The organism is Stenotrophomonas sp. 115C5, from assembly GCF_056861055.1.
In genome coordinates this window covers 1-55,030 of sequence record NZ_JBSPUQ010000005.1, presented here as the reverse complement: position 1 = coordinate 55,030, position 55,030 = coordinate 1, and the positions used below count along the sequence as shown (strand labels likewise).

Below are 55,030 nucleotides of genomic sequence, written 5' to 3'. Positions count from 1 at the left end.
AACTTCTTCCCGGAAAGCGCGCACAAGAACGTGCTGATGAACCTCGCGCTGAACCTGCGTGCAGTGATCAGCCAGCGCCTGGTGAAGAACAAGGAAGGCCGTCGCCTGCCGGCCACCGAGGTGCTGATCAACACGCCGATGATCCGCGACCTGCTGCGTCGTGGCCAGGTGCACGAGATCAAGGCGGCGATGGAAGGCTCACTGGAGGAAGGCATGGAGAGCTTCGACCAGTGCCTGTTCCGGTTGGCCAAGGCTGGCACCATCGAGCAGGAGGAGGCCCTGCGCGCGGCCGACTCGCGCGATGGCCTGGCGCTGAAGTTCCGCCTGTCCGAAGGCAGCAGCGGCGAACACGACCCGTACGCGGATTTCTCGGCCGGCGCGCCGAGCATCACCCACGGGTTCTGACCTGGAAAAGGGGACGGAGGGGATTAAGTCGTTTATGGCACAAACGACTTAATCCCCTCCGTCCCCTTTTTCTGAAGGGTTCAGGGGCGGTCTCATCCAATGAGACCGCCAATCCGTAGGTTTCCGCAATGGAAACCATCCGCAAGCTTGCCATCCTGGCTGACGCCGCCAAATACGATGCCTCCTGCGCCTCCAGCGGCTCGGGCAAGCGCGACTCACGCGCCAGCGGCGGCATCGGCAGCACCGAAGGCATGGGCATCTGCCACAGCTATACGCCGGATGGCCGTTGCGTTTCGTTGCTGAAGATCCTGCTGACCAACTTCTGCGTCTACGACTGCGCGTACTGCGTGAACCGCGTGTCCAGCAATGTGCCCCGCGCGCGCTTCAGCGTGGACGAGGTGGTCGCGCTGACGCTGGACTTCTACAAGCGCAACTACATCGAGGGCCTGTTCCTTTCCAGCGGCATCATCCGCAATGCGGACTACACCATGGAGCAGATGGTGGAAGTAGCGCGGCAACTGCGCGAGGAACACCGCTACGCCGGTTACATCCACCTCAAGACCATTCCCGAAGCGTCGCCGGAACTGCTGGCCAGTGCCGGGCGCTACGCCGACCGGCTGTCGATCAACGTGGAGCTGCCCACCGAAGCCGGGCTGAGCGCGCTGGCACCGGAGAAGACCGTACAGTCGATCCGCGGTGCGATGGGCGAGCTGCGCTGGCGCATCGAGGAAGCCAAGGAAGCGCGCAAGGCGCCAGCATTGGTCGCGCCGGTGACCATCCGCAGCGCGCGTCCGCGCCCTCCCCGCTTCGCACCGGCCGGGCAGAGCACGCAGATGATCGTCGGCGCCGACGGCGCCAACGACCGGCAGATCCTCGCCAGCGCCGATGCGTTGTACGGCAACTACCGGATGCGCCGGGTGTACTACTCCGCCTTCAGCCCGATTCCGGATGCCAGCCGCCAGCTGCCGCTGCAGCCGCCGCCCCTGCAGCGCGAGCACCGCCTGTACCAGGCCGACTGGCTGCTGCGCTTCTACGGCTATGGCGTGGATGAAATCACCGATACCACCCAGGCCGGCATGCTCGATCTGGACATCGACCCGAAGATGGCCTGGGCGATCCGCCACCCAGAACGCTTCCCCGTGGATCTCAACCGCGCGCCGAAGGAAATGCTGCTGCGCGTACCCGGGCTGGGCGTGCGCAATGTGAAGCGGGTGCTGATGGCGCGCCGCCACGCTCGCCTGCGGGTTGCCGATGTGGCACGCCTGAAGGCGCCGATGAGCAAACTGCTGCCATTCGTGCTGCTGGCCGACCACCACCCGCGCAGGGCGCTGGACGATCCGGCGGCGCTGCGCGCCCAGTTGGCCCTCCCGCCCCGTCAGGGATCGCTGTTCGATGCCCCACCGCCAGCCTGACGCACAGCGCTGGTCGCTGCGGGTGGACCCGCCGTGGTCGCTGGAGGCCTGGCGCAACGGTGCGCGCGATGCCCTGTTGCGCGGCATCGCACCGGAACAGCTGGACTGGCTGGAGGGCAGCGACGCATCACTGCTGGATGCGCCGGCGGTCAGCTCCGCGCCCGTGCTGGCCGATGGCGACGTGCCGAACGTACCGCGCGACTTCCTTGAACTGGCGGCCACCTGCCTGTGTCATCGCGATATGCAGCGCATGGCCCTGTTGTACCGGCTGCTGTGGCGCATCACTCATGGCGAGCGCTCGGTGCTGTCGAATCCCGCCGATGCCGACGTGCTGCGCGCAACCGCGCTCGCCCAGGCCGTTCGCCGCGATACCCACAAGATGAAGGCGTTCGTGCGCTTCCGCGAGGTGCCCGGCCAGCCCGAGGCGTTCATCGCGTGGTTCGAGCCACAGCACCACATCGTCGATCGGGTGGCGCCGTTTTTCGCGCGTCGCTTCACCGGCATGCGCTGGGCCATCCTGACACCGTCACGCAGCGTGGCATGGGATGGGCAGGCACTGGCGTTCGGGCCGGGTGCACGGCGTGAGGACGCCCCGGCAGAAGATGCGCGCGAGGCGCTGTGGCAGACCTATTACGCCAGCATCTTCAATCCGGCCCGGCTCAATACCCGGATGATGATGCAGGAGATGCCGGCCAAGTACTGGCGCCACCTGCCAGAGGCGCAGCTGCTGCCGCGCCTGGTGCGCGATGCGGGCGATCGCGTGCAGGAAATGCATGACCGGCCCGCGCAGGCACCGCAACGGAAGATACCTGCGCGGGCGCTGGCGCCAATGCCCGCCGCCGACGCCAAGGGATTGCAGACACTGCGCCAACAGGCGCTGGCCTGCCGCCAGTGCCCGCTGTGGGAAGCGGCCACGCAGGGGGTGTTCGGTGAAGGCCCGGTCGATGCCCGGATCATGGTGGTCGGCGAGCAGCCGGGCGACGTCGAGGATCTGCGCGGCCAGCCATTCGCCGGCCCGGCCGGCCAGCTGCTGGACCGTGCCCTGGCCGAGCTGGGAATCGATCGCGCCACGCTGTACCTGACCAATGCGGTGAAGCACTTCCACCATGAGCGCCGCGGCAAGATCCGGCTGCACAAGCGTCCGGAAAGCCGCCACATCCAGGCCTGCCGGCCATGGCTGATGGGCGAGATCGCGCGGGTGCGGCCGCAGGTCATCGCCTGCCTCGGCGCAACCGCGGCAGCCTCGGTATTTGGTCGTGATTTCAATCTGTCACGCGACCGTGGACGCTGGCACACGCTGGAGGACGGCACCCGCGGCTACGCCACCGTGCATCCGGCGTGGGTGCTGCGGCAGGGCGATGGCGCCCGCCGCGAACAGGCCTATGCGCTGTTCCGCGATGATCTCGCGCAACTGCTGCAAGAAGGGGACGGAGGGGATTAGTCGTATATGCATTTACGACTTAATCCCCTCCGTCCCCTTTTTTTGGGTTCAGGCGGCGTCGGGCTGGTTTTCCGGGCGGGCGCGGTCGAAGGCGTCCAGCGCCTGGCAGGCCGCTTCGATGCGGCGCAGGGTCGGGTACGGCGTCAGGTCCAAGCCGAAGCGGTGTGCGTTGTAGAGCTGCGGCATCAGGCAGAGGTCGGCCAGGCCCGGACGATCACCGTGGCAGAACGTGCCTGTGTCACCGCTGTTGGCCAGCAGCGTTTCCATGGCCTGGAAGCCTTCGGCGATCCAGTGCAGAGTCCACTGCGCGCGGGCGTCGGCCGGCAACTGCAGGTCGCGCTCCAGGTACTGCATCACCCGCAGGTTGTTGATCGGATGGATATCGCAGGCCACCAGCTGGGCCAGCGCCCGCACCCGCGCGCGGCCGGCGGCGTCGGCCGGCAGCAGCGGTACCTGCGGGAAGCGCTCGTCCAGGTATTCCACGATCGCCAGTGACTGGGTCAGCACTTGACCGTCATGCAGCAGCGTAGGCACCAGCTGCTGCGGATTGAGCGTGCGATAGGCGTCGAGGTGTTGTTCGCCGCCCTCGCGGACCAGGTGCACCGGCCGGGCCTCCCAGGCCAGGCCCTTCAGCTCCAGGCCGATGCGCACGCGGTAGGCGGCGCTGGATCGCCAGTAGGTGTACAGCACGATGCCGTCGTCGACCGGGCCGTCGTCACCCAGGATCTCCATCGCCGCCTCCATGCTCAGGGCTTGGCCGCCTGTTCGATGCGCTGCTCGATCGCACCGAAGATACTGTTGCCCGCGGCATCAAGCATCTCGATGCGGACCACGTCGCCGAAGGACATGAACGGCGTGCTCGGCTTGCCGTCGCGCAGGGTCTCCACCACGCGCTGCTCGGCGAAGCACGATGCACCCTTGCTGGTGTCTTCGTTGGCGATGGTGCCCGAGCCGACGATGGTGCCGGCGCCCAGCGGACGGGTCTTGGCCGCATGCGCGACCAGCTGGGCGAAGTTGAACTGCATGTCCACGCCCGCTTCCGGCGCACCGAACCACTTACCGTTGATGTGGGTCAGCAGCGGCAGGTGCACCTTGCTGTCCTGCCAGGCCGCACCCAGCTCATCCGGGGTGACGAACACCGGCGACAGCGCCGAACGCGGCTTGGACTGCAGGAAGCCGAAGCCCTTGGCCAGCTCGCCCGGGATCAGGTTGCGCAGCGAGACATCGTTGACCAGGCCGACCAGCTGGATATGGCCCGCCGCCTGCTCCGGGGTGGCGGCCATCGGCACGTCGTCGGTGATCACCACGATCTCCGCTTCCAGGTCGATGCCGTAGTCCTCGCTGACCACCTTGACCGCGTCGCGCGGGCCGTGGAAGCCGGCGCTGGTGGCCTGGTACATCAGCGGATCGGTGTAGAAGCTTTCCGGCACTTCAGCGCCACGGGCACGACGCACGCGCTCGACATGCGGCAGGTAGGCGCTGCCATCGACGAATTCATAGGCACGCGGCATCGGCGCGGCCAGTGCCTGCGGGTCAAGGTCGAACACGCCATCGGCGTCGCCGGCGTTGAGCGATTCGTACACGGCGTTCAGGCGCGGCGCGATGTGGCTCCAGTCTTCCAGGGCCTGCTGCAGGGTGGCGGCAATGCCGGTGGCGCGCACGCCGTGGCGCAGGTCACGCGAGACGACGATCAGGGTGCCGTCGCGGCCGCCTTCCTTCAAAGAACCAAGCTTCATGGGTGGGTGTCCGGAGTCGTGGGCAAACAAGTTTCAAGTGTAATCAAATCTGCGGCGGCGCCAAGCTGCAGCGCGGCATCGGCCCACCCTACCGTAGTGGGGGGTTCGGCAGGGCTTGCAGCCCTGCACCTGCTCAAGGCAACGGCAACGGCAACGTCAAAAGCGGCTCTGGCTTTCTGCTGGTTGGGCGGGGCGGTGTGGGTGGGCAGGACACGCCGTAAACCCATCCTTGGGGGCTCGATGGCGCCATCCATGGCGCCAACGGTCCTGCCCACCTACACCACCCCACCCCCGACAGGTTCCCGATGACGGATCGAACATCCACATCATTCATCGTCGAGATCCTTCAGACATCGAAATTGATCGAATGAGATCCGACAGATCGCGGAAAACCGTCGAAGGCGGGGTACGTACTTGCAGCGTCCCCTGCCACCGGACCCACCCCGCCTACCCGCAGGAACCCGGCTTCTGACGTTGTTCTGGCCTTGGCTCCGGCCTCTGCAGGTGCAGGGCGCAGCCCTGCAGAGAGCCCCTTACCTGAACAGGCCTTTTTGCGTGAAGTCTCAAACATCGTTTAGACTTACGGGGTCTGCAGCGGCCGTCCGTTTCCCTCCGGGATCGCCGGCGACCAGGGTCCGCCCTCTTCGCCCGCCCCCACTCCGACGCCGTTCGTCACGCATTCCAGCCTGCGCTTCGTGCCGGCTGCACCCAATTCTCGCAGCGCGGTTCACGGGAACGCTCCGAGTCAGCCGATCAGTTTGATCTGCCCCCGTCTGTCCGTTTGGACAGGCGTTTCTTGTACTTGGAGCAAACTCAATGTCTTTTGAATCGCTGGGCCTGGCGCCCTTCCTGCTGCGCGCGCTTGCCGAGCAGGGCTACGAAAACCCGACCCCGATCCAGCAGCAGGCGATCCCGCTGGCGCTGGCCGGTCGCGACCTGTTGGCCGGTGCACAGACCGGTACCGGCAAGACCGCCGCGTTCGGCCTGCCGTTGCTGCAGCACCTGGGCACCGCTTCGCAGGAAGTGCGCAGCGGCCCGCGCAAGCCGCGCGCGCTGATCCTGGCCCCAACCCGCGAACTGGCCACCCAGGTGCACGACAGCCTGCGCGGCTACAGCAAGTACCTGCGCATCCCCAGCGCCTGCATTTACGGCGGCGTCGGCATGGGCAACCAGCTGGACATCCTGCGCCGTGGCGTGGACCTGCTGGTGGCCTGCCCGGGCCGCCTGATCGACCACCTGGAGCGTCGCAGCATCGACCTGTCCGGCATTGAACTGCTGGTGCTGGACGAAGCCGACCGCATGCTCGACATGGGCTTCCTGCCGTCGATCAAGCGCATCCTGGCCAAGCTGCCGAAGCAGAACCGCCAGACCCTGCTGTTCTCGGCTACCTTCGAGGACAACATCCGCCAGTTGGCGCTGGAGTTCATGCGCAACCCGGAACAGATCCAGGTGACGCCGAAGAACACCGTGGCCGAGACCATCACCCACCGCGTCCACCCGGTCGACGGCAGCCGCAAGCGTGACCTGCTGCTGCACCTGCTGGCGCAGGACAGCCGCGAGCAGACCCTGGTCTTCGCCCGTACCAAGCACGGCAGCGACAAGCTGGCCACGTTCCTGGAAAAGTCCGGCATCAAGACCGCAGCGATCCACGGCAACAAGAGCCAGGGCCAGCGCCTGCGTGCACTGGGTGACTTCAAGGCCGGCCGCGTGACCGTGCTGGTGGCCACTGACATCGCCGCGCGCGGCATCGACATCAACGAGCTGCCGAAGGTGATCAACTTCGATCTGCCGATGGTGGCCGAGGACTACGTGCACCGCATCGGCCGTACCGGCCGTAACGGTGCCACCGGCCAGGCGATCTCGCTGGTGGCGCAGGACGAAGTGAAGCTGCTGCGTGCGATCACTCGCCTGCTGGGCCGCGACATGGACATCCGCGACGTGCCGGGCTTCGAGCTGCAGACGCCGATCCGCTGGGGCAACAGTGCACCGGGCAAGGCCGAGCACGATACCGGCGAGCGCGCACCGCGCAAGAGCCACGCGCGCCGTCCGCACGGCGATGCGCCGCGCCATGCACATGCCGGCCCGAAGAAGGCCGGTGGTGGCCGTCGTGAGGGCGGTGGCAATGGCCAGCAGCGTGCCGGTGCGGGTCAGGGCCAGCGTCGCGGTGGTGGTGGCAATGGTGGTGGCCGTGGCCGCGGCCAGGGCGGCAACGGCGGCAATCGCGCCGGCTGATCCCAGCTGAAATGGATGACGTCTCCCGCTGCGCGGGGGCTTATCGAGGGACGGCGCTGACGCGCCGTCCTTTTTTGTTGCTGGCTACCGGGTAATAAAGTACGCGGTGGCGGTACCGAGGGCGGATGGGCATGGGGGCAGCGCAGAACACGCTGTAAATACGTCCATGTAAGCTCGATGGCGCCCTCCATGGCGCCAACGGTTCTGCGCTGCCCCCATGCCCATCCGCTTCAAGCATTGCCTGCGCCTTCTTCTCCCGCCGGGTAGCCGGGAGAAGAAAGATCAAATTCAAAGGCAAAAGCCGAAGCCGCAGTGCCCGCTTTTGCTTTTGCTCCCGCCTTGGGTTCGATGCGTCCGCGCCCGCAGGAACCTGTCGAGGGGAGGCCGGGCGGGCTGCGCAGGACCGTGAGGCGCATGGATGCGCCGATCGAGCTTACATGGACGTATTCACAGCGTGTCCTGCGCAGCCCGCCCGGCCTCCCCCACACGCATCAATCAAGGCGCGTAAAACCTCAACCCCGCGCTTTACTCGGATTCGCCAGATTCCCGAAGAAGATCGCGTTGATCAGCAGCCGGTCCGTCCCGTGCCAGTACTTGCGGTGCGCGGGGTCATCGGCAAACAGCACAACGTTGCCCTGCCCCTGCGCCGACACCAGCAGCCATGCACTGCCCGCAACCCGCGTACGGTTGCGCTCGGACAGGTAACCATTCACCCGCGGCGGCGTATCAATACGCACCACCGTCGAGAACGGATTCGTGCTCGGCTGCAGCGTCACCGTGTTCTCCTTGTTGATCGCCAACTGCCGGCGCGGCACGCCGAACGCCAGCGGATGGCTGGTATCAACATCGGCACTGAGGATGTTGCCGCTCACCCGCTCGATCGCGGCGATGTCGCGCTGGTCGCCGAACGCACGGCGGCTTTCGTCAGCAGCGTCTTCTTCCTTGCCGAGCTTCTCGCCGTCGGCCAGCTTCTGCTCGATCGCCCACTTCGAGGCACTGCCATAGGTCACCAGTGAACCACCGGCCTGCACCCAGCGCTTCAGTGCAGCCACCGCCGTGGCATCGACACCGGTGTAGAGACCACCAGACAACACGATCGTGGTGTAGCGGTCCAGCGGCACCTTGCCCAGCTGCTGCGGGTCCAGTTTGCTGGCCGGCAGCTGCAGCTGCTGGTCGAGCAGGAACCACGCCGATCCGATTTCGGTGGCGGCCACGCCCTCGCCCATCACCAGTGCCACCGCAGGCTTGCGCAGCGCCTTGACGCCATCACTGCCGAGGTCGACGCCTTCGCGGCTGCGGCCGCTGGACAACGCATGTACCCGTACGCCGGCATCGCGTGCAGCAGCACTCACCGCATCCAGCAGCGCCGCGCCGTGCAGCGGTTGCCCGGCCACCGGAACAACGATGCTGCCAGCGGCGAAATCGGCCTCGCCCTGTGCAGTCGAAGCGGTAAATGGCTGGAACGTTGCGCGTGTGCTCAAACCTCTGGCCTGCAGCACCGCCAGCGCACGCCCGGCGTTGTAGTCGCGCCAGTCGATGACATAGGCGAAGCCGGCTTGGCCACCCAGCACTGCGCCCTGCTCCGCTGGCGGCGCGGCCACGCGGGCGCCGCCTTCGATGCGGCTGCGGCTGCCGGCGAACGCCACGCCATACGCCGGTGCAATCGCATAGCTGGTGCTGCCGTAGAACACATCACCCTTGATCGGCGGCGTCTCGGCGAAGATCGAGTGCACCAGGCGGAACTGCGCCTGCCGCACCGGCACCACGTAGGCGCTGCCGGCATCGAAGCGCTGCCCATCGACAGTGATTGCACGGTCCAGCGCGCGCACCTCGATGCGATGCAGCAGCAACAGTTCCAGCAGGCGCCGGGTCAGTGCCGGATCGTGCGCGTCGCCGAACACAAAGCTCTTCACCGGCTGCTGCGCAGCCTGCTTCAACGCGCTCTGGAAGAACTGCTTCTGCAGGTCGAACAGGCCGTTGCGTTCGGTCACCGCGCCGCGCACCGTGCCCAGACCGGTGGCGACCTGGTTGCGGATGGTGAACGGGAAGGTCAGCAGGCCATTCACCGATTCCTGCACGCGACCGCGCGAGCTGGCCTGCTCGACGGTAACGCCGACGGCGCCATGGAAGTCGGGGTAGGTGGAGCCATAGACCGGCGAGAAGTTGTCGAAGTTCTCGCCGGTGTAGTACAGCGACCCCAGCGCATCCAGCGCCTGCGCGTGGTACTTGGCCAGGGTCTTGTTGAATTCATACGACGCCGCCGGAATCAGCGGGCTGTGCATGCTCTTCGGCGAGGGCTCGAAGTAGTAGGTGCTGTCCTTGCCCATTTCGTGGAAGTCGATCTGCACGTTCGGGTACCACTGGTGGAACACTTCCACTTTCGGCCGCGAGTCCTGCTGGGTCAGGGCCAGCCAGTCGCGGTTGAGATCGGTGAAGTAGTGATTGGTGCGGCCCTGCGGGAACGGCTCGACGTGCTCCTTGTCGGCCGGGTCGGCCGAGGCCGGGTCGGAGGCCCAGGCGTTGTGCCAGTTGGCGGCGCGATCGCGGCCATCCGGGTTCTGCGCCGGGTCGAACAGCACCACCGCCTGCTGCAGCCACTGCTGGGTTTCGGCGCTGCGGTTGGCCACCAGGTAGTAAGCGGTCAGCATCGCCGCCTCGGCGCTGGAGGTCTCGTTGCCGTGCACGCTGTAGCCCAGCCACACCACCACCGGGCTGTCGCCGGCGGCGCTGCGCGGCTGCGCCGGATCGGCCAGGGTCGCGTGCTGCTGGCGGATCTGCCCCAGCCGCGCATGATTGCCTGCAGCAGTGACGGTGGCGATCAGCAGCGGACGGCCCTCGTAGCTGCGGCCGATCTCGCGCACGCTGATCTTGTCCGAGCGTTTCGCCAGTTCCTGGAAGTACGCCACCAGCTGGTCGTGCCGGGTGTAGCGGCTGCCGATCGGGTAGCCGAGGAAGTGCTCCGGCGTGGGCACCGCTGCATCGAACGCCGCTGCGTCGGTGACCTGCGGGAAGAAGTACGCGCTCTGTGCCTGCACCGGCTGCGGCGAGGACAGTGCGGTGGCGGCGGCAAGCAGCAACGGAAGAACGGCACGGCGATGCAAGGACACGGTGACTCCCCTGGAACACAACGGCAGACAGTCGCGCGGCCGGTCCCTTCAGGTGACCGGCTGCGGCGGATGGATCAGAAGCGGTAATCGAAGCCCAGCGTGAAGTAGCGGCCACGCAGGTCGTACTGGCTGAAGTCGTACGGCGCGCGGATGCCCGGGAACGAGGCGTCGTACGGCGGCGTCTTGTCGGCCAGGTTCTGCACCTTGGCGTACACGGTCAGCTTGTCGATGCCGGTGTAGGCCAGGTAGAGGTCGTACTGGCTGTAGCTGCCGACGCGCTGCTGCACGGCCTTGGCCGCGGTGCTGGCTTCCTGGCGGTAGCCGCTGGTGTAGTACCAGGTCACGGCGGCGTTGAAGTCGCCGTACTTCCAGTCCAGCGTGGTGGTGGCCTTGTCCTTGGGCAGGGTCGCGCCGAGGTTGCTGCCGGCGTAGTCCACCAGCGGGCCGCCGACCACGGTCGGACGACGGTAGTCGCGCACGTGGGTGTAGGCCGAGGACACGGTGAAGTCACCCAGCGCAGCGGTCGGGATACGCTGGCGCAGCTCGACATCGATGCCCGAAGTCTTCAGCTCGCTCAGGTTCTGGTAGCGGTTGTAGACCGCCTGCAGCTTGCCACGTTCATCGCGCTGCACGGCACCGGCGACATTGTCGTTGACCAGGGTCTGGGTGTTGTTGGTGCCGACCAGGTTGTCCAGCTGGATGCGGTAGTAGTCCACGCTCAGGTTGGTATTGGTCCACGGCGACAGCACCACGCCGAAGTTCACGCTCTTGGTGCGCTCGGGCTTCAGCTCGTTGTTGCCAACGGTGAAGAAGGTCGGGTTCTGCCGCGAGCCCGGCACGTCCGGATCACGCGGATCGACCACGCTGCCGTAGGCGATGCTGGTGCTGTTGGAGTTCTCCGACAGCGACGGTGCACGGAAGCCCTTCGAGGCCGATGCACGCACCAGCAGGAAGTCCAGCGGCTGCCAGCGCAGACCGATCTTCGGCGAGAACGCATCGCCGAAATCATCGTAGTGATCGGCACGCGCGGCGGCGGACAGCTCCAGCGTCGAGGCCAGCGGCACGTTCACTTCGGCATAGGCCGCACTGACCTGGCGCTTGCCGTGCACTTCGGCGATGGCCGGGCGCACCTGCAGGCCGGCGTCGATCTGCCACGGGTTGTTGGAATCGAGCTTCTCGCGGCGCCACTCGGCACCGGCGGCGAAGCCGATCTCGCCGGCCCAGGTGTTGCCCAGGCTGCCGGAAATCTTCGCATCGATGCCCTGCAGCTTGGATTCGGCCGGACGCAGCGTGGCGATGTTGATCGAGTCGCGCACCGACTGCGGCGTGGCCGCCGGGTTGAGCAGGTTGTAGCTGCCCGTGGCCAGCGCATCGGCCAGCGCCCAGCGGTTGGCGAAGCCGCCGGACACGCTCTCGCGTTCGCTGCTGCGCGCACCGAATGCAGCCACTTCCCAGTCCCAGTTGGCGGTGGTGCCGCGCAGGCCGAACACGCCGCGATAGGCCGTGGAGCGGTTGGTCTTTATCGTGCCGCCAAGGTCGAAGAACGTGTACTCGATCGGGATCGCACGGCCGTACGGGTTGTAAGGATTGCTGGCCGGCAGCAGCGACGACACCGGCTCGGCCAGGCCGCTGTTGGCGTTCAGTGCGAAGCGGCCGCTCTCCAGGGTGAAGAACGGGCTGCTGCCGAACCATGCGGCGCTCTTGATCTGGCTGTACAGCACTTCGCCGAACGCTTCGACGTTGTCGTTCAGGCGGAAGGTGCCGTTGGCATAGGCCTGGTAACGCTTGGTCGAGGGGATCAGCGTGGTGAACGGCGCCTGGTTGAAGCCGCAGGTGTCACCGGACAGGCCATCAATCGGCGCGCTGGCAACGCGGGTGGTGCCAGCCGGGCAGTTACCGCTGGCATCGAGCATCGGTACCGACACGCCGTTGACCAGGTAGCGCGCGCCCTTGGCCGACCAGCCGTTCCAGCGGCCACCCGGCTTGTCGGTGTAGATGCCGCTCCTGGTCAGGTTGCGTTCGTCCTGGTCCAGGCGCTCACGGTTGTACCCCTGCAGGCTGAAGAGGATGTTGTAGCCATCGGTGTCCAGATCACCCAGGCCGCCGACGAACTTCAGGTTCTGCTCGTGCAGTCCGCCCTGGTCGGCACCGCCGAAGCTGCCGCCGATCTCGGCGCCTTCGAAGTTCTGCCGGGTGATGATGTTGACCACGCCGGCCACGGCATCGGAGCCGTACACCGCCGAGGCGCCGTCCTTGAGCACTTCGATGCGCTCGACCGCAACCAGCGGCAGCGCGTTGAGATCGACAAAGGTGTCGGACAGGCCACCGGCCGGGAAACCGTAGTTGGCCAGGCGGCGGCCGTTGAGCAGCACCAGCGTGTTCTTCTGCGACAGGCCACGCAGGCCGATGCCGGCCGAGCCGGAGGCCCAGCCGTTGTTGGTGGTTTCGTTGCTGGCGTTGCCGGTGTTGGCCGAGATCGAACGCAGCACGTCGGCCACGGTGGCCTTGCCGGTCTGTTCCAGCTGCTGGCGGCCGATCACCTGCACCGGGTTGGAGGCTTCGGTATCGGTACGCTTGATGTTGGAACCGGTGACGCGCACGGCGGCCAGGGTGCTGGCTTCGCCACTGGCGTCGGCGGAGGTTTCGGCGGCGGCGGACAAAGGCGCGGCCAGAGCGACGGCCAGGGCCGCCACGAGCAAGGTGTGCTTGGGCATGACGATGTGGGGGAGGTGGAAAGGGCGACGAAGTTCCGCAGTAATCCATGCCTGGCCGGGGTCCGGCCAATAACATCTCTTCATACGGATATAAGAGAAACTATCATCTCTTCATACGGATATAAGAGAAACTATCATCTCTTCATCCGGATGGAAAGAGTTACTTCACGAAAGCCCAACATCCGCTCAGGCTGCCGAACCGCCCACGGCGTACAATCGCGCCATGGAAATCTTCAAAGTCTTCATGCTCGAGGCGGCGCACCGCCTCCCCAACGTGCCGCCGGGGCACAAGTGCGCGCGCCTGCACGGCCACTCGTTCCGGGTGGAACTGAAGGTCGAGGGCGAGCCAGGTGCGCAGACCGGCTGGATCATGGACTTCGGCGACGTGAAGGCGGCCTTCCAGCCGATCTACGACCGCCTGGACCATCACTACCTCAATGACATCCCCGGCCTGGAGAATCCGACCAGCGAGAACCTGGCGGTGTGGATCTGGAACGAGCTCAAGCCCAGCCTGCCAGCGCTGAGCGAGATCACCGTGCACGAAACCTGCACGTCGGGCTGCCGCTACCGCGGCCCCGAGATCTGATCAACCCATTGATCTGAAAGGTTTTTCAAAGGCGCCTTGGGCGCCTTTGTTATTTTTGTTGCAATGCGGCATCAAGGGCGTATGCTGCAATGCATCAAGCCACTTCATGATGCCCCATGGCCGCCGCCTTCAGCGATCGCTTCAGTGATGCCACCCGCCAGCTCGCCGCCGCGGCAACGCGCGCGAACCGGTTGGCGTTGGAGAACGCGGAAAGCATGTTCGGCGTACAGCTGAAGGTGATGGAGCGCAACCTGACCGCGACCAGCGGTTGGCTGGGCGAACTGGCCCGCAGTGAAGACGCGGCCGGTACGCTCTCCACGGGCGCGCAACTGTGGCAGGACAACCTGCAGCGGCTGGGTCAGGCCCAGCAGGACATGGTCGGGCTCGGCCTGCAGGCCAGCAAGGCCTGGTCCGAACTGGCACAGGGCTACAACGAATCAACGGCGGACGCGAACAACCACTGACGCGACGCAACGCTCATTGCGTGGGTCCCTCCCCCCACGCAATCCGGACCCGGCAGATCCCTCCCTCTGCCGGGTCTTTTTTTGCCCGTTGTCTGGATTGAAGAGCGCTTCCTCGTCTGGACTCCCTGCAAACTGATGGGCCCCGCCGGGGCAGGCAGGGGCCTGGGCAAATGTCCCCCGGCGCCGGCCGTTGGCCGTCACCTCCTCCTTTACTTTGCCCAAACCCCTACCCACCCCGACGAGGCTCGGCTTGCGGTGGGTAAGGCTGCGAGCAATCTGCCTTCAATGAGGCGCCGATAGATTTCGAGCGCAGGGCGGATGCCCTTGCGTACGAAGTAAAGGGGGAGGCGACGGCCAACGGCCGGCGCCGGAGGACATTCGTACGCAAGGGCATCCGCCCTGCGCCACGCAGAATGAATCCGCCACACGCCAAGCTGAAACGGCTCAACGCCCGCGACCACCGTGCCAGTGCTGGTGCCACGCCTGGAACATCAGCACGTTCCACAGGTGCGTGTGCCACTTGCGCTCGCCGCGCAGGAACGCTTCCCAGATACCGCGCACGCGCGCCGCATCGAAGCAGCCCTGGTTGCGCAGCAGCTGCGGATCCAGCAGCGCCTCCGCCCAATCGCGCAGCGGGCCTGCCAACCAACGTGCCATCGGCGGACCGAAACCGCGCTTGGGGCGGTACACCAGCGGCTCGGGCAGGTAGCGTGCCAGCAGGTGCTTGAGAATCCGCTTGTGCTCGCCGTCGTGGTACTTCAGATGCTGCGGCAGGCGCCAGGCCAAGCGCACCACCTCCATGTCCAGCAGCGGCGCACGCGTTTCAACGCCCGCTGCCATGCCGGCACGATCGACCTTGGCGAGAATGCCCTCGGCCAGGTCCATGCGGAAATCCAGCAGCTGGATACGCGCCTCTGCCGGCAGCGCAGTGTCCTGCTGCTGGAAGATCGTGATCGGTTCGCGCGCGCCCAGCACCACCTGCGCCGGCTGGCGCCAGCGGGTGACCCGCTGCAGGTAATGCCCTTCCACATCGTTGGCAGCGACCTCGGCCACCAGCGCACGCCAACCGCCGAGGCGGCCACGCTCCACGTTCATGCGGTTGCCGCTGCGCCGCGCCAGGTCGCGCACCCAGTCCGGCAGGCCACCGCACAGGCGTGCATTGCGCAGCGCGCGGCCGTAGCTGGGGTGGCCGAAGAACAGTTCGTCGCCGCCGTCACCGGTCAGCGCCACCGGCTTGCGCGCACCCAACAGTTCACTGGCCAGCAGGGTCGGCAGCTGCGAGGCATCGGCGAACGGCTCGCACCAGACCTGCGGCAGGCGCTGCAGCAGGTCCAGGCCCTGCCGCGCATCCATCCGGTGCAGATGATGCTGCACGCCCAGATGGCGCGCGACCTGCGAGGCCCAATCGCTTTCGTCATGGCCGGGATCGTCAAAACCGACCGTCCACGCCTCGATCGGCAAGGTCGATTGGGCCTGCATCATCGCCGTCACCAGCGACGAGTCGGTGCCGCCGGACAGGAACGCACCGCAGGCCAGCGGCGAATGCATGCGTGAAGCGATGGCCTTCTGCAGTACGGCTTCCAGCTGGTCTGTCGCCTGTTCCAGGCTCGGCGTCGGTTGCAGCGGCTCCTGCAGTGCGCTCTGCATCGCGTCGCGCGCGCACCAGTAGCGCGAACCACCCTGCGCCGCCTGGCTGGAACCACCCGCCGCGTGATCGCTGAGGTCGACGCGCAGCACCGCGCCGGCCACCAGCTTGTGGATGCCCCGGTAGATGGTGTGCGGCGCCGGCACATAGTCGTGGCGCAGCAGCAGGCTCAGCGCATCCTGGTCGATGCTCGGCGCGAAGCCGGCGAAGGCCTGCAGCGCCTTCATTTCCGAGGCGAACAGGAACTGGCCCTGGAACCAGCCGTAGTACAGCGGCCGCTCACCGACCGGATCACGCGCCAACCACAACGCACGCGACTCACGGTCCCATACGCTGAAACCGAAGGCGCCTTCGATACGCGACAGCGCGCGCTCCACGCCCCATTCAACGATCGCCTGCAGCAGCAGCCGGGCATCGCTGCAACTGCGCGGCAGATCGCGCAGCTGCGCCTGCAGGTCGCCACGGTTGTACAGCCGGCCGTCCAGGCACAGCACGTAACGGCCGCAGTCCGAGCTCAGCGGCTGCAACGGCGTATCGGTGGGTGCCCGGCAGTGGCCCAGCGCGAGGCCGGCCTCGGCGTCGGTCCAGTAGCCGATGCGGCCGCGGCCGCGCTGCTGCAGCGCGCGCAGCATCGGCGCCAGCTGCTGCAGCAGCTGTTCGTCCTCGGCGGGTTGCAGCCAGGCGCCGACCACGCCGCTCATCGGGCACCTCCGCAGCGGAAGCGGCGGGACGGGTTCAGCAGGCGGGGGGCGGCGGGCGACATGGGAACGGCACGCGGAGCGGAGGAGACTCCATGCTCGGCGCCGCACCTGCCCCGCGTCAGTCGCTTTGCTGTCAGCGATGGTCACCAGACGTATCACGAAGGTAACGTTTTGTAACGGCAACAAGCTATGCTGGACGCCAAGTTGTTGCCAGGCCTGAGGCCCGGCCCGCGCGCCAGCAACCCCGGCTGAATGGCGCCCGCCCCCTGGACCCGGGTGGCCCGAAGGCTGGGATAGCATCGCCGCGCTCGTGCCGTGGCGGTACGTATGCCCCACGGAGGCCTTGAAAATGCTGGATATCGTACTGGTCGAAGACGATGCCCGCCTGGGTACGATGGTCAGCGACTATCTGCAGCGGCATGGCTACCAGGTGGCCCATGAGCGCAGTGGTGAGCGCGCGGTAGCCCGGATCCTGGCCGAGAAGCCGGCCCTGGTCCTGCTCGATGTCGGCCTGCCCGACCAGGATGGTTTCGAAGTGTGTCGGCAGATCCGGCCCCACTATGACGGCATCATCTGTGTGCTGACCGCCCGCACCGACAACATCGACCAGGTGCTGGGACTGGAGCTGGGGGCCGACGATTACATCGGCAAACCCATCGAACCGCGGGTGCTGCTGGCCCGCCTGCGTGCGCACCTGCGCCGCCATCGCCGGGTCGAACCGCGCGACGGCAGCCTGCGCTTCGGCGAGCTGAACATCGACCCGTCCACCCGCAATGTGCACCTGCAGGGCGGCCTGCTGGAGCTGACCACGGCCGAGTTCGACCTGCTGTTCCTGCTGGCCAGCAACGCCGGCCAGATCCTGGACCGCGATGCACTGCTGCGCGGCCTGCGTGGCATCGCCTTTGATGGCCTGGACCGTTCGATCGATGCACGCATCTCGCGCCTGCGCCGCAAGCTGGGCGACAACCCTGAACAACCGGAGCGGATCAAGACCGTGCGTGGACGCGGCTACCTGTTCAGCCGCTCGGCATGGGGATGAAGCGCACGCCTTCGGCCATGCGCGGCCACGCCTTCCACTTCCTGCGCTACGGCATCGGCTTCCTGGTCGCCCACCTGCTGCTGATCGTGCTTGGCCTGTGGGCTTGGGATGCGCTGCTGGAAGACCGCACCGAAGCCAGCCTGCTGGCCGAGATGCGTGGCACCCATGCGCTGCTGCAGCAGCGCTTCGCGGAAACACCGCGCGAGCAATGGCCGGCGCTGGCACGCGGGCTCGACGCCGACTTCGCCTATGCCCTGCAGATGGTGCCGCTTGCCGAGGCGGAAAAAGAGCTGTCGGCCAGCCAGCGACCGCCGCTCAACAACGGCCGGGTGCAGATCGACCTCGAACACATGCGCAGCCTGCAGCGGATCGGTGACAGCGACTATGCCGTGATGCTGGGGCCACTGGATGAAGCGCTGCCGGAGGAAGGCTGGCAGGACAGCGAAGTGTCCGGCGTGGCGATCCTGCTGCTGATCCTGATGGTGGCCGTGGCGCTGCCGATGTACGTGATGGTCTACCGCCTGTGGCGCGACGTCTCGCAGCTGGCCCAGGCCGCCCGGCAGATGCGCGATGGCCAGCTGGACACGCGCGCGCCGCGCGCCGGTACCGCGCTGGTGCGGCCGCTGGCCAATGCCTTCAACCACATGGCCGAGCAGCTGCAGCAGCTGCTGGAGAGCCAGCGCGTACTGGCCCAGGCGGTGGCGCACGAAGTCCGCACGCCGTTGGCGCGGATGCGCTTCGGCCTGGCCGACCTGGAAGACACCGCGCTGGACGAGATCCAGCGTGATGCCCTGGGCGGCCTGCGCACCGATGTCGATCGGCTGCAGCACCTCACCGATGCCGGTGTCGAGTACGCCGCGCTCGGCCGCTGTCACCAGCTGACCCGCCAGCGCCTGCAGCTGGCGGCACTGGTACGTGGCGTGGTGGCCCAGTTCGCGCCGTTGCCGATGCCGGTGCAGCAGGCGCTGTCGCCGGCGGGGCTGGTCAACGTCAACCGGCACATGCTGGAACTGGCGTTGCGCAACCTGCTCGGCAATGCCCTGCGCTACGCGCGGCGGCAGATCCGCATCGCCAGCACCGTCAACGACGGCTGGCTGTGCCTGCAGGTGGAGGACGACGGCCCCGGCATTGCGCCCGAACTGCGCGGCCAGGTGCTGCAACCCTATGTGCGGCTGGATCCGGGCAGCCCCGGTTTCGGCCTCGGCCTGGCGCTGGTGCAGGTGGTGGCCGACAAGCATGGCGGCCACGTCGAGGTGACCGATTCGGAGTTGGGCGGTGCCTGCATCCGCCTGCACCTGCCGCTGGAAAGCGGTGGTGCCGTGGAGGGCGAGACGACCTGCTAGACCGCCGGTTCCGCGCGTGGCAAGGCAAACACGAACAGCGCGCCCTGCTCGCTGTCGCGCAGTTCGATCCGGCGCCCATGTAGCTGCACGATGCGCTGCACGATCAACAGGCCGAGGCCACCGTTGTCACCGCGTCGTGCGCCCAGCGCGGCCGGCGCCTGGAACAGCTGCGCACGCAGCGCGGGGGCTACGCCGGGGCCGTCGTCGGCAACAGTCACCTCAACGCTGTCCGGCGTCGCGCGCAGGCACACCTCGATCCGGCCACCCTCCGGCGCATGCCGCAACGCGTTGTCGAGCAGGTTGGTCAGCACCCGCTCGACCAGGCCCAAGTCGGCGCGCACCAGTGGCAGGCCCGGCGGGAACCCGGCGTGCAGGCGCTGGTTGCGCGCCTGCGCGGCCAGCTCGAACTTCTGCAGTACGTCCTGCAGCAGTTCCGGCAGCGCGAACACCTCCCACTCCAGGCGCACTTCGCCATGTTCCAGCCGCGCCAGCTCAAACAGCGCACGCGCCAGCCGGCCAACCTTGGCGCTCTGCGCCAGCGCGATACCGAGGTAGCGGCGGCGCTCATCCGGCGACAGTGCGGCGTCCTTCAATGCCAGCGTTTCCAGGTAGCCGTGCAGTGACGACAACGGCGTACGCAGGTCGTGCGAGATGTTGGCGACCAGCTCGCGGCGCTGCAGGTCCTGCTGGCGCAGCTGCTGCCACTGCTCACCCAGCCGCTGCGCCATCTGTGCGTGCGCGTGTTCGAGGATCACCAGTTCGTCGCGCTCGCCGGGGCGCAGCGGCTCCGGCGGCGGTAGCGGCGTCGGTGCGTCGATGTCGAACGCCTGGATGCGGCGGGTCAGCCGCCGCAGTGGGCGGGTCACCCAGTAGAACGCCACCAGCCCGGCCAGCAGGCCGAGCCCCCCCACCAGCACTACTGACCATAGCGTGGTGTTCCACTGGCTGCCGGCGGCGAGATCGTCGGCCAGCATCTGCCGGTGCTCGCCGACCAGCACCACGTACACATAGCCGGCCTGGCGGCCCTGCACGATCAGCGGTGCTGCACTGAACACCTTGCGGCCATCCGCGCTGCGCGGGTCATCGCCGAGGATCGGCAACGGCGCACCGGCCAGCAGGCGACGCAGCGGCGCCACGTCCACCCGGTTGCGCACCAGATGCCCACTGGGTGCATCGTGGCCAAGGATGCGACCCTGGTCGTCCAGCAGGTAGACCTCGACGCTGGGATTGACCGCCATCAGCTGACCGAACAGCGCGCGCACCGCGGCATCGCGCATGCCGCTGGTATCCATCAGCTCGCTGCGCTGGGCGATGTGCTCGGCCAGGCCCAGCGACAGCCGCTGCACCACCTCCTGCTCGTGGCGGGTATTGGCACGCATCTGCAGTGCCAGCAGCGCCATGCAGCACATCAGCATCAGCGCGGCGATCACCGCCGCCAGCTTCTGCCACAGGTTCGGCTTGATCATGCCGCCGCCCCGGCCGGGTCGACCAGCTTGTAGCCACGGCCCCACACCGTCAGCAGCCGCCGTGGATTGGCCGGGTCCGGCTCGATCTTGCTGCGCAGGCGGTTGATGTGGGTGTTGACCGTGTGTTCGTAGCCGTCGTGCTGGTAGCCCCAGACCTGGTTGAGCAGCTCCATGCGCGCGAACACCTGGTCCGGATGACGGGCGAAGAACAACAGCAGGTCAAACTCGCGCGGCGTCAGCTCAAGCGTATTGCCATCCACCGAGGCGGTACGCGCAACCGGATCCAGCTGCAAGCCGCCCAGTTCGATCGCGCCGGCATCGATGCGGGCACTCTGCGCCATCGCCTCGGCCCGGCGCAGCAGCGCACGCACGCGGGCCACCAGTTCCGGCATCGAGAAGGGCTTTGCCAGGTAGTCATCCGCACCCAGTTCCAGGCCAACGATGCGCTGCGTTTCGCTGCCACGCGCACTGATGATGATGATCGGCACATAACGCGCCATCGCGCGTGCACGCTGGCAGACCTGCAGGCCGTCCACGCCGGGCAGCATCACGTCCAGCACCAGCGCATCCCACGGGCCGTCCTGCTCTAGCAGGCGCAGGCCGGCGTCACCGCTGGCGGCGTGGGCGACGTCGTAACCCTCATCGCCCAGGTGCATGCGCAGCAGGTCGGCGATGTGGGCATCGTCTTCAACGATCAGCACGCGTTTGGTGGACATCGGCAGCTCGGGGCCAGTGGGAAGGCTGTCCACATTGTGGCGCGGGACGGCCGCCGATACCTCACGAAAAATTGAATCCTGCGTGAGGATTCGTTGACCCGGGCGGGCGCAGCATGGCCCCGTCGCCCCTTCCCGGAGTCCGCCATGTCCCTGTCCCGCCGCCATCTGCTGGGCCTGGGCGGTGTTGCCACCGCCGCCGGCCTGCTCGGCCTGGGGGCCTGCAGCCGCGCGGCCCCGGCCGCCGCTGAAGCGCGCCCGCCGCGACAGTTCGAAGTCATGCACAGCGATGCGCAGTGGCGCCAGCAGCTGACCCCGGCGCAGTACGCGGTGCTGCGCCAGCAGGCCACCGAGCGCCCGTACAGCAGCCCGCTCAACAAGGAACACCGGCAGGGCACTTTCGCCTGCGCCGGCTGTGCACTGCCGCTGTTCTCCTCCTCCACCAAGTTCGAGAGCGGCACCGGCTGGCCCAGCTTCTGGGCGCCGCTGCACAACGCCATCGGCGAAGACCGCGACGTCACCTTCGGGATGCTGCGGGTGGAGGTGCATTGCCGCCGCTGTGGCGGCCACCTCGGCCATGTGTTCAACGATGGTCCGCGCCCGACCGGGCTGCGCTACTGCATGAACGGTGCGGCGATGGTGTTCGTTCCCGGCGCCACGGATGGCACCGCCGACGGCTGGCGGGTGCCGGTCGGTTCTTCCCCTGTTTCCGGAGCCTGACGATGCTGCTGTTGCTGCTTGCCTACCTCGGGGGCGCGCTGACCCTGCTCAGCCCCTGCATCCTGCCGGTGCTGCCGTTCGTGTTCGCGCGTGCCGACCGTCCGTTCCTGCGCAGCACGCTACCGCTGCTGCTGGGCATGGCACTGACCTTCACCGTGGTCGCCAGCCTGGCCGCGGTGGGCAGCCAATGGGTGGCCCAGGCCAACCAGGTTGGACGCTGGATCGCCCTGCTGCTGATGGCGTTGTTCGCAGCCGCCCTGCTATGGCCACGACTGGCCGACCATCTGCTGGCGCCGTTCCAGCGCGTGGGTGCCCGCCTGAGCGCGCGTGCCGATGCGGCGGATGCTGCGGGGCACGGCGGCGCGTGGACCTCGCTGCTGATCGGCATCGCCACCGGCCTGCTGTGGGCACCGTGCGCCGGGCCAATCCTCGGCCTGGTGCTGACCGGTGCTGCCCTGCATGGCGCCAGCGTCGGTACCAGTGCGCTCCTGCTGGCCTATGCGCTGGGTGCAATCACCGCACTGGCGCTGGCGGTGTGGGTGGGCGGCCGCGTGTTCCGTGCGCTGCAGGCGCGGCTTGGCCTCGGCGACGCACTGCGCAAGGTGCTGGGCGTAGCCGCGCTGCTGGCGGTGGTGGCGATCGGTCTGGGCTGGGATACCGGCCTGCTCACCCGTCTTTCGACGGTCAGCACCGCACGCATCGAGCAGGGCCTGCTGGATGCGGTACCCGGCGCGCAGCCGGCGGCACCGCCGATGATGATGATGGCCGGTGCCAACGCCGCAGCCGATGCACCGCTGCCGGTGGAAGGCACCCTACCCGCGCTGGACGGCGCCACCGGCTGGCTCAACAGCCCACCGCTGGCGACCCAGCAGCTGCGCGGCAAGGTGGTGCTGGTCGATTTCTGGACGTACTCCTGCATCAACTGCCTGCGCGCGATGCCGTTCGTGCACGAATGGGAACGCCGCTACCGTGACCACGGCCTGGTGGTGGTCGGCGTGCACACGCCGGAGTTCGCCTTCGAACGTGACCCGCGCAATGTGATGAAGGCCGTGCAGCAACTCAAGGTCGAGTACCCGGTGGCGCTCGACAACCAGTACACGATCTGGCGCGCGTTCAACAACCGCTACTGGCCGGCGCAGTACTTCGTCGACGCGCAGGGCAACATCCGCGGCCACCAGTTCGGCGAGGGCAACTACGCGCGCTCGGAACAGATGATCCGTCGCCTGCTGACCGAAGCGGGCCAGACCCATCTGCCGCCACCGGCTGATCCCGCTGCCGCTGATCTGAAGGGTGTGGCTGCGCAGGCCGACATGGGCAATCTGCGCTCGCCGGAAACCTATCTGGGCCACGCCCGCGCCGAGCAGTTCGCCTCGCCCGGCGGGCAACGCAGTGATGCCGCGTTCGACTACACCTTGCCGGCCACCCTCGCGTTGAACCAGTGGGGACTGTCCGGGCGCTGGACCGTCACCGACGAAGCGGCACAGCTGCAGCAGGCCGGTGGACGCATCGCCTTCCAGTTCCATGCGCGCGACCTGCACCTGGTGCTGGCGCCGGCCCAGGAAGGAAAGCCGGTGCGCTTCCGCGTGTTGTTGGACGGCAAGCCACTGCCTGCCGCCGATGCCGGCAGCGATGTCGGTGCCGATGGCAGCGGTGTGGTCGACGAGCACCGCCTGTACCAGCTGATCCGCCAGCGCGGCACGGTCGGCCCGCATCGCTTCGAGATCGAGTTCCTCGACTCGGGTGTGCAGGCCTATGCCTTCACCTTCGGTTGAACCGGGAGCACACGATGAAACTCTCCTTTGAACAGGGCATCGCCGCCGGTGTTGCAGGTCTGGTGGCCACGGCATTGATCGCCGGTGTGCTACTCGTTGACCACGGCGCCATCGCGGCACCGCTCGAAGCCAGCGCGCAGACCCAGGCACTACCGGCACCCACGGGCGACGCCGCGTTCCGCGATGACGCCACCCACGCCAGCGTGGTGTTCGCCGGCGGTTGCTTCTGGGGCGTGCAGGGCGTGTTCCAGCACGTCAAGGGTGTGAGCAACGCAGTCTCCGGCTACATCGGTGGCAGCGGCGCCGATGCACGCTACGAGCGCGTCAGCGGAGGCCAGACCGGTCATGCCGAAGCGGTGAAAATCGACTACGACCCGCGCCAGGTCAGCTACGGGCAGCTGATGCAGGTGTTCTTCTCGGTAGTGCACGACCCGACCCAGCTCAACCGCCAGGGGCCGGACCACGGCAGCCAGTACCGATCGGCGATTTTCACTGACGACGCACGCCAGCAGGCGGCCAGCCGCGCCTACATCGCCCAGCTCGGCCAGGCCGGCAGCTACCGCGCGCCGATCATCACCCAGCTGGTCAGCGGCCAGCACTTCTACCCGGCCGAGAGCTACCACCAGAACTACATGACGAACTACCCGCAGGCGGCCTACATCCGCTACTACGACGCACCGAAGCTGGCCGCGCTGGGCAAGCAGTTCCCGGCGTTGTACCGGCGCGATGCGGCGCTGGTGCCGATGCGCTGACGGCTTTTCCCCTGGGGCTGATCGGTGCTTGGCGCTGCTCTTCTGTAGAGCCGAGCCCACGCTCGGCTGCTGTTGGCGGAAAAGCAGCCGAGCATGGGCTCGGCTCTACACAAAAAAAGAACGCACGGCCATCCAGCCGTGCGCTTGGGAAGTATCGGCCGCGCCCCGATCAGGCCCGGCCGACAACGACATGCTAGTCTCGCCATCATCATGGGTACAGCACCAGATGGCGGGAAATTCGATGGATACAGATGACCAGGGCGCGATGATCCCACCCCGCTACCAACGGCTGTCCGACGAACTGGCCGAGGCCATCCACGGCGGCCGGCTTCCAGTAGGCAGCCGCCTGCCTTCGCTTCGGCAGATGGCCCTGCAGCGCAGGCTCAGCCTGAACACGGTGATTGCCGCCTATCGCCAGCTGGAAGATGCCGGCCTGGTGATTCCGCGGCCCAAGGCCGGTTTCGAGGTTGCGCCACGATTGTCGGTGCCGGAACGGTCGCTGCGCGACACCCCGTCCGCGCCCACCGCACCACTGCAGCAGGTGCTGATGGCCCGGGTACTGGAGGCACAACGTCGCCCCGGCGTGATCGACCTGGCCTTCGCCGGCCCGCGCGGTCGCCAGTTCTACCCCGGCGCGCAGTTGGCCAGACACACCGCGCAGGTGCTGCGCCATGGCCAGCAGACGGTGGAGACCTACGCGCGCCCGAATGGTTCGCCGCGGCTGCTGGCGCAGATCGTGCGCCGTGGTCCGCGCATGGGCCTGCACACCCACGCCGAGCGCCTGCTGCTGACCCACGGTGCAATGGAAGCGCTGCAGCTGGCGTTGCGTGCAGTCACCCAGCCAGGTGATGCGGTCGGCATCGAGGCGCCGTCCTACTTCAACCTCTACCCGTTGTTGGCCAACCTGGGCCTGCAGGCCATCGAACTGCCCACCCACCCGCAGCACGGGCTCGACGTGGATGCGCTGGATGCGCTGCTGGAGCACACGCCGCTGGCCGCACTGGTGGTGATGCCGACCGTGCACAACCCGCTGGGCTGCACCATGCCGACAGTGGCCAAGCAACGCCTGGCCGAACTGGTCAACGCGCGCCAGCTGCCATTGATCGAAGATGCGGTGTATGCCGAGCTGCAGTTCTGCGAACCGCCGGCGCCCTTGTTGAAAGCCTTTGATCGCAACGGCTGGGTGATGGTGGTCGGTGGCTTTTCCAAGACGCTGGCGCCGGACTATCGCATCGGCTGGCTGGAGGGCGGCCGCTTCGCCGAGCGCATCGCACTGCTGAAATTCCAGTCCACCGGCGGGGAACCGCAGCTGCTGGGTGACGCAGTCGCAGCCTATCTGGAAGCGGGCAGCTACGAGCATCACCTGCATCGCATGCGTCGTCTGTATCGCGAACAGGTAGGGCGGCTGCGCCAGCTGGTGGCCGAACATTTCCCGCCCGGCACCCGCGCCACCGAGCCGCAGGGCGGATTCCTGCTGTGGCTGGAACTACCGGGCGTGGATACGCGCGAGCTGTTCGAGCGTGCGCTGCAGGAGGACATCGTGTTCATGCCCGGCCAGGTGTATTCGCGCGGCGCGCGCTACCGGCATTGCCTGCGGCTGTCGTGCTGCCAGACGCTGGATGCGCGCTTCATCGGTGCGGTTGAACGGCTGGGGGCGATCGCGCGGGAGCTGGCGGCGCGCCAGCTCCTGTAGAGCCGAGCCTACGCTCGGCTGCCCTTCGTCAATGGTCCCCGCTGAGCCGAGCATGGGCTCGGCTCTACAGGAAGCAGGTCAATCGAGCAGGTACGTGCTCAGGATCTGGCCATCCGCCCCCGGCAGATGCGGCAGCCGCCCCCAGGACGGCATCGGCAGGCGCTGCTGCAGCGTGGCGATGTTCTCGTCCTGGCGCTGCATCGCAGGATCAATGTGGTTGCCGATCCAGCCCAGGCACTGCACGCCGCTGGCCTGCAGCGACTGCGCGGTCAGCCGCGCATGGTTGACGCAACCCAGGCGCATGCCCACCACCAGCAGTACGGGCAGACGCAACGCGCGCACCAGGTCGAGCTGGTCCAGCGTGGCCGAAACCGGTGCCAACCAACCGCCGACACCCTCCACCACCACGATGTCAGCCTGCGCGCGCAGACGCTCGAATGCAGCCACGATCGGCGCCAGTTCCACCTGCACGCCATCCTCGGCGGCGGCCAGTTCTGGGGCCAGCGGCTGGCGCAACGCATACGGGTTCAGATCGGCATAGTCCGGTACCGGCCAGCTGGCCGCCTGCAGTGCCAGCGCGTCCTCGTTGCGCAGGCCCTGCCCCAGGTCTTCGCTGCCGCTGGCCACCGGCTTCATGCCGACCGCGCGCAGGCCGCGCCGGCGCAGCGCATGCAGCAAGGCGGTGCTGGTGGCGGTCTTGCCGATCTCGGTATCGGTGCCGGTAACGAACAGGGCGGGCGGCAGCGTGGCGGGCAACGGCATCGAAGGGCTCCAACAGGGCAACTGTGTGTGCATTATCGCCGGCCCGGCGCGCTTGCTAGACTGCGGGCATGTTCACCAATGCCTCGCTCACCGGCAGCAAGCCGGAACAATACGCCCAGCTGCTGGAACAGGCCCGTGGCCTGGTCTACGCCGAGTCCGACCGCATCGCCAACGCGGCCAATCTCTCGGCACTGGTCTACCACGCCCTGCCCGACCTGAACTGGGTGGGCTTCTACCTGTACGACGGCAAGGAGCTGGTGGTCGGCCCATTCCAGGGCCTGCCGGCCTGCGTGCGCATTCCGCTGGACAAGGGCGTGTGCGGCGCCGCCGCCAGCCAGCGCGTGACCCAGCGCGTGGACGACGTGGATGCCTTCCCTGGCCACATCGCCTGCGATTCGGCCTCGCGCTCGGAGCTGGTGGTGCCGCTGCTGCGCGGCGAGGAACTGATCGGCGTGTTCGATATCGACAGCCCCAAGGTCGGCCGCTTTGATGCCGACGACCAGGCCGGCCTGGAAGCCATCGCCCGCGTGTTCGTCGAGGCGCTGGGATGAGCGCACCGAAGCTGCGCAACATCGGCCCGAAAAGTGCGGCGTGGCTGCGCCAGGTCGGCCTGCGCAGCCGCGAAGACCTGGTTGCGATCGGCGCCGTCGGCGCGTTCGTCAAGGTCAAACGCGCCGGCTTCAAGCCGAGCTTGAACCTGCTCTATTCACTGGAAGGTGCGTTGCTGGACTGCCATTGGCAGGAGCTGAGCGAGCCGCAACGTGAGGCGCTGGTGCAGGACTATGAAGCGCGCATCGCCGCGCACCCGCTGAAGGCGGCCGGCCCGGCCTCGGGCCCGGTGCATGAGCAGCGCTTCGATGCTGACGACGATGCTGACGACGATGCTGAAGACAGCGTGGACGAGCGCGCGGACGAGGATTGAGCCGCGCCCTTCTGTAGCGCCGAGCCCACGCTCGGCTGGCCTTTCTGATCGAAATGCAGCCGAGCATGGCTCGGCTCTACAAGAGCAGATCAGGGCTGCTGCAGCTCCAGCAGCTCGCCCGCCAGCCCGACCTCACCGCGCTCCAGCCACACCCGCAGGCGCGTGCCGTGGTCGATGCGCAGCGCCCAGCACAGCGACATCGGCAGGCCGCAGACCTGCGACAGCACCATGCGCAGCGGGCCGCCGTGGCTGACCACCAGCGTCGGCACTGGGTCGTCGTGGTCCAGCAGGCGATCCAGCGCGCGCGCGATGCGCCGCTCGAAGTGGCCCCAGCTTTCGCCGTTCGGCGGCGGGAACGCGTGGGGGTCGGCGTGGAAGGCCGCCAGTGCATCCTCCGGCAGGTCGAACAGCGACTGCCCATCCCAATCGCCGAAATCCAGCTCTTCCCATTCCTCGTCCGCTTCCACGTCCAGCCCACGCGGGGTGGCCAGGGCCATCGCCGTGTGCAGCGAGCGCAGCCGTGGCGAACTGATCATCCGCTCCCAGGGCTGCGCGGCGTAGGCGTCGACCAGTTCCTGCGGCAGGCGGGCCAGCTGCGGTGGGTCGCTGCGTCCATCGAGGAACTCATCGCGACCGTTGCCGGCATGGCGGACCAGGTCGAGGATCATGGCACCGCAACCGCGTGCAGCACGCTGGTCAGTGACGGGTACGCGCACGGCGCAGGAGAGATCGGCGATTGAAGCAACATCATGAACACCACTTCCGGACAGCGTCCCCATAGCGGGGCGCGTCATTCTAGCGTGGGCCGCCCTCAGCCTGCCCGGTACGGAGTCCTGCGCGTGAAGCAGACAGCGACGCCATCATGCGTTTACCCAGTCGAATCATGGGTGCTTCAATGCAACGATGTCCCAGCGCAGCCAGCGGGAGTGCGACCGCCAGCACCAGTGCGGCGCACAACAGATAGCCGGATGTCCCGTCACCAACATACGCAAGCAACCGGCGCAGCACCGGTCCCAGCACAGCGATGACAATGGGATGACCCAGGTAGAGCGAGTAACTCACCGTACCCAGCCAAGCCGTCGCCCGGTTGACGAGCAGACGCGGCGGGCATTGCGAGCAACCCAACAGCACTGCCAGATAGCCCAGGCCGGCCAGCTGCCATTGTCCTGCCCCGCTCCAGCCACCTGCGATTCCCGCCACGACCAGCAACAGCAACAGGGCACCGGCCAGGTTGAGTGCCATCCCCCACCAGCGCGCCCGCGCCGGAGGCACTTGTGAGAGCGCGTTGTAGGCGTGGAACGCCACCAGCCCCATCGCAAACACGGGCGCGTGCGTCAGCCAGCCATAGCCGCCCAGTGAAGCTTCCGCGCGTGCACCCAGCGCGCCGGTTCCGGCCAACGCCGCCAGCCCCAGCAGCGACAAGAGGAGCATCCAGGCCCGGCGTCCGTCATTCACTAGCAGGTACAGCGCAGGGAAAATGGCGTAGAACAGCATTTCCACGCCAACCGCCCAGCTGGCCCAGACAATGCCCTGCTCCCAGCCGGGGAACAGGTTGAAGGTGAACGTGGCATTGGCAGCGATCTCGGCCCAGGGATGGCCGGCATGGCTGCCTCGGCCATCGCGGAAGATCGAGAACGCCAGCAGCACGTAGAACAGCGGCGCAATCCGCAGGAAGCGGTGCAGGTAGAAACTCAGCAAGGGCCGCCCGCTGGCCCTGTGGCGAGGCTGGGTGTAGCACAGGGAGAACGCGCTGATCACGAAGAACAGGGCGACGCCGGTGGCTCCCAGCTGCAGTACCGGCAACAACCCGGCCGCAACGGGCAACGCAGGCGCTGGCATCGACTGGACGTGAAACAGCACGACATAGACGGCGGCCAAGCCTCGAAGCGAATCGAGGAACTGCAAGCGATCCTTTGCAACCATGTTCCCACTTCCCAACCGCAGTGCGTGCGACGGCCTTCACTCTACCAGCTGGCGATGCCGTAGACTGCGCGCACTTCCAGGTGACCTGCGGCCACGGCCGGCAGGTTGAAACGGGAAGCCGGTGACGCGTGTTCCCACGCCATGCCGGCGCTGCCCCCGCAACGGTAAGCACGTCAGTTCCAGGCAACAACGCCACTGTGCCGCGTGCATGGGAAGGCGCCTGGACGGTGGCCTCGCGCCACCTGGCGGCAAGCCCGGAGACCGGCCCGGAAGCCTCAAGGTCGCGATGCGGTGGGCATGGCGCTGGATGATCGCGGCCTGCGCTGCGGCATCGGCGCGTGCCTGCGTTTGCGGCTCCTCCCCTTCGCCACGCGGGCGTGCGTGGCACCTGGAGTCCCCCATGAAGCTGCAGTCCCGAATGCTGTCCCTGGCCGTGCTGGCCGCCCTGCCCGCGCTGGCCCAGGCCGCCGATGACACCACTGCGCTCGACCAGATCCTGGTCACCGCCACCCGCACCCCGATCGCGCTGCAGGACAGCATCGCGCCGGCGCAGGTGATCGACCGCGCGCAGATTGAATCCAGCCAGGCCACCTCGCTGCAGGAGCTGCTGCGCGGCCGCGCCGGCATCAACCTGACCAATGCCGGCGGTCTCGGCAAGCAGAGCTCGCTGTTCCTGCGCGGCACCAACTCGGGCCACACCGTGGTGCTGGTCGACGGCGTGCGCATCAACAGCGCCGACCTCGGCCTGGCCATGTACCAGGACCTGCCGCTGGCGCAGATCGAGCGCGTGGAGATCGTGCGCGGCCCGCAGTCGAGCCTGTACGGCGCCGACGCCATCGGTGGCGTGATCCAGATTTTCACCCGCCGCAACCAGGGCAACTTCGCTCCACACTTCCAGCTCGGTGGTGGCAGCAACGGCCTGCGTGAAGCCAGCGGCGGCATCGGCGGCGGCACCGAGCGCGGCTGGTTCGGTGCCGACATCGCCTACCAGCATTCCGACGGCATCGATGCCTGCCGCGGTTCTTCCTCGGTGTTCACTGCCGGCTGCTTTGCCGACGAACATGACCGCGACGGCTACCGCAACCTGTCCAAGAGCCTGCGCGGCGGTTACAGCTTCAACGACCAGTGGAACGTGGAAGGCAGCGCGCTGCGCGCCGATGGCAAGAACCACTATGACGGCTACTACAACTACTCCGAGACCCGCCAGCAGGTGCTGGCCGGCAAGGTGCGCTACACCCCATCCGAACGCCTGGCATTCACCGCCAACGTCGGCCGCAGCGACAATGAATCCGACAACTTCGGCGCACCGGGGGTGTTTGGCAGCGCGCAGACCCATCGTGACAGCGCCTCGCTGCAGGGTGACTTCGGTGTGGCCGAGGGCCAGCTGCTGAGTGCCGGCGTGGACTGGAGCGAAGACAATCTGGACGGCAGCAGCGCCGGGTATCTCGTCGACAGCCGCCGCAACACCGGCGTGTTCGTGCAGTACCAGGGCCGCTTCGGCCGCCACCAGCTGCAGGCCAGCGCCCGCAACGACGACAACCAGCAGTTCGGCAACCACGCCACCGGCAGCGTTGGCTGGGCGATGGAACTGGGCCACGGCCTGCGCGTCAACGCCAGCTACGGCACCGCGTTCAAGGCACCGACCTTCAGCGATCTGTATGACCTGTGGAGCGGCATGCCGACGTTGAATCCGGAGAAGTCCAAGAGCGCCAACCTGGGTGTTTCGCAGCAGGGCCAGGGCTGGCATTGGGGCCTGGATGTGTACGAAACCCGCATCGATGACCTGATCACCTACGATGCGTCCACGATGAAAATGCAGCAGGTGGAGAAGGCGCGCATCCGTGGTGCCGAGCTGACCGGTGGCGTGCTGCTGGCCGGCTTCGACATCAACGCGCAGCTGAGCTACACCAACCCGCGCAACCGCACCCACGGCAGCAGCCAGTTCGACAACTGGCTGCCGCGCCGTGCACAGCAGACCGCGCGCCTGGACATCGACCGCCGCTTCGGCGATTTCCGCGCCGGCCTGACCGTACAGGGCGCGGGCAAGCGCTTTGACAACGCCAGCAACTCGGTGAAGGTTGGCGGCTACGGCACGCTGGACCTGCGCGCCGAGTACGCGCTGACGCCGTCGTGGTCGCTGCTGGCGCGTGCCGCCAACGTGTTCGACCGCAGGTATGAGACGGTGGCGTGGTTCAACCAGCCGGGCCGCGAGTACCAGTTGAGCGTGCGTTACCAGCCGAAGTGAAAGAAGTCGCCGGGCATTGCCCGGCACTTTTCCATCGACGCATGGCGTCGATCTACCGCTACACCGGAATGCCGGCGGCCAACCCCGGCAATTCACGCAGATCGTCGATCACCGCCACCGCATGCGCGGTGGCCAGGTCCAGGCCGCGCGGGTAGCCGTAACGCACCAGCGCGATCGGCATGCCTGCATCTTCGGCGGCGCGGTAGTCGGTCAACGAATCACCCACCATCAGGCAGGCGTCCACCGGCAGCCCGAAGTGCGCAGCGATGTGCCGCAGCGGTTCGCCACTGGGCTTGCGCTGCGGCAGCGAATCGCCGCCCAGTATCAGCGCGAACGCATCACCGATGCCCAGGTGCTGCAGCAGCGGTGGCACCAGCGCTTCGGGCTTGTTGGTGCAGATTGCCAGCGGCACGTTGCGTGCACGCAGTTGCGCCAGCGCTTCACCCACGCCATCGAACAGACGCGGGCTGCGCAGCAGGCATTCGCGGTAGTGCACCATGAATACCGGCATCACTTCGGCCAGGTCGACTTCGCGGCCGGTGGCATGCACGGCCTGTTCGACCAGGCGGCGCACACCGTCGCCGATCCAGCCCAGCACCGTGGCTTCCGGTACGCGTGCCACACCGATGTCCTCCAGCGTGCGGTTCAGCGCTTCGGCGATATCAGCTGCGCTGTCGACCAGCGTGCCATCAAGGTCGAACACGACCAGCGGATAGGGATACGACAAGGGACGGCACCTGCATGACGTGGGGCCGTCCATTGTACGCCGCTGGTTTTTGCACAGATCCGCCTCAGCCGATCCGGCGCGCGCGGGTAGCCAGGAACGTGGGCAGGTAACGGTCGATCAGGAAACGCGGCTGCGGCTGCCAGTCTTCCATGAAGCGATCGATGATGAAGCCGGCATCCAGCTGGCCACCGATCAGTTCGGTCAGGCTGTGGCCGAAGGTCAGTGCATCGCCCCGTGCCAGCTTCGCCTCGCGCTCGGCCGGCGGCAGGTCTTCCAGGTCCGAATAGGGAATGGCGTACTGCGGCCGGATCAGGCCCTGTGCATCCAGCTGCGGATCGCGCGCACCGACGAACAGCACCGGGTTGTAGAAGCTGGCCATCAGCATGCCATCGCGTGCCAGCACACGGCGGCATTCGGTCCACACCGGGCGCACGTCAGGCACGTACAGGTTCGAGATCGGGTGGAACACCACGTCGAAACTGTCGTTGGCGAACACGTGCAGATCGCGCATGTCACCCTGCACGGTGCGCAGCCGCAGGCCGTCGCGCGCAGCGACCCTGCGGTCCTGTTCCAGCTGCCCGTCGGACAGGTCGAACACGGTGACGTCAGCGCCCGCAGCGGCCAGCACCGGTGCCTGCTGGCCACCGCCCGAGGCCAGGCACAGGATGCGACGGCCGCGCACATCACCCATCCAGTCCAGTGGCAACGCACGGGGCGTCAGGTGCACCTGCCAGCGGCCATCGCGCGCGGCGGCAATCGTTGAACTTTCCACCGGGCGCGACCATTCGCGCACTTCGCTGGCCTGGCGGTCCCAGGCAGCACGGTTGTGGTCGATCAAGGCCTGTCCATGGTTCATGTGTTCTCCTTGCCCGGTGGGCGCCAATCCAGATCCTGGAAGGCCGGGCTGGCGAAACACTCGCCCAGGAAATCCAGGAATCGCCGCATGATAGCGGGCTGCTGCCGCCGTGACGCGTACACCGCATGAATGCCGAGTTCGTCCAGGCTGAATTCGGGCAGCAGTTCGATCAGCTCGCCACTGCGCAGCAGCGGCGCCACCTGGTAGGTCGGCAGCATGGCGATACCGGCACCGGCCCGCACCGCCTCCAGCAGCAGCGAGGCCTCGTTCGCGCTGATGTTGCCGCCCACGGCCACCGACAGCGAACGTCCATCGCGGTGCAGCTGCCACAGGCTTTTACCGACGTAATGGTGGGTCAGGCAGTTGTGCGCGGCCAGGTGCTCGGGGGCGGTCGGCGTGCCACGCACCTGCAGGTAGGACGGCGTCGCGCACAACACCGAGCGGCAGGTGGCCAGGCGCCGTGCGATCAGGCTGGGGTCGATCTGGCGCGCGATGCGCACGGCCAGGTCCACCCGCTCTTCCACCAGGTTCACCGTGCGATCGACCAGCAGCAGCTCGATGCGTGCCGCCGGATGGCGCGCAACGAAGCCGGCCACCGCCCGTGCAAGGTGGCTCTGCCCGAACGACACGCTGGCGGTCACCCGCAGCGTTCCGTGCGGCTCGGGATCATCACTGGCCAGCTCGCCCTGCAGTTCTTCGCCGATCGCCAGCATCTGCCGGAAGCGCGCCAGCGCCGCCTCGCCGGGGCCGGTCAGGCTGATCCGGCGCGTGGTCCGGTGCAGCAGGCGCGCACCCAGCCACCCTTCAACCTCGGCCAGGTAGCGGGTGACCATCGCCCGCGACATGTCCAGCACCTCGGCGGCGGCGGTGAGGCTGCCGCGCTCGGCCACCTCGACAAACACGGTCATGGCGGTCAATCGGTCCATATGCTCGATTCATGCAACAAACAAGCGCGTTATACGCTGTTTTTCGATCAACTGCAGCAGCCTAGAGTGGCCGCATTCCCACCCCACACCGCCCCACGGAGTCCTGCCATGAAAATCGCCCTCGTTGGTTCCACCGGCAACATCGGCCGCCAGATCGCCCGCCACGCGCTGGCCAACGGCCACGAACTCACCGTCATCGTGCGCAGCGCGCAGGACCTTCCGGCAGAACTGGCCGGCGCCCACCCGGTGATCGCTTCGCTGGATGACCAGGACGCGCTGGTTGCCGCCATCGCCGGCCACGATGTGCTGGCCAGTGCCTACGGCCCGCGCCCGGGCGATGACATCGGCCGCGTCGGCGAGGTCGCCGCGCTGCTGGCTGCCGCCGCACGCAAGGCCGGCGTGCCGCGCCTGGTGGTGGTCGGTGGCGCTGGCAGCCTGGAAGTGGCACCCGGCGTGCAGCTGGTCGACACGCCGAACTTCCCGGAGGCCTACAAGCCGTACGCGCTGGCCCATCGTGAAGCCTTCAATCGCCTGCAGGCGGTGGACGACCTGGACTGGACGTTCTTCTCGCCGGCCGCCGAAATCGGCCCGGGCGAAGAGCGCGGCCAGTACCGCGTGCAGCCCAAGGCCTTCCTCGCCGACGCCAGCGGCCACAGCCGCATCAGCTACGCCGACTACGGCGCGGCGTTCGTCGCCGAGCTGGAAGCGCACCAGTACCCGAAACAGATCATCACCGCGGCGTACTGATCGACGCGCGAGCCCTGTAGAGCCGAGCCCACGCTCGGCTCTCCATCCGACACAAGGAATTCCCCATGCGCACCGCTGCCCTGCTGCTTCCCCTCGCGTTGGCCGCCAGTTTCACCAGTGCGCCGCTGATGGCCGCATCGGCCACCCCGGCGCCGGCCACGGCAACGAAATCCCAGCTGCACCTGCAGACCTTCCATCCCGGCCCGCAGGCGATGTTCTCAGTATCCTCGGTGCTGATCGAAGGCCGCCACGATGCGATCCTGGTCAACGCGCAGTTCGGCGCCAGCGATGCACGCAGGCTGGTCGAGCTGATCCGCGCCAGCGGCAAGCAGCTGACCACCATCTACATCAGCCACGGCGATCCGGATTACTACTTCGGCCTGGCCACCCTGCAGGACGCGTTCCCGCAGGCGCGCATCGTCGCCACCGCGCAGACCGTCGCCCACATCCAGCAGACCCAGGCCGGCAAGCTGGCCTACTGGGGACCGAAGATGGGCGCCGACGTGCCGGCACGCATCGTGGTGCCGCAGGTGCTGGACGGCGACGCCCTGCAGCTGGAAGGCCAGCGCCTGCCGCTGATCGGTCTGGATGGCCCGACCCCGGACCGCACGGTGCTGTGGGTGCCGTCGCTGCGCGCGATCGTCGGCGGCATTCCGGTGGTGGCCGGCGAACACGTGTGGATGGCCGACACGCAGACATCTAAGTCCCATGCCGACTGGCTGCAGACCCTGCAGCGGTTGCAGGCGCTGAAGCCGAAGGTGGTGGTGCCGGGGCATTACGCACCGGGTGCGGCGCTGGATGCCAGCGCACTGCGCTTCACCGCAGACTACATCCGTGCGTTCGATGTTGAGGCGGCCAAGGCCAAGGACAGTGCGGCGCTGGTGAAGGCGATGCAGGTGCGCTACCCGAAGCTGGCAGGCGTGGCGTCGCTGGAGTTGAGTGCGAAGGTGGCCAAGGGCGAGATGCAGTGGCCATGAAGTAGGGAGTTTTCTTTTGCAGGGCTGCGCCCTGCACCTGCTCAATGCAACGGCAACAGCCGAAGCAACAGCAACAGCTGGCTATCCGTGGGATGGCGGGGTGGGTCCGGTTGTGGGGGGCGCTGCAAGTACGTCCATGTAAGCTCGGTCGCCGCATCCATGCGGCTCACGCCCCCGCAACCGGACCCACCCCGCCTTCGACAGTTTCCCGCTATCCGTCGGAACCTGCTGCTGATGGTGGGTGCCGACCGTTGGTCGGCACAGGGTCGGATCCCGTTGCTGCGCAACGGGCTCTGACCCCACTGTTTGATGAATAGGTATCTGTGGGATTGTTCATGTCGTGCTCGAACAATTCGCCCTGCACCACCGGTTCCTTTTCGCGGAAGCCACCCAGGCCGACACCGACCAGGCGGTAACGCGTCTCCGCCGGCAGATCCACCCTCGCACGAAGCGCCAGTGCGATGTCGCGCAGTTCTTCCATCGATTCCGGTGGGCGTTCCGGGGTGAAGCTGCGGGTGAGGATGCGGAACTGCGCGGTCTTCAGTTTCAGCACCACGGTGTGGCCGACGCGTTCGGTCTTGCGCGTGGCCTTCCAGGTCTTCTCCGCCAGCTGCACGATCGCTTCGCCCAGGTCTTCCAGCGGCAGGTCTTCGGCGAAGGTGTCCTCCGAGGAAATCGACTGCACCTGCTGGTCCGGTTCCACCGGCCGCTCGTCGATGCCACGTGCACGGTTGTACAGGCTGCGGCCGAAGCTGCCGAATGCTTCTTCCAGGTCGATCAACGCCCACTGCCGCAGATCGCCGCAGGTGACGATGCCGCGCGCGGCAAGTTTTCCTTCCATCACCTTGCCGACGCCGGGCACCCGGTTCACTGGCAACGGCTGCAGGAACGCGTCCACCCGCTGCGGCGGAATCACGAACTGACCATCGGGTTTACGCCAGTCCGAGGCGATCTTGGCCAGGAACTTGTTTGGCGCGATGCCGGCTGAAGCAGTCAGGTTCGTTTCCTCGCGGATCTGCGCACGGATGGTGCGGGCGATGTCGGTGGCCAGTTCGATGCCGCTCTTCGGCTCGGTCACGTCCAGATAGGCCTCGTCCAGCGACAACGGCTCGACCAAGTCGGTATGCCGCAGGAAGATCGCGCGTACCTGCTGTGACACCGCCTTGTAACGTGCGAAGTCCGGCGGCACGAAGATCGCATCCGGGCACAGGCGCTCGGCACGCACGGCCGGCATCGCCGAACGCACCCCGAACACGCGCGCCTCGTAGGACGCCGCGCACACCACCGAGCGAGCGCCGCGCCATGCCACAACCACCGGCTTGCCGCGCAGTGACGGATCGTCGCGCTGCTCCACCGACGCGTAGAACGCGTCCATGTCGACGTGGATGATCTTGCGCAGTCGGGTCATGTCAGGTGGAAAGGGCGGGGGCGTGCCGAACGGGCCACACGCCGAAGTATGGTCGTTGCACATCAACAGGATGCGCGTATTCCATTGAAAACACTACGGTTGCGTACGGTTGAAATGTTTGATCGGCGCAGTTTCCACGGGCATCCTCGAGCGCTTGTTTCCCTGTTTCCCCGCTTCCAGGATTGTGCTTCATGACCCGTCTCCACGCGTTCAACCGCGAACAGCTGCTGGCCAGCGCACGCGGTGAACTGTTCGGCACCGCCGCCGGCCGTTTGCCCAACGATCCGATGCTGATGTTCGACCGCATCACCGACATCCGCGAGGACGGCGGACCGCATGGCAAAGGCATGGTACGCGCCGAACTGGATATCCGCCCGGACCTGTGGTTCTTCGGCTGCCACTTCATCGGCGACCCGGTGATGCCCGGCTGCCTGGGCCTGGATGCCATGTGGCAGCTGACCGGCTTCTTCCTGACCTGGCTGGGCGCCCCCGGCAAGGGCCGCGCGCTGGGCTGTGGCGAAGTGAAGTTCACCGGCCAGGTGCTGCCGGAGGCCAAGCTGGTGCGCTACGAGATCGATATCAGCCGTGTCATCAACCGCAAGCTGGTGATGGCCCAGTCGGACGCGCGCATGTACGTGGATGACCGCGAAATCTACAGCGCGCGCGACCTGCGCGTCGGCCTGTTCACTGAAACCGGGAGCTTCTGATGCGTCGCGTCGTCATCACTGGCATGGGCATCACGTCCTGCCTCGGCAATGATCTGGATACCGTTTCGGCTGCGCTGCGCGAAGGGCGCTCGGGCATCACCGCCCTGGCCGACCACGCCGAAGCGGGCCTGCGCAGCCAGGTTGGCGGTCGTGTCGACCTCGATCTGGAGGCGCTGATCGACCGCAAGCAGAAGCGCTTCATGAGCGATGCGGCGGCCTTCGCCTACCTGTCCATGCGCGATGCCATCGCCGATGCCGGGCTCAGCCCCGAGCAGGTCAGCAACCTGCGCACCGGCCTGATCGCCGGTTCCGGCGGCGGCTCCAGCGAATGGCAGATCGGCGCGGTCGACCTGCTGCGCGAACGTGGTGTGCGCAAGGTCGGGCCGTACATGGTGCCGCGCACGATGTGCTCGACGGTCTCGGCCTGCCTGGCCACGGCCTACCAGATCAAGGGCGTCAGCTACTCGCTGTCGGCCGCCTGCGCGACCTCGGCACACTGCATCGGCGCCGCCGCGGACATGATCCGCCATGGCGCGCAGGACATCATGTTCGCCGGCGGCGGTGAAGACCTGCACTGGTCGATGAGCGTGATGTTCGATGCGATGGGCGCGCTGTCGACCAGCTTCAACGAGACCCCGGCCAGCGCTTCGCGTCCGTACGACAAGGACCGCGACGGCTTCGTCATCGCCGGCGGCGGCGGCATGCTGGTACTGGAGGACTACGACCACGCCGTCGCGCGCGGCGCGCACATCCATGCCGAGCTGATCGGCTATGGCGTGACCTCCGACGGCGCCGACATGGTCGCCCCGTCCGGCGAAGGCGCGGTGCGCTGCATGAAGATGGCGCTGCAGGGCGTCGATCGCCCGCTGGACTACCTCAACACCCACGGCACCTCCACGCCGCTGGGCGACGTCACCGAGCTCAATGCGATCCGCGAAGTGTTCGGCGATGCGGTGCCGCCGCTGTCCTCGACCAAGGCCCTGTCCGGCCATTCGCTGGGTGCGGCCAGCGTGCACGAGGCGATCTACTGCCTGCTGATGATGCGCGATGGCTTCGTCGCCGGTTCGGCCAACATCGGCGAACTGGACCCGAAGGTGGAGAGCTTCCCGATCCTGCGCGAAAGCCGCGAGCAGAAGCTGGATACGGTGATGTCCAACAGCTTCGGCTTCGGTGGCACCAACGCCGCGCTGGTGTTCGGGCGGGTGTGATGGGGAAGGCGTGCCGACCAACGGTCGGCACCCACCAAATAGATGTAGAGCCGAGCCATGCTCGGCTCAGTGCCAACCAAGGTTGGCACCCACAGGGGGCATTGGGGCGTGCCGACCCACGGTCGGCACCTACCGGTTACCTCGGCAACAACGGCACCAGCAATGCGTGCGCGTCCACCAGCGACCCTACGATGCGGTGGCCCAGTGCGCGCAGCTCTTCATCAGGATGCACCAGGTCCGGCACCTGGATCACGGTCATGCCGGCCGCCAGCGCCGCGCGCGTACCGGCCGGTGAGTCTTCCAGCGCCAAGCAACGCTCCGGCGCCTGGCCCAGCCGCTGCGCGGCCAGCAGGTAGATATCCGGTGCCGGCTTCGGCCGCGCCACGTCGCCGCTGGTGATCACCGCATCGAAGTACGGCAGCAGGCCAGCAGCGGCCAGCTTGCGGTTGGCCCGCGGCTGCCGCGTGGTGGTTGCCACCGCACGCGGGATCGCATGTGCCTTCAGCAGCTCCAGCAGCTCCAGGATGCCCGGCCGCAGCGGCAGACCGGTCTGTGTGCGTGCTTCGTACAGCTCATGGCAACGTGCCGCCACTGCGTCGATCACGCTGTCCTCGATCCCCTGCGCGCGCAGCAGTGCGTACGTGTCGCGGTCACCGAGGCCGACCATGCGCAGGAACACCGCCTCGTCCAGGCCCAGCCCGAACTCGTCGGCGGCCTCGCTCCAGCAGGCCAGCGAGACCCGCTCGCTGTCGATCATCAGGCCGTCCATGTCGAAGATGACGGCGTCGGGGAGGAACGGCAGCGCAGCGATGGTGGTCATGGAGCGAACAGCGTATCCAGGTCGGTGGAAGTGAGCTGCCGCCATTGCCCTTCGTCCAGCCCCTGCAGGTCCAGCCCGCCGACGCGGCTGCGGTGCAGGGCCTGCACGTGGTTGCCGGTGGCGGCGAACATGCGGCGTACCTGATGGTAGCGGCCTTCGTGCAGCACCAGGCGCGCGCGACGCGCATCCAGCACCTCCAATTCAGCCGGCAGCAGGGGCGTCTTCTCGGACTCCAGCATCAGCGTACCGCTGGCGAACAGCGCCACCTCGTCGCCGCGCAGGTCATCGCTCAACTCGACCTCATAGACTTTCGGCAGCTTCGACTTCGGCGAGATGATCCGGTGCAGCAGGCCACCGTCGTCGGTCAGCAGCAGCAGGCCACTGGTCTCGCGGTCGAGGCGGCCCACCGTGGACAGCACCGGATCGCGGTCGCGGAAGCGCGGCGGCAGCAGGTCGTAGATCAGGCGGCCGGTGTCCTTGGTCGAGCAGGTGTAGCCGGCCGGCTTGTGCAGCGCGATCGACAGGCCCACCGGCGGGTCCAGCGGCTCGCCGTCGACGCGGATCGCCTCGTGCGGCACCTGGTCGTCGGCATACAGCACCTCGCCGTCGGCGTCGGTGACGCGGCCTTCGCGGAACATCCACTGCACCTGCTTGCGGCTGCCATAGCCCAGGTTGGCGATGAGCTTGACCAGCTTCACTTGCCCTTCCCCTTCACCGCTTCCACCAGCTTGAAGCCATCACGCTCGGCGATCACGCGCACTGCGCCAAAGCTCTCGTTGAGCGTGTACTCGTACGGCAGGTGGCGGTTGGCCACCACGTACAGGCGTCCGCCCGGGCGCAGCGCCTGCGCGGCCACGGCGATGAAGCGCTGGCCGATGTCCGGGCGATCGGCGCGCGAGGGCGTGTGGAACGGCGGATTGCTGATGATGACGTCGTAGCCCGGCTCGATGCCGGCGGTGACGTCCTGCCACAGGAAGCGCAGCGGCAGCGGACGCGGCGGCGGTGCCAGGTTCAGCTCGGCCAGTGCCAACGCGCGCTGCTCCGCTTCGTACAGGTCCAGCGCGGTGATCTTCGGGCAGCGCTCCAGCAGCTCGCGCGACAGGTAGCCGTAGCCGGCACCGAGGTCGGCGGCGCGGCCGGCCAGGTCGGCCGGCAGGTGCTCGGCCAACAGCGCCGAGGCCGGATCGATGCGGTCCCAGGCGAACACGCCCGGGCGGCTGAGGAAACGGCCGCCGACGATCGGCCGCACCGCATCCAGTGCCGACCAGCGCTTGGCCAGGTCGGCGTCGTGCTGGCCCTGCATCGGGGCGGTCCAGTACACGCGGCAGTGGTTCTTGGTCAGGCTGCCGCCGAGGCCGGTCAGTTGCTTGAGGTCGCCCTCGCCCGAGCGCGCACCTTCGTTGTTGGACTGGCAGGCAACGATGCGGCCGCCGTCGGCGACCAGCGCCAGCGCGCGGGCGAACAGCGCGCGGGCCTCTTCACGCTGGCGCGGCGGCAGCACCAGCACCAGCGGGTAGCGGCCCTTGCCGGCCACATCATCCAGCTGGCCGCTGACGGTCCAGCCGGCGGCCTGCTGCAGCGGCTGCGCGAACGGGGCGAAGCTCTGCTCGCAGTGCACCTCGCGGCTGCCGGCCGCTTCACGCAGCGGCCAGCCGTCGCGGGCACGCAGGAAGGCCACCGGGCCCTCCGGCCAGCGCAGGGCGCCTTGGGAGAACGGCAGGAACAGGGTCTGAAGGGGGGCGTCGTCGCTGGAGGCCATCGGCGCGGGTACTTCAAGCGTGAGGGCCGTCCATTGTACCGGCTTGGCCGGGCCGGCCCCGGTATGCCGCTTTGCGAAACCCGAACGGGGCCTTGATCTGCCAGCAACATTGAAACGTTCAGGGTAGAGGCTCCCCCGGAAACCCAGGAGAACCTGCATGCGAGCCTTGTTCGTCGGTGGCGTGGTCGACAACAGTGAAATGGACCTGGAAGGCAGCCATCCGCCCGTGCATTACCCCGAGGACACCGGCGGCGGCCACTCGCGCTACCGGCTGCACCAGGTCGGTCATGGCGCCGACGGCAGCGTGGCCTATGCGGTGTACGGCGCGCCGGACCTGGCCGATGACGAGGTGGCCCGGGTGGCGGAAGAACGCGCCTATGCACGGCGGTTCGAGGCGACGCCGACGTTGTTCGAGCATTGACGCACCGGTAGCGCCCGAGCCCACGCTCGGGCGACGGCGCAGCCGAGCGTGGGCTCGGCTCTACATCCGATCAGGGCGCCCTGGGTGGCAGACGGTTGACGCTGGCGATCTCATCCAGCCACACATGGTGCTGCTGCACCGGCGTGTCGTAGTCATCCAGGCGCAGCTGGCCGTTGCTGCCTTCGTCGCCGGCGTCGTTGCGGTACTGCTGCACGGTCGGTTTCACCGCCACGGTGCCGAGCAGGCGGCGACCATCGTGCAGGGTCAATTGCACCTGCGTTTCGCCTTCCAGCTGCGGCAACAGGGCTTCCAGGCGCGCGATCTGCGCCGGATCGGTATGGATGCGGGGAGCTATACGGGACATCGGCGACCTCCTGCGTGCAGGGTCGCCGATCGGCCGTGAATGCTCAGTGCAGCGCGCTGTCCGCGCGTGGCACCTGCACCTTGCGTACCGCAGCCACCAGCTGTGCCACCGAGTACGGCTTGGCGACATGTTCCTGGAAGCCTGACGCCAGCGCTCGGCGCCGGTCGTCGGCACGTGCCAGCGCGGTCACGGCAACCGCCGGCAGGGTCATCGCATCCACGCCCATGTCCTCGCGCAGCGTGCGCACCAGGCCATAGCCATCCATGCCCGGCATGCCGATGTCGGTCAGCATCACGTGGTACTGCAGGTGCCCGGTATCGGCCAGCAGCGCCAGCGCTTCACCGGCCGAGCTGGCGGCCGACACGCTCGCGCCCTGCTCTTCCAGCATGCGCCGCAGGTACTCCAGCACTTCCGGCTGGTCTTCCACCGCCAGCACGTGCATGCCGCGCAGCGGGTACGGTTCGACGATCACTGGCTCCAGGATCGGCCCGCTGATCACTTCGCGCAGCGGGCGCCGCTCGGCATCGGGAATGTGCTGCGGCAGGCGCACGGTGAAGGTGGCGCCGTGGCCATGGCCTTCGCTGGCAGCGGTGACGGTACCGCCATGCAGCTCGACCAGTTGCTGCACGATCGCCAGGCCCAGGCCAAGGCCGCCATGACGGCGCGTGGTGGTGCCATCGGCCTGACGGAAGCGGCTGAACAGATGATTGAGGAATTCGGGCGCGATGCCGTCGCCGGTGTCACGCACGGTGATCACCCAGTGGTTGCCATCGGCCTGCAGCCGCAGCTCGATGCGGCCTTCGGCCGGGGTGAACTTGATCGCATTCGACAGCAGGTTCCACAACACCTGCTGCAGGCGGGTGGCATCGCCCAGCACAAGGCTGGGCTGCTCCGGCAGCAGCAAGCTCACGTCCAGCGCCTTGCCTTCGGCAACCAGCTCCTGCGCGCCGATGGCTTCGCCCAGCAGGTCGCGCAGGTCCAGTATCTCCACCTCCAGCTGCACCTTGCCCAGCAGCATGCTGCTGAGGTCGAGCATGTCCGAGATCAGCCGCTTCTGCGCGCCGGCGCTGTTGGCGATCACATTCAGGCCCTTGTACAGCGGGCTGGTGTTGTCCACGCGCTGCAGCAGCAGCTCGCTCCAACCGAGGATGGTGGTCAGCGGCGTGCGCAGCTCGTGCGACAGCGTGGCCAGGAATTCGTCCTTCAACCGCGCCATGTTCTCTGCGGCACTGCGCGCGGCACGCTCGGACTGCAGCAGCTCCTCGCGGGCCAGTTCGATCTCGCGGCGTTCGGTCACGTCCGGGCTGCTGCCGGCCAGGCCGATGAAGCGGCCCATCCGCGAGAAGCGCGGGCGTGCGTTCATCTCCAGCCAACGCCACTCGCCATCGGCGCGTCGGGCCCGCACCAGCGCATGCATCGACCGCTGCGCCTTCAGTGCTTCCTGCAGCTCGTACTCGAACACCGATGCATCGTCCGGATGCACCAGGCCACGCCAGACATCTTCCGGTACGCGGGTTTCGTCACCGCCGAAGAACTCACTGAAAGCGCTGTTGACGAAACGGGCATGGCCGCGCTCGTCCAGCACCCACACCGGCATCGGCAGGCCGTCGGCCAGTGCGCTGAAGCGGGCTTCGCTTTCGCCCAGCTCCACTTCCATCTGCTTGCGTGCGGTGATGTCGAAGAACAGGATGCCGACCTTGTCTTCGCCCGGACGGCCCACGCGCACCGCATCAACCGCGAACGAGCGGCCCAGCGCACGCGCTTCCATCTCAAACTGGGCGGGGCGGCCACTGCGCGCGACCTCGCCGTAGATGCGGAACCAGTCCTGCTCGTGGCCCGGTTCCAGCGCCGTCATGCGCTGGCCACGTGCGTCCTTCAGGCCGGTGTGGCGCTCGAACGCATCATTGACCTCGATGAAACGGTAGTCCACCGCGCGATCGCCCTCGAACAGCACCTGGATCACGCAGAAACCGGCGTTGATGCGCTCAAGCACGCCATGATGCAGGTCGGGTTCGGGCGCTGGCACCATCATCGGTGGGCGCTCCACGAGGGGCGGCAGTGTGGACAAGGGGCGTCTGTGCAGGCCGGATTGGAAGCACAGCATCTTCCAAAGCGCGTATTCACAGCGTCAAGCGCCGTCAGTCATGGTTGACGTCGATGAATTGGCGGCAACCACCCTTGCGCACGACGCAATCGGCCATTGCGGTGGCCCGGCCACAGGATCACACTCGATCTGTGATCAACATCGTCCCCAGCGCGGGGACGCAGGAGACCGTCATGAAACGCTCACTCGCGATTGCGCTGCTGGCAGGCGCCCTGGTGGCGGGCGGCGCCAACGCTGCACCGCGCACCGTGACCGATGCGGACGCGCCACGCGCGTTGCAGGCCGATGGCCCGGTCAGCGTGAAATGGGAGGATCCGGCCAAATTCACCGAGATCCGCCAGAGCACCAACCGCTTCGAGGCCGAACGCGGTGACTGGGTGCAGCAGCTGGCCCGCTACCTGCAGACCACCGCTGCCAAGCCGCTGCAGCCTGGGCAGACCCTCGATGTGACCCTGGTGGACATCAAGCGTGCCGGTGACTACGAGCCGTGGCACGGCCCGCGTGGCCGCGACATCCGGATCATGCGCGACATCTACCCGCCGCGGATCAGCCTGCAGTACACGTTGAAGGACGCCAGCGGCCGTATCGTCAGCGAGGGCGATGCGCGCCTCAGCGATACCGGCTACCTGCACAACCTGGGGCTGAAGAGCGACAGTGATCCGCTGCGCTACGAGAAGCGCCTGATCGACGACTGGGTGAAGCGCCAGCTGGCCAGCCAGGCCACCGCCGCGCGGTAATGCCGGGCGACGCGCCCCACCGGGCTGCCGCGGCAATGCCTGGCAACGCGACCCACCGGTAGGTGTCGACCTTGGTCGACACGCATTAGACGGCGCCGACCAAGGTCGGCCGCTACCGAAGCCGAGCGTGGGCTCGGCTCTACACGTATACCTTGGCCACGCGCTTGACCGCGCACGGCAGCTGGTACGCGCTCACGCCGCAACGCGGCGCCAGTTCGGACAGCGTCGGTGCGCTGCCCCACAGTTCCACCACGCTGCCGATGCCGGCCTGCGCATGTGCGGTCAGGTCCACCGTCAGCATGTCCATCGACACGCGCCCGATCAGCGCACCGGGCTGGCCGTCGATCAGCACCGGGGTGCCATTCGGGGCGAACTGCGGATAACCGTCGGCATAGCCGAGCGCGACCACACCCACGCGGGTGCGCGCCTTGGCCACGAAGCGTGCGCCATAGCCCACCGGCTCACCCGCCTCGATCCAGCGCTCGGCGATCACCTTCGACTGCATCGTCATCACCGGGCGCAGGCGCTCGGTCAGTGCCGTGTTGTCCGGCAGCGGATTGGCGCCGTACAGCATCAGGCCCGGGCGCACCCAGTCGCTGCGTACATCCGGCCAGCCCAGCAGCGCCGGCGAGTTGCACACGCTGGTCTCGCCACCCAGGCCGTCGATGGCCCGCGCGAAGGTCGCGGCCTGTTCGTGGGTGCGTTCGCTGTCCAGCTCATCGGCGCGCGCCAGGTGGGTCATCAGCACGATGCGCTCGACCTGCGGCAGCGCCGACAGGCGTGCATGCGCGGCACGGAAGCTGTCCACGTCCAGGCCGAGGCGATGCATGCCACTGTCCAGCTTCAGCCACACCGTCAACGGGCGCGGGCTGTCGAAGGCAGCAACGGCCTCCAGTTGCCACGGCGAACCGACAGCGAACCAGAAGTCATGCTCGGCCACCAGCGCCATGTCGCTGGGCTCGAAGATGCCTTCCAGCAGCAGGATTGGCGCACGGATGCCGGCCTGGCGCAGCTCCAGTGCCTCTTCGATGGTAGCCACGCCGAAGCCATCGGCCTCGTCTTCCAGCGCCTGCGCACAGCGCACCGCGCCATGCCCATAGGCATCGGCCTTGATGATCGCCAGGGCCTTGCCACCGCCCAGTTCACGGGCGAGCCGGTAGTTGCTGCGCAGGGCGCCCAGATCGATCAGCGCGCGGGCAGGACGCATGTGCGGTTCTCTTGTTGCGGCGCGTGACCGTACTGGCCGTAGCGGAAAATATCCAGGCCTTCGGTGCTGATCTGCGGCTGGCGCGCGCTCATCAGGTCGGCCAGGTAGCGACCCGAGCCGCAGGCCATGGTCCAGCCCAGCGTGCCGTGGCCGGTGTTGAGGTACAGGTTGCGGAACGGCGTGGCGCCGATCACCGGCGTACCGTCCGGCGTGGCCGGGCGCAGGCCGGTCCAGAACTGCGCACGCGACAGGTCGCCGCCCTTCGGGTAGAGATCGCTGACCACCAGCTCCAGGGTTTCGCGGCGGCGCTGCGACAGCGACAGGTCGAAGCCGGCCACTTCGGCCATGCCACCGACGCGGATACGGTCGTCGAAGCGGGTCACCGCCACCTTGTAGCTCTCGTCGAGAATGGTCGAGGTCGGCGCCATCGCCGGGTCGGTGATCGGCAGGGTCAGTGAGTAGCCCTTCAGCGGGTACACCGGCAGGCGCATGCCCAGCGATGCGACCAGCGCCGGCGAATAGCTGCCGAGCGCGACCACGAAGCGGTCGGCGGTTTCCAGCTTGCCGTCGATGCGCACGCCGGTGATGCGGTCGCCATCGAACTCCAGGCCGGTGATGTCCTGGTCGAAGCGGAACTCGACACCGGCATCCACGCACATCTGCGCCAGGCGGCGGGTGAACAGCTGGCAGTCGCCGGTCTGGTCACGCGGCAGGCGCAGCGCGCCGACCAGGCCATCGACGTGGGCCAGGGCCGGTTCGGCCTGGATGATGCCGGCGCGGTCCAGCACCTCGTACGGCACGCCGTACTGGGCCAGGATCTCGATGTCCTGCGCCGAGGCATCCAGCTGCTGCTGGGTACGGAACAGCTGGGTGGTGCCCAGGTCGCGGCCTTCGAATTCGATGCCGATCTGCGCACGCAGCTCGTTCAGGCAGTCGCGGCTGTACTCGGACATGCGCACCATGCGCGCCTTGTTGATCGCGTAGCGCTCATGGGTGCAGTTGCGCAGCATCTGCCACAGCCAACGGTACTGGGCCAGGTCCATGCCCGGCTTGATCGCCAGCGGCGCGTGCTTCTCGAACAGCCAGCCGATGGCCTTCTTCGGCACGCCCGGGGCCGCCCACGGCGAGGTGTAGCCGAACGACAGCTGGCCGGCATTGGCGAAGCTGGTTTCCAGCGCCGGGCCGGGCTGACGGTCGATGACCGTGACTTCAAACCCGGCCTGTCGCAGGTACCAGGCACTGGTGGTGCCGATCACGCCGCTGCCGAGAACTAGGACTCGCATGGGACTTCTCCAACCCGATCATTCCCTGCACTGGAGCGTGCCGGGACCATAATTGGGGAAGTATAGACAGCCATTCCCAGTTGATTTGCCTGTTTTGAAATCAACCGGCAGGATGTTCTCCTGCAATTCATTCCCCAAGGTTGACGGCCATGGCCACCCGTACCCGCGAACTGGACAAGATCGACCGCAAGATCCTGCGCATCCTGCAGGCCGAGGGCCGTATCTCCTTCACCGAACTGGGCGAGCGGGTCGGCCTGTCGACCACCCCGTGCACCGAGCGCGTACGCCGGCTCGAGCGCGAAGGGGTGATCACGGGCTACCACGCCCACCTCGACCCGGCCGCGGTGAAGGCCAGCCTGCTGGTGTTCGTGGAGATCAGCCTGGCCTACAAGTCCGGCGACATCTTCGAGGAGTTCCGGCGCGCGGCGCTGAAGCTGCCCAACGTGCTGGAGTGCCACCTGGTATCGGGCGACTTCGATTACCTGCTGAAGGCGCGGATCAGCGAAATGGCCTCCTACCGCAAGCTGCTCGGCAGCACGTTGCTGACACTGCCGCATGTACGTGAGTCGAAGAGCTACATCGTGATGGAAGAAGTGAAGGAAACGCTGAGCCTGCCGATTCCGGATTGAGGCGCTCGCAGGATGGGGTCAGAGCCCGCTGTGCGGGGTCCGACCCCGGAGTCCCTCAGCGCTGCTGCGGATGCTTCTGCGAGCGCTGTTCCTGCTGCTTGCCGCCCTTGTGCGGCTGCTGTGGGTCCATCTGTTGCTGCTGTTGCTGCTGTTGCTGCTGCGGGTTACGACCCTGCGGTTCCTTGCCGGGATGACGGTTCTGCTGGTTTTTCATGATCGCGATCCAGTGGACAAAGGACATGCGGCGGCGGAATGCCGGCGCAGGGCCACGGTGGTCCCGGAACGGTTAATCGCAGGCGAAAAAGCGGTGATCGCCAAAAGTCTGTTTTCGTGCGTTCAGCCCGCACGACGCGCAGTAGCTGCCAACCTTGGCTTGGCACCCGAGGTCAGCGCTTGATCTGCTGGCCATCACCGGCCGGCACGCTGTCGTAATAACGGCCGGTGCGCGAGTCGAACACGCGGTTCGGGCCGGCCGGGCGCACGCCAGGCACGATGCGTCCATTGCGGTCATAGACCTTGTCGGCCGGCTTCGGTACCGGCGCCGGCGCGACCTGGGCGGGGCCGGTGGACTTGATCGGCTGCGCCGGCTGCGGCGAGGGCAGTACCTGCGGCTGCGGGCGGGCAGCCTGTGGCGGAGGTGCCACCGGTTGCGGTGCCACGGTGGTGGCACTGCGGGTGGCGGTCGGGCTCGACGATGTAGGTACCTGGGCCTGCGCTACCAGGGGCAGCAGGCCCATCAACAGCAGGGGAAGGCTCGGTTTCATGTCACGCTCCGGCGTGTATCGCATTCACCTTGCGCCTGCACCTGTGTGCCGCCCATGAACGGCCATCACACTTGCAAGCGCGCGCCGGCACCCCCACGTTTTCCGCCATCCCCAGGCCATCGACCCCACGGAGCGCCGCCATGACCGCCTTCGACCTGACGCCCCCCACCGCCACCCAGACCGAGGCGCTGGTTGCCGGCCTCAGTGGCGAAGAACGCCGCGTGCTGCTGCAGCACGGCACCGAGGCGCCGTTCTGCGGTGTGTTCCTCGACAACAAGCGCGAGGGCGTCTACTGCTGTCGTCTGTGCGCACTGCCGCTGTTCCGCTCCAGCACCAAGTTCGATTCCGGCACCGGCTGGCCCAGCTTCTTTGCCCCGTTCGACCCGGCGCACGTGCGCGAGATCCGCGATACCAGTCACGGCATGGTGCGCACCGAGATCACCTGCGCGCGCTGCGGCAGCCACTTGGGCCACGTGTTCCCGGACGGTCCGCCGCCCACCTACGAGCGCCACTGCCTGAACTCCGTCTCACTTTCGTTCACCGGCAATGGCGAGCCCTGGCCCGACCCGTTGCAGCGTGGCGGCGCGGAAAGTGGCGTGGCGGGCTGAAACACCCCGCTGACCGATTTCACAGAATTCCCTCTTCAGAAAACCGGGCGATGGGCCGACAAGGAGATATCCCCTCTCCTTGCGTCGCCCCATGCTCATCATCGTTGGATTCCTGGTCGTCATCATCAGCGTGATCGGGGGCTATCTCGGTGCCCACGGCCGCCTGGGTGCCCTCTGGCAGCCCTACGAGCTGGTCATCATCGGCGGCGCCGCACTCGGTGCCTTCCTGGTCGGTACCCCGGCCAAGACGGTCAAGCAGACCCTGCAGGCCATGGCCGGCGTGTTCAAGGGCCCGCGCTACAAGCAGCAGGACTACATCGACGTCCTCAGCCTGCTCTATGAACTGCTCAACAAAGCCCGCCGCGAAGGCTTCATGGCGCTGGAAGACCATGTCGAGCGGCCGGCCGAGAGCGCGCTGTTCGGCAACTACCCCAAGGTGCAGGCCGACCACCACCTGATCGACTTCATCACCGACTGCCTGCGCCTGATGATCGGCAGCAACATCGAGCCGCACGAGCTGGAACCGCTGCTGGAACTGGAGCTGGAAAAGCACCACGCCGAAGCCATGGCGCCGTCGCAGGTGCTGACCAAGGTCGCCGACGGATTGCCCGGTTTCGGCATCGTGGCGGCGGTGCTGGGCATCGTCATCACCATGGGCTCGATCGGTGGCGACATCGTCGAGGTCGGTGGCCACGTCGCCGGTGCGCTGGTCGGCACCTTCCTCGGCATCCTGCTGGGCTACGGTTTCGTGGGCCCGATGGCAGCCGCGATGGAGGCCCGCGCCGAGCAGGACAGCCGCATCTACGAATCGGTCAAGACCGCCCTGCTGGCCTGCCTGCGCGGCTACAACCCGAAGATCGCGCTGGAATTCGCCCGCAAGACGCTGCCGTCGAACGTGCGCCCCGCCTTCTCCGATTTCGAGCAGCACCTGAAGACGGTCAAGTAAGCCATGGCCGAGACCAAGCCCACTGTCATCGTCCGCCGGGTCAAGAAGGCCGGCCACGCCGCCCATCATGGCGGTTCGTGGAAGGTGGCCTATGCCGACTTCGTGACCGCGATGATGGCGTTCTTCCTGGTGTTGTGGCTGATGGCCACCACCAACAAGAACGACCGTGCAGCCATATCCGAGTATTTCCGCAACCCCAGCCCGCTGAGCGGGCAGAACGCCACGCCGGCCCCCGGCATGGCCGGCCCGGGCGGCGCCAGCACCTCGATGATCAAGCTGGGCGGTGCCACCGACATCTCCCGGGGCAGCAGCAACGATCCCTTCCAGAACCAGAAGGAAGCGGTGCCACAGCCGGTGGACCAGCAGCAGCGCGACAAGCAGCAGCTGGAAGCACTGATGAAGGAACTGCAGGAAGCAATCAGCAAGAGCCAGGCACTGGAGCCGTTCAAGGACCAGCTGCTGCTGGACCTGACCCCGGAAGGCCTGCGCATCCAGATCGTGGACAAGCAGAACCGGCCGATGTTCGATCTCGGCAGCGCCACGCTGAAGCCCTATACGCAGCAGATCCTGCACGAGCTGGCGAACTACCTGAACCACGTGCCGAACCGGATCAGCCTGACCGGCCACACCGACATCACCGCCTATTCCGCCGCACGCGGCTACGGCAACTGGGAACTGAGCGCAGACCGTGCCAATGCCGCACGCCGCGCGCTGATCGATGGTGGCCTGGACGACAGCAAGATCACCCGCGTGGTCGGCCTGTCCTCCTCGGTACTGTTCGACAAGGCCGACCCGCAGAACCCGATCAACCGCCGCATCAGCATCGTGGTGATGACCCAGGCTGCCGAAGCGGCCGCCCTGGCCGGTGCCGGCCCGCAGGTGGGGCTGTCGGCGCCGACCGCCGACCCGGATGTGCAGGCCGCGCAGGGGCCGGCAAAGTAAACGGTAGGTGCGGACCTTGGTCCGCACCCACCAAGGGCATCACCCGGCGCACCCGCTACAATGGCGGTCTTTCCGTTTCCAGGTGACCCCACCCCATGTCCCAGAACTCCAAGGCCAAGCGCGACAAGCGCAAGAAGCAGCAGGCCAAGCGTCCGTTCCTGCGCCTGAACGCCCAGCAGCAGGTGCAGAACCATGCCGTGCTGACCAACGAAGACGGCCAGGTGGTCGCGGCCATCGGCCTGCAGGGCCGTGAATGGCTGCTGGCCATCGGCGGCCAGACCATGGGCAACGCCGAAAACCCGGTGCCGATGCTGGCCATGCTCAAGCACCTGTCCAACGTGCAGGAAAAGGAAGGCCGCAAGGTCAACCTGGAGTACTCCGAGCTGCTGCAGAAGCTGCTGGACACCCTGGCAGCCGAATCCGAGCAGACCGCAGACGAGTACCTGGACAAGCTGGTCGCCGAGTTCGAGACCGTGGAAGCCGAAGAAGGCGAAGAAGCCGCCGAGGCCGCCGAAGGCGAAGTGGTTGAAGCTGCTGCCGAGGCCACCCCGGCCGCTGACAGCGACAGCAAGCCGCAGGCCTGAACCGGCCGCGGCGGTGACGGTCTACGTCGATGACGCGGTGCATCCCTGGCGCGGACAGCGCTGGGCGCACCTGATGGCCGACACCCTGGCCGAGCTGCACGCGATGGCGGCGCAGCTCGGCATTCCCCCGCGGGCCTTCCAGAACAAGGCCAGCGGTGCCCACTACGATGTCACTTCCGAGCTGCGCGCGCAGGCCATCGCGCTCGGTGCGCGGGCAATTTCCCGGCACGCCGACCGTGACCTGGTCAAAGCGGTGATTGCCAACGCCAGGGCGCAGTACCGGCCGTAGGCGCGCTGCCGTTTGCCTCCTGTAGAGCCGAGCCCATGCTCGGCTGCTCTACGCGGACTGCAGCCGAGCGCGGGCTCGGCTCTACATGCGCAGCGCTGCCGGCCCGTTCAGAACGGGTCGCTGCCCAGGCGGATTTCCACGTTCAGCAGCGAGCACAGCGCCAGCATCGCGTCGTCGTCGCGGGTCAGCGCCATCACACCGGTGAAGCCGTCGCTGCCGGCATCCACGCTCCACAGCGTGTAGTTGTGCTCGCGCAGGCGGTCGAAGGCGGTGGACATCAGCTGCACGCCGTCCAGGTCTTCGGCGAAATCCTCGTCGTCCAGGTCGCCACCCCAGTCCAGCTGCAGGTTGAAGCGCGCAGACAGCTCGTTCACCGCCGACTGCAGCGAATCCAGATCATCACGTTCCACCTCGAAACCGGACTGCCAGGCGATGGCCGTGAACAGGGCCGGCAGCCAGTCACTGTCTGCCTCCAGCGGCTGCCCGTCCTCGGCCAGGTGCTCGCGCCAGCGGTTGAACTGCTGCAGGGCCAGCTCTTCGTCGCCCGGGTTGATCAGCACCAGCAGGTTCCAGACCCGGGCCTCGAAGCCGTCTTCGTCGAAGTCGTGGATGTCTTCCTCGAAGTCGAAATAGTCGCTGTTGTCGGGCATGGCGGAACTTCCTCTGGGGCAGGCCGGCATTCTACGGTTTATCCTGTGCCGCTGAAGCCGGCCTTGGTGGCCGTCACTGTGAATGAAGCGATGAGCGATACCCCTCCCGACCACCTGGCGATCAACCCGGCCAGCCCCTTCCACGATGCGCAGGCGCTGGAGCGCGGCGTCGGCGTGCGTTTCAACGACGTCGAGCGCGACAACGTCGAGGAATACTCGGTCAGCGAAGGCTGGATCCGCGTGCAGGCCGGCAAGGCCCGCGACCGCCGCGGCAACCCGATGACCATCAAGGTCAAGGGCAAGGTCGAGGCGTATTTCCTGGACACGAAGCCGGAGTAACCGGCTTTTGTAGAGTCGAGATCCTATGTTCGTGGTCAAGCCTGCTGGAAGCAGGCTTGACCGACCTTCAGCATGGCCGGATCGAAGTCTCGGCCGCTTTTGAACACGCCCCAGGCGATCCTGGCCAGCTTCCTTGCCAGAATGTTGAAGACGGCGGTGCTGGGGTGACCGCGTTTTGACAGCTCGTCGTAGAGCGGTTGCCCCCGGCGACACCGCTTGAGCCCCATTGCAGCCATGTAGAGCATCTGGCGCAGCATCGGTGCGCCCTGTTTGGACAGCCGACGTCGTCCAGTTCTGCCGCCAGACTCGTTGGGCCGGGGATCCAGGCCGGTGCAGGCAATCCATGCGTTGGCGTTGGCCAACGGCCAGCGCGTCATGTAGTAAATCAGGTGGGACGCGACGGCAGGGCCGATACCCGGGATGGTCAGCAGGCGCTTGTAGAGCGCGCCATGCTCTCCATCGCGGCCCAAGCGCTGCAGTTCGCTTTCCAGCTCGGACAGCGTCCCAGCCAGAGCGCAGAACAGATCAGACAGCTCCCCAGGGTCACTTTTGCTTACCCCGAAGGATTGCTCCAAGCGCGCGCGCGTCTCCACCAGCGCTCGCCGCTTGCGCAGCAAATCGTGCATCTGCTGCTGCTCGTCAGTACGCGGTACGTATTCACGCAGGCGGTCGCTCTCCTTCTTCACATAGCGGGCGATCGCTTGGGCATCCATGGCATCTGTCTTGCCGCGCGAGCCCGTCGCCCGAGCGTAGTTCTTGATCAGCCGTGGATCGATTACATAGACAACGTGGCCCGCCTGGCCAGCCATCCGAGCCAACAACTCGTAGTACCGTCCCGTCGCTTCCATGCCAATCCGGCATCGCTGGGGCAAGGTTTTGAGCCACTTGGCTATCCCGGCCCGGGTGTTGGCGACCCTGTCACCGGCCTTGCGGTCGGCCACCGCCGGCACGAACTCCTTGGAGTCCACGTCCACGCCAATATCGAGAGAATCAGACATTTGTACGGCTCCCAGCTATCTTTAAAGGGCTGGGGTGGTACCGCACCGACGTTAGCTTGCCTACATCGACGATCCCCTTTGGGGGCCGTACGATCCTTTATCGACGTTCGTGTGCGGGATGGGGATCGCTCGACTCGTCTGTCGGCTGGTATCCGCAGATGCATGCTTGACGGTCCCTCCACCCTGGCTCCTACATACAGCGTAGGAGCCGGGAGGAACATACAAGCCATGCTCGAC

The 55,030-nt window shown here is 67.2% G+C and carries 53 protein-coding genes, 1 pseudogene and 1 riboswitch (1 of these 55 cut by a window edge); of the genes and pseudogenes, 28 read left to right on the top strand and 26 right to left on the bottom strand.

What is annotated here, in order from left to right; translation table 11 throughout:
- The 3 genes from AC13FN_RS08490 to AC13FN_RS08480 form a co-directional block, all read left to right on the top strand.
- On the top strand, positions 1 to 405 hold the final stretch of the coding sequence (locus AC13FN_RS08490) for a PilT/PilU family type 4a pilus ATPase (protein WP_043398800.1). It extends 723 nt beyond the left edge of the window; the window shows 405 of its 1,128 coding nt (coding positions 724-1,128); the start codon falls outside the window, past its left edge; its stop codon occupies positions 403 to 405.
- A 128-nt stretch (positions 406 to 533) separates the two neighbouring features.
- On the top strand, positions 534 to 1,817 hold the full coding sequence (locus AC13FN_RS08485) for a putative DNA modification/repair radical SAM protein (protein WP_482984648.1): 1,284 nt from the start codon (positions 534 to 536) through the stop codon (positions 1,815 to 1,817).
- Complete coding sequence (locus AC13FN_RS08480; protein WP_482984649.1) at positions 1,798 to 3,258, top strand: UdgX family uracil-DNA binding protein; 1,461 nt, start codon at positions 1,798 to 1,800, stop codon at positions 3,256 to 3,258. The genes AC13FN_RS08485 and AC13FN_RS08480 overlap by 20 nt, the downstream gene beginning before the upstream one ends.
- 48 nt (positions 3,259 to 3,306) lie before the next feature.
- Here AC13FN_RS08480 and maiA read toward each other — a convergent pair whose 3' ends face one another.
- Positions 3,307 to 3,990: a maleylacetoacetate isomerase gene (gene maiA / locus AC13FN_RS08475; RefSeq protein ID WP_482984650.1), complete on the bottom strand. Its 684-nt coding sequence runs from the start codon at positions 3,988 to 3,990 to the stop codon at positions 3,307 to 3,309.
- 14 nt (positions 3,991 to 4,004) lie between these two features.
- Positions 4,005 to 4,994, bottom strand: coding sequence for a fumarylacetoacetate hydrolase family protein (locus tag AC13FN_RS08470; RefSeq protein WP_478413272.1), 990 nt, complete (start codon positions 4,992 to 4,994; stop codon positions 4,005 to 4,007).
- 816 nt (positions 4,995 to 5,810) lie between these two features.
- Between AC13FN_RS08470 and AC13FN_RS08465 the strand changes: the two genes are divergently transcribed.
- Positions 5,811 to 7,226: a DEAD/DEAH box helicase gene (locus AC13FN_RS08465; RefSeq protein WP_401741930.1), complete on the top strand. Its 1,416-nt coding sequence runs from the start codon at positions 5,811 to 5,813 to the stop codon at positions 7,224 to 7,226.
- Positions 7,227 to 7,456: 230 nt separating this feature from the next.
- Here the strand turns inward: AC13FN_RS08465 and AC13FN_RS08460 are convergent, their stop codons facing one another.
- The 3 genes from AC13FN_RS08460 to AC13FN_RS08450 all read right to left on the bottom strand — a co-directional run bounded on the left by AC13FN_RS08460 (position 7,457) and on the right by AC13FN_RS08450 (position 13,047).
- Positions 7,457 to 7,642 carry a hypothetical protein gene (locus AC13FN_RS08460; protein ID WP_312391807.1) on the bottom strand — a complete coding sequence of 62 codons (186 nt, stop codon included), beginning with the start codon at positions 7,640 to 7,642 and terminating at the stop codon, positions 7,457 to 7,459.
- Between the two features lie 96 nt (positions 7,643 to 7,738).
- Positions 7,739 to 10,333 (bottom strand): M14 family zinc carboxypeptidase, encoded by a 2,595-nt coding sequence (locus AC13FN_RS08455; protein ID WP_482984651.1) that lies wholly within the window; start codon positions 10,331 to 10,333, stop codon positions 7,739 to 7,741.
- Positions 10,334 to 10,407: 74 nt separating this feature from the next.
- On the bottom strand, positions 10,408 to 13,047 hold the full coding sequence (locus tag AC13FN_RS08450) for a TonB-dependent receptor plug domain-containing protein (RefSeq protein WP_482984652.1): 2,640 nt from the start codon (positions 13,045 to 13,047) through the stop codon (positions 10,408 to 10,410).
- A 223-nt stretch (positions 13,048 to 13,270) separates the two neighbouring features.
- On the opposite strand from AC13FN_RS08450, the gene queD reads away from it, so the two are divergent.
- A complete protein-coding gene (queD, locus tag AC13FN_RS08445; protein ID WP_010484089.1) occupies positions 13,271 to 13,633 on the top strand; it encodes a 6-carboxytetrahydropterin synthase QueD in 363 nt (120 codons plus the stop codon).
- Between the two features lie 116 nt (positions 13,634 to 13,749).
- Positions 13,750 to 14,097, top strand: coding sequence for a phasin family protein (locus tag AC13FN_RS08440; RefSeq protein ID WP_482984653.1), 348 nt, complete (start codon positions 13,750 to 13,752; stop codon positions 14,095 to 14,097).
- 444 nt (positions 14,098 to 14,541) lie between these two features.
- Here AC13FN_RS08440 and asnB read toward each other — a convergent pair whose 3' ends face one another.
- Positions 14,542 to 16,443 (bottom strand): asparagine synthase (glutamine-hydrolyzing), encoded by a 1,902-nt coding sequence (gene asnB / locus AC13FN_RS08435; RefSeq protein WP_482984654.1) that lies wholly within the window; start codon positions 16,441 to 16,443, stop codon positions 14,542 to 14,544.
- A gap of 349 nt (positions 16,444 to 16,792) precedes the next feature.
- Here asnB and AC13FN_RS08430 point away from each other — a divergent pair, with 349 nt between their 5' ends.
- Entirely contained in the window at positions 16,793 to 17,482 is a 690-nt protein-coding gene (locus AC13FN_RS08430) for a winged helix-turn-helix domain-containing protein (protein WP_010484092.1), read from the top strand.
- Positions 17,479 to 18,825 carry an ATP-binding protein gene (locus AC13FN_RS08425; RefSeq protein WP_197646684.1) on the top strand — a complete coding sequence of 449 codons (1,347 nt, stop codon included), beginning with the start codon at positions 17,479 to 17,481 and terminating at the stop codon, positions 18,823 to 18,825. The genes AC13FN_RS08430 and AC13FN_RS08425 overlap by 4 nt, the downstream gene beginning before the upstream one ends.
- On the opposite strand, the gene AC13FN_RS08420 is transcribed toward AC13FN_RS08425, so the two are convergent.
- Positions 18,822 to 20,291 carry a sensor histidine kinase gene (locus AC13FN_RS08420; RefSeq protein ID WP_049435143.1) on the bottom strand — a complete coding sequence of 490 codons (1,470 nt, stop codon included), beginning with the start codon at positions 20,289 to 20,291 and terminating at the stop codon, positions 18,822 to 18,824. The genes AC13FN_RS08425 and AC13FN_RS08420 overlap by 4 nt on opposite strands.
- Positions 20,288 to 21,007: a response regulator transcription factor gene (locus AC13FN_RS08415; RefSeq protein WP_014645826.1), complete on the bottom strand. Its 720-nt coding sequence runs from the start codon at positions 21,005 to 21,007 to the stop codon at positions 20,288 to 20,290. The genes AC13FN_RS08420 and AC13FN_RS08415 overlap by 4 nt, the downstream gene beginning before the upstream one ends.
- 144 nt (positions 21,008 to 21,151) lie before the next feature.
- Here AC13FN_RS08415 and msrB (AC13FN_RS08410) point away from each other — a divergent pair, with 144 nt between their 5' ends.
- The 4 genes from msrB (AC13FN_RS08410) to AC13FN_RS08395 all read left to right on the top strand — a co-directional run bounded on the left by msrB (AC13FN_RS08410) (position 21,152) and on the right by AC13FN_RS08395 (position 25,941).
- Complete coding sequence (gene msrB, locus AC13FN_RS08410; protein ID WP_049444889.1) at positions 21,152 to 21,724, top strand: peptide-methionine (R)-S-oxide reductase MsrB; 573 nt, start codon at positions 21,152 to 21,154, stop codon at positions 21,722 to 21,724.
- A gap of 2 nt (positions 21,725 to 21,726) precedes the next feature.
- The gene (locus tag AC13FN_RS08405) at positions 21,727 to 23,496 is read left to right on the top strand and encodes a cytochrome c biogenesis protein DipZ (protein WP_482984655.1); all 1,770 of its coding nucleotides are present in this window, start codon (positions 21,727 to 21,729) and stop codon (positions 23,494 to 23,496) included.
- 14 nt (positions 23,497 to 23,510) lie between these two features.
- Entirely contained in the window at positions 23,511 to 24,248 is a 738-nt protein-coding gene (gene msrA, locus AC13FN_RS08400; RefSeq protein WP_482984656.1) for a peptide-methionine (S)-S-oxide reductase MsrA, read from the top strand.
- Positions 24,249 to 24,489: 241 nt separating this feature from the next.
- Entirely contained in the window at positions 24,490 to 25,941 is a 1,452-nt protein-coding gene (locus AC13FN_RS08395; RefSeq protein WP_049435147.1) for an aminotransferase-like domain-containing protein, read from the top strand.
- A gap of 78 nt (positions 25,942 to 26,019) precedes the next feature.
- Here AC13FN_RS08395 and bioD read toward each other — a convergent pair whose 3' ends face one another.
- Positions 26,020 to 26,703, bottom strand: a complete 684-nt coding sequence (bioD, locus tag AC13FN_RS08390; protein WP_054170919.1) for a dethiobiotin synthase — start codon at positions 26,701 to 26,703, stop codon at positions 26,020 to 26,022.
- A 68-nt stretch (positions 26,704 to 26,771) separates the two neighbouring features.
- Here bioD and AC13FN_RS08385 point away from each other — a divergent pair, with 68 nt between their 5' ends.
- Together AC13FN_RS08385 and AC13FN_RS08380 are read left to right on the top strand one after the other, a co-directional pair.
- A complete protein-coding gene (locus AC13FN_RS08385; protein ID WP_197646768.1) occupies positions 26,772 to 27,254 on the top strand; it encodes a GAF domain-containing protein in 483 nt (160 codons plus the stop codon).
- Entirely contained in the window at positions 27,251 to 27,625 is a 375-nt protein-coding gene (locus AC13FN_RS08380; protein WP_482984657.1) for a TfoX/Sxy family protein, read from the top strand. Before AC13FN_RS08385 ends, AC13FN_RS08380 begins: the two co-directional genes overlap by 4 nt.
- Before the next feature lie 89 nt (positions 27,626 to 27,714).
- Here the strand turns inward: AC13FN_RS08380 and AC13FN_RS08375 are convergent, their stop codons facing one another.
- Both AC13FN_RS08375 and AC13FN_RS08370 read right to left on the bottom strand, forming a co-directional pair.
- The gene (locus AC13FN_RS08375) at positions 27,715 to 28,293 is read right to left on the bottom strand and encodes a histidine phosphatase family protein (RefSeq protein ID WP_482984658.1); all 579 of its coding nucleotides are present in this window, start codon (positions 28,291 to 28,293) and stop codon (positions 27,715 to 27,717) included.
- Positions 28,294 to 28,420: 127 nt separating this feature from the next.
- The gene (locus tag AC13FN_RS08370) at positions 28,421 to 29,530 is read right to left on the bottom strand and encodes an acyltransferase family protein (RefSeq protein ID WP_478413264.1); all 1,110 of its coding nucleotides are present in this window, start codon (positions 29,528 to 29,530) and stop codon (positions 28,421 to 28,423) included.
- 79 nt (positions 29,531 to 29,609) lie between these two features.
- A riboswitch (cobalamin riboswitch) is annotated at positions 29,610 to 29,832 on the top strand.
- Between the two features lie 116 nt (positions 29,833 to 29,948).
- On the opposite strand from AC13FN_RS08370, the gene btuB reads away from it, so the two are divergent.
- On the top strand, positions 29,949 to 31,793 hold the full coding sequence (gene btuB, locus AC13FN_RS08365) for a TonB-dependent vitamin B12 receptor (protein WP_054170913.1): 1,845 nt from the start codon (positions 29,949 to 29,951) through the stop codon (positions 31,791 to 31,793).
- A gap of 58 nt (positions 31,794 to 31,851) precedes the next feature.
- Here the strand turns inward: btuB and gph are convergent, their stop codons facing one another.
- The 3 genes from gph to AC13FN_RS08350 all read right to left on the bottom strand — a co-directional run bounded on the left by gph (position 31,852) and on the right by AC13FN_RS08350 (position 34,302).
- Entirely contained in the window at positions 31,852 to 32,520 is a 669-nt protein-coding gene (gene gph / locus AC13FN_RS08360) for a phosphoglycolate phosphatase (protein ID WP_197646758.1), read from the bottom strand.
- Between the two features lie 64 nt (positions 32,521 to 32,584).
- The gene (locus AC13FN_RS08355) at positions 32,585 to 33,376 is read right to left on the bottom strand and encodes a class I SAM-dependent methyltransferase (protein WP_482984659.1); all 792 of its coding nucleotides are present in this window, start codon (positions 33,374 to 33,376) and stop codon (positions 32,585 to 32,587) included.
- Positions 33,373 to 34,302 (bottom strand): LysR family transcriptional regulator, encoded by a 930-nt coding sequence (locus tag AC13FN_RS08350; RefSeq protein WP_049453300.1) that lies wholly within the window; start codon positions 34,300 to 34,302, stop codon positions 33,373 to 33,375. The genes AC13FN_RS08355 and AC13FN_RS08350 overlap by 4 nt, the downstream gene beginning before the upstream one ends.
- A gap of 108 nt (positions 34,303 to 34,410) precedes the next feature.
- Between AC13FN_RS08350 and AC13FN_RS08345 the strand changes: the two genes are divergently transcribed.
- Together AC13FN_RS08345 and AC13FN_RS08340 are read left to right on the top strand one after the other, a co-directional pair.
- On the top strand, positions 34,411 to 35,049 hold the full coding sequence (locus tag AC13FN_RS08345) for an NAD(P)-dependent oxidoreductase (protein ID WP_049435158.1): 639 nt from the start codon (positions 34,411 to 34,413) through the stop codon (positions 35,047 to 35,049).
- A 65-nt stretch (positions 35,050 to 35,114) separates the two neighbouring features.
- Positions 35,115 to 36,026 (top strand): MBL fold metallo-hydrolase, encoded by a 912-nt coding sequence (locus tag AC13FN_RS08340; protein ID WP_482984660.1) that lies wholly within the window; start codon positions 35,115 to 35,117, stop codon positions 36,024 to 36,026.
- Positions 36,027 to 36,357: 331 nt separating this feature from the next.
- Here the strand turns inward: AC13FN_RS08340 and dinB are convergent.
- A pseudogene (gene dinB / locus AC13FN_RS08335) lies at positions 36,358 to 37,434 on the bottom strand (DNA polymerase IV); the annotation flags it as partial.
- A 191-nt stretch (positions 37,435 to 37,625) separates the two neighbouring features.
- Here dinB and fabA point away from each other — a divergent pair.
- Both fabA and fabB read left to right on the top strand, forming a co-directional pair.
- Entirely contained in the window at positions 37,626 to 38,141 is a 516-nt protein-coding gene (gene fabA, locus AC13FN_RS08330; RefSeq protein WP_005407930.1) for a 3-hydroxyacyl-[acyl-carrier-protein] dehydratase FabA, read from the top strand.
- Positions 38,141 to 39,349, top strand: a complete 1,209-nt coding sequence (fabB, locus tag AC13FN_RS08325; RefSeq protein WP_014645811.1) for a beta-ketoacyl-ACP synthase I — start codon at positions 38,141 to 38,143, stop codon at positions 39,347 to 39,349. Before fabA ends, fabB begins: the two co-directional genes overlap by 1 nt.
- A 136-nt stretch (positions 39,350 to 39,485) precedes the next feature.
- Here the strand turns inward: fabB and AC13FN_RS08320 are convergent, their stop codons facing one another.
- From AC13FN_RS08320 to AC13FN_RS08310, 3 genes are read right to left on the bottom strand one after another with little or no spacing between them, the layout of a single operon-like run.
- A complete protein-coding gene (locus AC13FN_RS08320) occupies positions 39,486 to 40,169 on the bottom strand; it encodes an HAD family hydrolase (protein WP_049435161.1) in 684 nt (227 codons plus the stop codon).
- The gene (locus AC13FN_RS08315) at positions 40,166 to 40,867 is read right to left on the bottom strand and encodes a pseudouridine synthase (RefSeq protein WP_005407927.1); all 702 of its coding nucleotides are present in this window, start codon (positions 40,865 to 40,867) and stop codon (positions 40,166 to 40,168) included. The genes AC13FN_RS08320 and AC13FN_RS08315 overlap by 4 nt, the downstream gene beginning before the upstream one ends.
- The gene (locus AC13FN_RS08310) at positions 40,864 to 41,928 is read right to left on the bottom strand and encodes a class I SAM-dependent methyltransferase (RefSeq protein WP_010484114.1); all 1,065 of its coding nucleotides are present in this window, start codon (positions 41,926 to 41,928) and stop codon (positions 40,864 to 40,866) included. The genes AC13FN_RS08315 and AC13FN_RS08310 overlap by 4 nt, the downstream gene beginning before the upstream one ends.
- A 157-nt stretch (positions 41,929 to 42,085) precedes the next feature.
- Here AC13FN_RS08310 and AC13FN_RS08305 point away from each other — a divergent pair, with 157 nt between their 5' ends.
- On the top strand, positions 42,086 to 42,349 hold the full coding sequence (locus AC13FN_RS08305; RefSeq protein ID WP_005407925.1) for a hypothetical protein: 264 nt from the start codon (positions 42,086 to 42,088) through the stop codon (positions 42,347 to 42,349).
- Positions 42,350 to 42,419: 70 nt separating this feature from the next.
- Here the strand turns inward: AC13FN_RS08305 and AC13FN_RS08300 are convergent, their stop codons facing one another.
- Together AC13FN_RS08300 and AC13FN_RS08295 are read right to left on the bottom strand one after the other, a co-directional pair.
- A complete protein-coding gene (locus tag AC13FN_RS08300; protein ID WP_010484115.1) occupies positions 42,420 to 42,713 on the bottom strand; it encodes a DUF3247 family protein in 294 nt (97 codons plus the stop codon).
- A gap of 43 nt (positions 42,714 to 42,756) precedes the next feature.
- Entirely contained in the window at positions 42,757 to 44,745 is a 1,989-nt protein-coding gene (locus AC13FN_RS08295; RefSeq protein ID WP_126559672.1) for a hybrid sensor histidine kinase/response regulator, read from the bottom strand.
- 245 nt (positions 44,746 to 44,990) lie between these two features.
- Between AC13FN_RS08295 and AC13FN_RS08290 the strand changes: the two genes are divergently transcribed.
- Complete coding sequence (locus AC13FN_RS08290; RefSeq protein WP_010484117.1) at positions 44,991 to 45,554, top strand: DUF3016 domain-containing protein; 564 nt, start codon at positions 44,991 to 44,993, stop codon at positions 45,552 to 45,554.
- A gap of 139 nt (positions 45,555 to 45,693) precedes the next feature.
- Here the strand turns inward: AC13FN_RS08290 and alr are convergent, their stop codons facing one another.
- A complete protein-coding gene (alr, locus tag AC13FN_RS08285) occupies positions 45,694 to 46,761 on the bottom strand; it encodes an alanine racemase (protein WP_019337993.1) in 1,068 nt (355 codons plus the stop codon).
- The gene (locus AC13FN_RS08280; protein ID WP_032128742.1) at positions 46,740 to 48,044 is read right to left on the bottom strand and encodes a D-amino acid dehydrogenase; all 1,305 of its coding nucleotides are present in this window, start codon (positions 48,042 to 48,044) and stop codon (positions 46,740 to 46,742) included. The genes alr and AC13FN_RS08280 overlap by 22 nt, the downstream gene beginning before the upstream one ends.
- Before the next feature lie 149 nt (positions 48,045 to 48,193).
- Here AC13FN_RS08280 and AC13FN_RS08275 point away from each other — a divergent pair, with 149 nt between their 5' ends.
- Entirely contained in the window at positions 48,194 to 48,673 is a 480-nt protein-coding gene (locus AC13FN_RS08275; RefSeq protein ID WP_005407919.1) for a winged helix-turn-helix transcriptional regulator, read from the top strand.
- A gap of 55 nt (positions 48,674 to 48,728) precedes the next feature.
- Here AC13FN_RS08275 and AC13FN_RS08270 read toward each other — a convergent pair whose 3' ends face one another.
- Positions 48,729 to 48,914 carry a hypothetical protein gene (locus tag AC13FN_RS08270; RefSeq protein ID WP_049424811.1) on the bottom strand — a complete coding sequence of 62 codons (186 nt, stop codon included), beginning with the start codon at positions 48,912 to 48,914 and terminating at the stop codon, positions 48,729 to 48,731.
- 145 nt (positions 48,915 to 49,059) lie between these two features.
- Positions 49,060 to 49,437: a hypothetical protein gene (locus AC13FN_RS08265; RefSeq protein WP_049435167.1), complete on the bottom strand. Its 378-nt coding sequence runs from the start codon at positions 49,435 to 49,437 to the stop codon at positions 49,060 to 49,062.
- Between the two features lie 140 nt (positions 49,438 to 49,577).
- On the opposite strand from AC13FN_RS08265, the gene msrB (AC13FN_RS08260) reads away from it, so the two are divergent.
- From msrB (AC13FN_RS08260) to AC13FN_RS08240, 5 genes are all read left to right on the top strand, one after another.
- Positions 49,578 to 50,045, top strand: coding sequence for a peptide-methionine (R)-S-oxide reductase MsrB (gene msrB, locus AC13FN_RS08260; RefSeq protein WP_010484122.1), 468 nt, complete (start codon positions 49,578 to 49,580; stop codon positions 50,043 to 50,045).
- Positions 50,046 to 50,136: 91 nt separating this feature from the next.
- A complete protein-coding gene (gene motA / locus AC13FN_RS08255) occupies positions 50,137 to 50,991 on the top strand; it encodes a flagellar motor stator protein MotA (protein WP_053442467.1) in 855 nt (284 codons plus the stop codon).
- Positions 50,992 to 50,994: 3 nt separating this feature from the next.
- Positions 50,995 to 51,933: a flagellar motor protein MotB gene (gene motB / locus AC13FN_RS08250; RefSeq protein WP_049435168.1), complete on the top strand. Its 939-nt coding sequence runs from the start codon at positions 50,995 to 50,997 to the stop codon at positions 51,931 to 51,933.
- A gap of 95 nt (positions 51,934 to 52,028) precedes the next feature.
- A complete protein-coding gene (locus tag AC13FN_RS08245; RefSeq protein WP_010484124.1) occupies positions 52,029 to 52,517 on the top strand; it encodes a hypothetical protein in 489 nt (162 codons plus the stop codon).
- Between the two features lie 13 nt (positions 52,518 to 52,530).
- Positions 52,531 to 52,806 carry a DUF4031 domain-containing protein gene (locus AC13FN_RS08240; RefSeq protein WP_010484125.1) on the top strand — a complete coding sequence of 92 codons (276 nt, stop codon included), beginning with the start codon at positions 52,531 to 52,533 and terminating at the stop codon, positions 52,804 to 52,806.
- A 107-nt stretch (positions 52,807 to 52,913) separates the two neighbouring features.
- Here AC13FN_RS08240 and AC13FN_RS08235 read toward each other — a convergent pair whose 3' ends face one another.
- Positions 52,914 to 53,456, bottom strand: coding sequence for a DUF6630 family protein (locus AC13FN_RS08235; RefSeq protein ID WP_010484126.1), 543 nt, complete (start codon positions 53,454 to 53,456; stop codon positions 52,914 to 52,916).
- A gap of 90 nt (positions 53,457 to 53,546) precedes the next feature.
- Between AC13FN_RS08235 and AC13FN_RS08230 the strand changes: the two genes are divergently transcribed.
- Positions 53,547 to 53,795 carry a DUF3297 family protein gene (locus tag AC13FN_RS08230; RefSeq protein WP_010484127.1) on the top strand — a complete coding sequence of 83 codons (249 nt, stop codon included), beginning with the start codon at positions 53,547 to 53,549 and terminating at the stop codon, positions 53,793 to 53,795.
- A gap of 35 nt (positions 53,796 to 53,830) precedes the next feature.
- On the opposite strand, the gene AC13FN_RS08225 is transcribed toward AC13FN_RS08230, so the two are convergent.
- Positions 53,831 to 54,769, bottom strand: coding sequence for an IS110 family transposase (locus tag AC13FN_RS08225; RefSeq protein WP_482995098.1), 939 nt, complete (start codon positions 54,767 to 54,769; stop codon positions 53,831 to 53,833).
- Positions 54,770 to 55,030 lie beyond the last annotated feature (261 nt).

Excerpts from the sequence above, each read along its gene's own strand:
- btuB (WP_054170913.1), top strand. The coding sequence starts at position 29,949 with ATGAAGCTGCAGTCCCGAATGCTGTCCCTGGCCGTGCTGGCCGCCCTG.
- AC13FN_RS08265 (WP_049435167.1), bottom strand. The coding sequence starts at position 49,437 with ATGAAACCGAGCCTTCCCCTGCTGTTGATGGGCCTGCTGCCCCTGGTA.
- msrA (WP_482984656.1), top strand. The coding sequence starts at position 23,511 with ATGAAACTCTCCTTTGAACAGGGCATCGCCGCCGGTGTTGCAGGTCTG.
- AC13FN_RS08420 (WP_049435143.1), bottom strand. The coding sequence starts at position 20,291 with ATGATCAAGCCGAACCTGTGGCAGAAGCTGGCGGCGGTGATCGCCGCG.
- alr (WP_019337993.1), bottom strand. The coding sequence starts at position 46,761 with ATGCGTCCTGCCCGCGCGCTGATCGATCTGGGCGCCCTGCGCAGCAAC.
- AC13FN_RS08470 (WP_478413272.1), bottom strand. The coding sequence starts at position 4,994 with ATGAAGCTTGGTTCTTTGAAGGAAGGCGGCCGCGACGGCACCCTGATC.
- AC13FN_RS08310 (WP_010484114.1), bottom strand. The coding sequence starts at position 41,928 with ATGGCCTCCAGCGACGACGCCCCCCTTCAGACCCTGTTCCTGCCGTTC.
- AC13FN_RS08385 (WP_197646768.1), top strand. The coding sequence starts at position 26,772 with ATGTTCACCAATGCCTCGCTCACCGGCAGCAAGCCGGAACAATACGCC.
- asnB (WP_482984654.1), bottom strand. The coding sequence starts at position 16,443 with ATGAGCGGCGTGGTCGGCGCCTGGCTGCAACCCGCCGAGGACGAACAG.
- AC13FN_RS08415 (WP_014645826.1), bottom strand. The coding sequence starts at position 21,007 with ATGTCCACCAAACGCGTGCTGATCGTTGAAGACGATGCCCACATCGCC.
- AC13FN_RS08270 (WP_049424811.1), bottom strand. The coding sequence starts at position 48,914 with ATGTCCTTTGTCCACTGGATCGCGATCATGAAAAACCAGCAGAACCGT.
- AC13FN_RS08440 (WP_482984653.1), top strand. The coding sequence starts at position 13,750 with ATGGCCGCCGCCTTCAGCGATCGCTTCAGTGATGCCACCCGCCAGCTC.
- AC13FN_RS08405 (WP_482984655.1), top strand. The coding sequence starts at position 21,727 with ATGCTGCTGTTGCTGCTTGCCTACCTCGGGGGCGCGCTGACCCTGCTC.
- AC13FN_RS08245 (WP_010484124.1), top strand. The coding sequence starts at position 52,029 with ATGTCCCAGAACTCCAAGGCCAAGCGCGACAAGCGCAAGAAGCAGCAG.
- AC13FN_RS08425 (WP_197646684.1), top strand. The coding sequence starts at position 17,479 with ATGAAGCGCACGCCTTCGGCCATGCGCGGCCACGCCTTCCACTTCCTG.
- AC13FN_RS08460 (WP_312391807.1), bottom strand. The coding sequence starts at position 7,642 with ATGCGCCTCACGGTCCTGCGCAGCCCGCCCGGCCTCCCCTCGACAGGT.
- AC13FN_RS08380 (WP_482984657.1), top strand. The coding sequence starts at position 27,251 with ATGAGCGCACCGAAGCTGCGCAACATCGGCCCGAAAAGTGCGGCGTGG.
- AC13FN_RS08290 (WP_010484117.1), top strand. The coding sequence starts at position 44,991 with ATGAAACGCTCACTCGCGATTGCGCTGCTGGCAGGCGCCCTGGTGGCG.
- AC13FN_RS08295 (WP_126559672.1), bottom strand. The coding sequence starts at position 44,745 with ATGATGGTGCCAGCGCCCGAACCCGACCTGCATCATGGCGTGCTTGAG.
- AC13FN_RS08430 (WP_010484092.1), top strand. The coding sequence starts at position 16,793 with ATGCTGGATATCGTACTGGTCGAAGACGATGCCCGCCTGGGTACGATG.
- AC13FN_RS08485 (WP_482984648.1), top strand. The coding sequence starts at position 534 with ATGGAAACCATCCGCAAGCTTGCCATCCTGGCTGACGCCGCCAAATAC.
- AC13FN_RS08395 (WP_049435147.1), top strand. The coding sequence starts at position 24,490 with ATGGATACAGATGACCAGGGCGCGATGATCCCACCCCGCTACCAACGG.
- AC13FN_RS08355 (WP_482984659.1), bottom strand. The coding sequence starts at position 33,376 with ATGAACCATGGACAGGCCTTGATCGACCACAACCGTGCTGCCTGGGAC.
- AC13FN_RS08230 (WP_010484127.1), top strand. The coding sequence starts at position 53,547 with ATGAGCGATACCCCTCCCGACCACCTGGCGATCAACCCGGCCAGCCCC.
- AC13FN_RS08465 (WP_401741930.1), top strand. The coding sequence starts at position 5,811 with ATGTCTTTTGAATCGCTGGGCCTGGCGCCCTTCCTGCTGCGCGCGCTT.
- AC13FN_RS08235 (WP_010484126.1), bottom strand. The coding sequence starts at position 53,456 with ATGCCCGACAACAGCGACTATTTCGACTTCGAGGAAGACATCCACGAC.
- motA (WP_053442467.1), top strand. The coding sequence starts at position 50,137 with ATGCTCATCATCGTTGGATTCCTGGTCGTCATCATCAGCGTGATCGGG.
- msrB (WP_010484122.1), top strand. The coding sequence starts at position 49,578 with ATGACCGCCTTCGACCTGACGCCCCCCACCGCCACCCAGACCGAGGCG.
- AC13FN_RS08350 (WP_049453300.1), bottom strand. The coding sequence starts at position 34,302 with ATGGACCGATTGACCGCCATGACCGTGTTTGTCGAGGTGGCCGAGCGC.
- AC13FN_RS08320 (WP_049435161.1), bottom strand. The coding sequence starts at position 40,169 with ATGACCACCATCGCTGCGCTGCCGTTCCTCCCCGACGCCGTCATCTTC.
- AC13FN_RS08480 (WP_482984649.1), top strand. The coding sequence starts at position 1,798 with ATGCCCCACCGCCAGCCTGACGCACAGCGCTGGTCGCTGCGGGTGGAC.
- AC13FN_RS08450 (WP_482984652.1), bottom strand. The coding sequence starts at position 13,047 with ATGCCCAAGCACACCTTGCTCGTGGCGGCCCTGGCCGTCGCTCTGGCC.
- fabA (WP_005407930.1), top strand. The coding sequence starts at position 37,626 with ATGACCCGTCTCCACGCGTTCAACCGCGAACAGCTGCTGGCCAGCGCA.
- AC13FN_RS08340 (WP_482984660.1), top strand. The coding sequence starts at position 35,115 with ATGCGCACCGCTGCCCTGCTGCTTCCCCTCGCGTTGGCCGCCAGTTTC.
- AC13FN_RS08300 (WP_010484115.1), bottom strand. The coding sequence starts at position 42,713 with ATGTCCCGTATAGCTCCCCGCATCCATACCGATCCGGCGCAGATCGCG.
- bioD (WP_054170919.1), bottom strand. The coding sequence starts at position 26,703 with ATGCCGTTGCCCGCCACGCTGCCGCCCGCCCTGTTCGTTACCGGCACC.
- fabB (WP_014645811.1), top strand. The coding sequence starts at position 38,141 with ATGCGTCGCGTCGTCATCACTGGCATGGGCATCACGTCCTGCCTCGGC.
- AC13FN_RS08305 (WP_005407925.1), top strand. The coding sequence starts at position 42,086 with ATGCGAGCCTTGTTCGTCGGTGGCGTGGTCGACAACAGTGAAATGGAC.
- msrB (WP_049444889.1), top strand. The coding sequence starts at position 21,152 with ATGTCCCTGTCCCGCCGCCATCTGCTGGGCCTGGGCGGTGTTGCCACC.
- queD (WP_010484089.1), top strand. The coding sequence starts at position 13,271 with ATGGAAATCTTCAAAGTCTTCATGCTCGAGGCGGCGCACCGCCTCCCC.
- AC13FN_RS08345 (WP_049435158.1), top strand. The coding sequence starts at position 34,411 with ATGAAAATCGCCCTCGTTGGTTCCACCGGCAACATCGGCCGCCAGATC.
- AC13FN_RS08275 (WP_005407919.1), top strand. The coding sequence starts at position 48,194 with ATGGCCACCCGTACCCGCGAACTGGACAAGATCGACCGCAAGATCCTG.
- AC13FN_RS08280 (WP_032128742.1), bottom strand. The coding sequence starts at position 48,044 with ATGCGAGTCCTAGTTCTCGGCAGCGGCGTGATCGGCACCACCAGTGCC.
- maiA (WP_482984650.1), bottom strand. The coding sequence starts at position 3,990 with ATGGAGATCCTGGGTGACGACGGCCCGGTCGACGACGGCATCGTGCTG.
- motB (WP_049435168.1), top strand. The coding sequence starts at position 50,995 with ATGGCCGAGACCAAGCCCACTGTCATCGTCCGCCGGGTCAAGAAGGCC.
- AC13FN_RS08375 (WP_482984658.1), bottom strand. The coding sequence starts at position 28,293 with ATGATCCTCGACCTGGTCCGCCATGCCGGCAACGGTCGCGATGAGTTC.